The sequence below is a fragment of the Candidatus Villigracilis affinis genome (genome assembly GCF_016705895.1).
GTDB lineage: Bacteria > Chloroflexota > Anaerolineae > Anaerolineales > Villigracilaceae > Villigracilis > Villigracilis affinis.
In genome coordinates this window covers 1-57,671 of sequence record NZ_JADJKT010000042.1, presented here as the reverse complement: position 1 = coordinate 57,671, position 57,671 = coordinate 1, and the positions used below count along the sequence as shown (strand labels likewise).

Sequence of the window (57,671 nt, the reverse complement as noted above, 5' to 3'; positions counted from 1 at the left end):
TTCCCATTCAGGAGAGTAGGCAAGTTCAAAGCCGCCACCCTTCTTCGCTTTTGTGATGCCTGCGATATATGCGCGCAGGCTTTCATCGCTCATGTATTTGAAAACCTCGCGGGTACGATAGCCGCGAAAGACCATATCCAGATTGTCAAATTCACGCCTGCGTTTTAGCGCACCGCTGATCTTTGGGTGGACTCTGTTCCCAAGCCCAAACGCACGGACGATATTCCACATCGTCAAAAATGATGGCACGAACAGGACGGGGTCAAGCAAAATGATGGCACGAAATTTTTTCGGGTCGCGCAGGGCGGCCCGCAAAGTGACAATGCCTCCGATGGAATGACCTACCCCGATCACGGGATCAGTTCCACGGTCGGAGAGGAAGCGTAGCAAGTCGTCGGAGAGAGGTTTCCAGTCGTTGATATCCTTGAGATTCGAGTCAGGCCACAGCGGGCGAAGCGTCATTCCAAAAAGATGATAGTGGTCTTTGATGAGGCTGAATAACGGGTCGTAACATCCAGGCGGATATCCGTTCGCATGTAGGAAGTGCAGCGGCGTGCCTTTTCCGCCAAAGTCAAATTGTGGAATGCTGGTGTTTTTCGGTAGCAAAGTGTTTTCCTATATCGTTTATGTTTACCCATTATAAAATAGAGCCTTCACGTTATGTGAAAGCTCTATTTTGTCATTTATTTATAAAACTTTTTACGGCAGGTTGAAAGTCTTTACAAGGAAGACCGCCATCTGGTCGCGCGTGACGGCTGAATTGGGGCAATAGTTACCGCCGCCGCATCCGCTGGTGATGCCTTCTGCGGCAAGCTGTTCGATCCAATCTGCTGCAAAGGAACCGACGGGAACATCCGGGAAAACACCCGTTGCAACTGGCGGAACATACGCCGAGCCATATTTGCTTCTGAGAAGGAAGATGGCCATTTGAGCGCGGGTGACCGTTGCGTCTGGACAGTAATTCCCAGAGCCGCAGCCTGAGGTGATTCCCTCTGCGGCCAATTGTTCGATCCACGCGGCTGCAAAGGTGCTGGTGGATACGTCACCGAAGACCGCTCCGTTCGCTGCGGGAGGAGTGTATCCGCTGCCATGAGTGCCACGCAGCAGGAAGACCGCCATTTGGGCGCGAGTCACCGAGGAACTGGGGCAATACAAAAGCGGAGAGGTCGAGCACCCGCCAGTGATGCCTGCGTTGTAAAGGCTCTCAATGTAGCTGACCGCCCAATAAGTGGAGGGGACATCTGAAAAGATGGAGGGGGTGCTCCCGATAACGGTGTTGTTGATCACCGTTACACCCTCGGGATATTTGATGAAGGGTTCAGCGTAGATGGTGTTGTTTTCGATCAACACATTCTGATTCTTCGACCACAAGCCAATGGCTCGTCCCGCTCCATTGACAACTGTGTTACCGGAAATGACCGAATCGATCAATTTGGCGGTGGACATTTCGCCTTCCCATGAGACGATGCCATCCTGACAACCTTCCACGTAATTATTCAAAACCTTATTATCGTGGCGCTGGTTTCCCCAGCCGCTAAAGCGTTCTTCGCCTATTGCAATTCCAACAGGCTGTCTGGGGGTTGGGAAGCCCGGGGTGCATTTGACGGTGTTGTGCTGGGCAGTGGTGTAGGGCGAGTTATCAACGTAAAGCTGCACCGAGAAGTTATCCCACACGGTATTGTACTCAGCCAAAACATAGGTGCCGCGCAGGGCGATCCCTTCGCCACAGCTGTTGTAAACCTGATTGCCGCGAACCTCGACGTACATTGCCTCACGCACCTTGATGGCACTGCCCCAGCTTCCCTGACGGCAGTTACCTGCGGTTCCATTTTCCAGCACACTGTCGTGCACAATGTTGTTCTCCACCTTGATGACCTGACCCGTGATAAAAATACCAAAGGAATCACCACCGATCACTTCGAAACCGGAGAGGTTAATGTAGCTGCCTGTGAGGGCAATTCCGCTCACCTCAGTTCTGTCAACCTTGATAAGCGCATCGGTACCAATGACATTGATGGGGTGCCCCGCCGACCCAGATTCTGTGATGCGCAATTGCTCGTTCCACTCACCAGAAATGTAGAGGGTTGCGTCGGGACCCAACAGGTCGTCACATGCTTTGAATGTGGTGCAGGTTGTGGAGACTCCATTAACTACCACTTTCGCACTTTTTGCCGCCGCAAGTGGAGAAGCACCCGCGTTCGTATGGCTCCCGATCGACATAACAAACAACATAATAATGGCGGTCAACAGATATAGTTTTTTGTTCATTTTCTTCTTTCCTTATTCAACAGATATAAAATTATTTCTACCCACAACGCGAGACCACAAAAGTGAATCGAACCACCCAAATTTTATGATGCGGAATGATACATTAAGAGCAGATAATAGAAAATAAAAAGATTTCAAAACACCTTACAATTTTGTCAGCCCAGATTCACACAAAAAGGACAGCCGTCTAAAAAATGTGACGGCTGTTCTTCGTTATTTCCAGAAATCATTGACGGCCTTACGGCGCCGGAAGCAGGTCCTTGGCTTTTACGATCATGTACGCACCCCAGGCACGGTTGACAAAATCCAGCGCGCAAAAAAAGGGCTTGCCTGTCTCATTATCGGTGCCACACTCCTGAAGCAGACCATCCGCATACGCCTGCTCAGCCCAGCCAGCGCCCCAATATGTGGGGTCGGTGAGGTCCGCAAATACTTTTCCACTGGCAAGTGGAGGCTCGTAATTCACTCCATATTTCATGCGCAGTCCAAAGACACTCGCTTCAACCCGTGTCAGGTTCGTCTCAGGGCAATACATCAACGGATCCTGACGGCAGCCGCCTGTCAATCCCTGCTGCCACATGCCTTCCGCCCAAGGCTCTGCCCATTCAAAGCCGGTCCAATCGTCGGCAAAGGTATCCCACGGCGCAGGAGGCGGAACATAACTTGAACCAAACTGTCCGCGCATCATAAAGACCGCAGCCTGCGCACGATCCAGAATGGTATCGGGGCAGAACATCAGCGGACTGGTGCTGCATCCTGCTGTGTAGCCGCCATCATACAGAGCCTGAATATATGTATAGAGAGGGTGGTCAAGAGGCACGTCACTGAACGTGGCCACTGGAACTGAATAACTATCGCAGGGGTCAAAGACATTCATGACGATCAGTTCAGCATGCAACCATGGTTGTGAGAAGGGGCCCTGATACGGTCCGCCGGATGCGCGGCCAACACCAAGGAAGCCCTCACTCCCGACAGCCCCATGGTTATCGGTATAAGAAGACCAAAGAATAGCATGACGATGCCCCCAACCAGAACCAATGTCTTCATACATCCACATGTAAACGGCACGCTCGATCGGCAGATCAATGCTGGAACCGCTGGTGACAAAAACCGCCAGGTTTTCGGATACGCCTAAAAATTCATGACAAGCTTGAATTGCAGGGTTGGATTCAAGGCGCGCCCAGGGATCGAGACCGTCTTCATTATGCCCCCATGCATCATTATCAAGCAGAAAGTCTGCATAAGTTTGCGCAACGCTGGTCACGTTAAGCTCAGTATCTTCAAGCGGATCAACACCACGGTCACTGCGTTCACGGTTGATCAGCCACAGCACCTTTTTCCCATCACTCAATGCATCCCATTCCGACTGACTGGGCAAAGTAAGCATCGGCAAGGACGTGCCTAACTGGCCATTTTCCATGGTCCGCGCATTGTTGAAGGCGGATTGAATATCCGCCACACCACTTGTCCCAGCGGACCAATCAATATCCGCGGTTGGGTCAGCTGGGTAATCTGCGGATAGGGGCGCTGCCTGCGTTGAATAGGATGGCAATATATTGATTAGAACGAACAGAATCACGAAAAACTGAAAATAAATCCTTGTTTTTTTCATAATAACTCCCATTGGGCATCAATGAACGACGATAAAAATACATATACCATCATTTATGTATTCTTAAACCTACAGGTTTGTTAAGAGTCAGTGTAGAAAACCCGCCCAGGCAACTGGAAGCATCAAAACAAAGAAGACAGCCATCTCTGCAATGAGATGGCTGTCTTCTTTGTTCTCAATATTTGCTAATTAATTTTACGGAGTTGGGAGCAATCCCTTGGCTTGCACGATCAGGTATGCACCCCAGCCGCGATCCACCAGTTGACTTGGGCAGAACATCGGCTTGCCAGTTGCAGAATCCGTGCCGCAGGCTGGGAGCAAGCCATCGAGGTATGCCTGCTCGGCCCAGTCAATTGCCCAGTAACTCGGGTCAGTGGATGGGAAGTCGGCAAACAATGTCCCTGTGGCTGTGGGCGGCGTGTAATTGACGCCGTATTTCATGCGCAGACCGAACACGCTCGCCTCTACACGCGGTAGTTGCGTCGCCGGGCAATACAGCAGCGGGCTGGATTGACAGCCCTGCGTCAAACCTTCCTGCCACATGCCTTCGGCCCACGGTTCGGCCCATTCGAACCCCGTCCAATCATCGCCGAATGTATTCCACGGCGCGGCGGGTGGAGCATAGGTCGAGCCAAGTTGTCCGCGCAGCATGAACACCGCCGACTGAGCGCGATCCAAAATCGTATCGGGGCAGAACAACAGCGGATCGGTACTGCACCCAGCGGTATAGCCGTTATCCCACAAGGCCTGAATATAGGCATACTGGGGATGGTTAAGAGGCACATCACCAAAAGTGGGCGTGCCAATGGCGGTTTCTAATTTCAGGTCATCGAACCAGGCTGTACCTGTCGTAGACCCCGAGTACATTCCCAAACGCGCCGCAACAATCACCTGTGTATTTGCCCCGGAGTTGAATGTCAAAGACACGAGAGTCCACGGGTTATCGCCGAACAGTGACGGGGTTGAGTAATTGACCGTGCCATCCAAAATGGAGAGATTGGCCCCGGCGTCGTTCGTTTCGCCGGTGTGGGCCACATCATTGGTCAGAATCCAGCCAGATAATTTGTAATCGGTATTCGGCTGAACGGTTACGGTCTGAGTCCAGCGCGCATCGTTGGCCGTGGTGCTAGTGATCTTCACGCTCTTACTGCCTGAGCGGAAGAAATCAATGCTCCATTCAAAAGCACTGTTGGCCAATACATAGGCATCCTTGGTCCAGGAGGTCGGAGTGGTCGTGCCATCTTCGAAGCCCGGATTGACGAGCATGTTGGAAGGCTGGGTCTTAAACGACCACCAGGTATTGCCATCGGCATAGGTCTCACCGCCCGCACTGTTCGCGCGGACTTGCCAATAGTAGGTCTTATCAATCGCCAACCCGCTGATCGGCTGACTGGTCACATTGCCAACGTTTTGCCAGCCCGTATCACAGACAGTGTCATTCGAAGTGTCGATGCAGTAGAAATATTCCGTCGCATCCACACTGGCACCCCAACTCAAGGTGGGAGTGCTGGGCTGTGCCGTGGCACCGTTGGCAGGACCAACTTTTCCAAACGCGCCCGGCACATTACAAACATTGACATCCGTCGTCCATGCGATCTTGATGCGGGCATCCTCTGTCTCTTCATTCAGGATCGCACGAATGGGAACGTTCCCACTTAAGCTGCGGGCTGGGCAGGCATACGAAAAGCTTTGAGCGGTGCCCCGGTCAAGAACGCTGACCCCATTCACCCACAACTTAAGGCCGTCATTATTTTCAGCCTTGAAGACATAATTACCCGACGCGAAATTCACCGTGGTGTTGTATTCCGCGACCCAATCGTTGACCACACCATTATTGCAGGGAGCCGCGGAAGCGTAGTTCTTATCGAGGCCGCTGCTGGTGATGATTTCCTGACACATCTGGTTGTTGAAGTTGGAAGTATCCAGCCAATGGTCATGCCCGGTGAAATACAGGGCAGTCCAGTCCGAGGTCCCGCCACTGCCGCAATTTCCATCCGCGTAAACTTGAATCGATGAAATATCATCGTTCATCTTCCGCGATGTATCGCCATTGGTGTAATAACTCGTGCTCAAATCAGAAAGTCTATCTGTCACGCATCTCCACGAGCCGCCACCCTCAGCGACGGATTTTTCAAATACTTTAGCCGACCAGCCCGAGGAGACGAAGATCGAAGATGTCTTATTTTGGATCGGGTCCGCCACAGCGATATCCGTCCAGGTGATGGCGGCTGGGAAGGCCTTCATCGCACCCGCAGTTTCCACATTACAGTTGGCGTTTTCATACAGGATCACGCCCGTATATGAAACCTGACTGCACCCCGTCACACTGCCGCCCACCTGCTTCCACTCGCCGCTGTTCCACACCTCGGCACTCCGCTGCCATTTTTCAGTGGCCGTATCGAGAGTCCAATCGCTGAGCGTGAGGGAAGAACGATTCAGGAATTCCAGATGAACGTGGAAGAAACTCGCGGTCTGGTTGGCGTAACCACAATACCCATCGCTGAACGAACCTGAAACCAATTCGCCCAAAATCGTCCCTGCCACATTCACCACCGCCCACAAAGGCGGCGCAGTGGATGAACGAATGTGGGCATACAAAAATTTATCGGTGCCGTCATCAATAATGAGATAGGTGGAATTCTTGGTGGCATCTGAACATTTCTTTACCACCGTACCCGGCGCAACAGCCAGCAAACGATTCGGCGCATGATTCGACCCCGTATTTCCATCCGACATCAAATCCACCGCCATGCTCGTGCCGCCCAGCACCGTGGAAAACTCACCCGTGTGGACACCGCCGCCCTTCGTCCCATAATAAACTTGATACCCCGCTTCAAACGGGAATTGGAACGCCGCTCCCGCATGTGGACTCGGCAAAGAGGTGGACAATGGATCGATTACCCGTTTCGCTTCCAACGGGACAATTGATTCCGGTACCGAGGAGAGAGACTCAGAGAAGGCTTTTGTGCCCGCAACCGAAGCCAACATTCCGCCCGGTGTTTTGCGAATGATCGCGTTATCCGACCAGACCGCATCCTCTGAGATCGTCCAAGCGCCGCCCGGTTTGTTCGTCAATCCCGCGAGAGTGATGAACATCCACTCGCCCTCCTCGCGCAATTCGACCGGAGCAAAACATACGGCGCCGTTGAAATTCACTTCCGCATCCGCCTTTCGCAGCGCGGATTTAAGCGCCTGAGTCTCGGCCTGCTTCAATTGCACCGTTCCGGGCAACAGGCAGAGTTCCAAACCCTGCCCTGTGACCTGCGCGCTGGCAGGCTGTGCCTGAATCATGGAAAAGAGAACTGCCAAAAGCACAATTCCACGCAAGGCCTTCACCGTTGGAGAAATTCGATTCTGTGTTTTCATATGAACCTTCCATTCTGGCAAAATAACAAACTACTGCGCACAAATGCGCAAAACCTGCATCTATTTTATAAGTCAGAAATTGGGAGAGATTCATCGTATTTGCATGACAAAAGGGCAGCCACTTTTTCAGTGACTGCCCTTTTTTGTTCGATCTTGTCTGGCAAACTTACGGCAACGGCAAGTTCTTGGCTTTGACGATCAAATACGCACCCCAGCCGCGATCCACCAGTTGACTTGGGCAGAACATCGGCTTGCCTGTTCCACTGTCCGTTCCGCAGGCGGGGAGCAGACCATCGAGATAAGCCTGCTCGGCCCAATCAATCGCCCAGTAACTCGGGTCGGTGGAGGGGAAATCGGCGAACAAAGTTCCACTTGCGGCGGGAGGCGTGTAATTCACACCATACTTCATTCGCAAACCAAATACGCTTGCTTCCACACGCGGAAGTTGATTGGAGGGACAAAACATCAGCGGGCTGGATTGGCAACCCTGAGTCAAGCCTTCCTGATACATGCCTTCGGCCCACGGCTCAGCCCATTCGAAACCTGTCCAATCATCGCCGAAGGTATTCCACGGCGCGGCGGGCGGAGTGTAGCCTGAGCCCATTTGTCCGCGCAGCATGAACACGGCAGATTGCGCGCGATCCAAAATCGTATCAGGGCAGTACATCAATGGGCTGGTGGAACAGCCTGCGGTGTAGCCGTTATCGTACAAGGCTTGAATATAGGCATACAGCGGGTGGTCGGCAGGGACATCCACAAACGTGGTTTGCGAAGCGGAGGAGGGAATCACGATCAGCGTAATCGAATTCGCCGGGTAGCTGGCCGTGAATCCGCTGGAGGTGACCGCTTGATCCGCTTGTTTGACGATGGCGCCTAAATTGGCAGAACTATAGCGATAGACCTGCGCCGTGTCCACGGGTTGAAATCCAGATAAGGCCAGATCGCTGGTGATCGTTGAGGCGGTCTTGTTAATGACCATGAGAGTCAATGTGCCACTCGCGCTGCGCTTCGCGGCATAAACGGCTAACTGCGATTGGTCAGCGCTGGAAGATTGCACGCTGGTATCGCCAAACGCGCTGCCTGCGCCATCGTAATTGCGATACATGCGAAATGCAAAAATACCGGGCGCGTTGAAATCATCAGGCGTGCCCCATAATGTTGCCAGGTCCAGGCCTTCGCGGCCAAAGATGCCGAGGATATCGGCCTGAGCCAGTGCGCCGTTCATATATCCGAGCGCGCCCCAGTTGTATTCGGTGATGGCAAGTTTCGTGCCCGGGTAATAATTCGCGGCCCAATCTTCCATGCGTGGAATTAAATACACAGGCTGACCGATCCAGCCTTCATGCACGTAACTTGGATCCCAAAGCTGGCGCGTGGAACGCAAACGCGCCGACTGCACGGCGGCGCTTCCAAGCGAATCGGAATACACGCCATCCACCTGAGGATACACGTGCAAGTCAAGATAATCGAGAATGCGCACGCCATGCGCCTGTTCATAGGCTTTCATTTGCTGGAGATACCACGGCACAAAATCCATGTTGCCGTGTGCGGCGCGGTCTGCGCCGGGGTAACAACCGTCAGCGGCGGAATAGAAATAGGCACACCAGCCCCATTCCACAGGTCCAAGCGTTTGAGCCGACGAATCGGCGGCTTTGATGGCGGCGGCATAGGCGTACGTCTTATCGCGCATTTCATCATAGGTGACCGGGTTGGGATGCACATCGTAATGCGTGCTGTTCCACAACATCGGTTCGTTATCCAAATTGTAGAACATCACGCCGCCATTGGCAGCCGTGCCATAATTCCCCTTCAAGTGATTGATCCATGCCGTGACAAAAGAAGAAGTGATCGCAACGCTGGTGTCAGTGGGATTATTACCCGTGAGTTGAACACCATTGTGCCAGCCATTGCCGCAATCGGGATCCCAATAATCCGTACTATCCTGCGCACCATATTTGCTGACCTTGAATCCGCAATCATACGGATGATCTTCCCTGCGAGCTTTGGGTGTCCACCCGATGAGAGGAACGGTCATGATCGTCTGTGTGCTGGTGCGGCGATCCTGTTCAATGAACTCGTCTGAAGCAGAGCCATTGGGCAGCAACTCGGGATGGGCATTATCTTCCGGGATGTTCTCGTAGTACCAGTCCGCGCCGGTGTTGTGGACATCCAATTGCCAGTTATAACGCGTGGTCGAATTCCCACCCCAGCGGCGGACGGGCAGATTCAGATCAGAGGCGATGGCTTCCGTGGCAAAGTTCATACCGTAAATATACGGGCTGATGGCATGCACATCCGCCGCGGCATTCACACTCAAGGCCGGGCCGGCAGCAGCGGAATGTGTGGCGGAGGCAAAGGGCACATCTCCAAATGCGCATGCCGCCAGCATGACAATGATCAACAAACAACGGAACAGGGATATTGTATGTTTCATTCGGGTCTCCTATGATTTTTTTCGACGTTAAAGGTTTGGTAGACATAGTGTAATCCCCTTTCAAAAATTGACAAATTACATTGGTACCACCCTGTTGGTTCGGCAAATGGATAATAAACACACCCCGAAAATCATTTTCGGGGTGTGCAACCTTACTTGAACATGAATTATCTATTATGGCAGACTGAACGCCCTCACCAGGAAGACGGCCATTTCAGCGCGGGTGACATTGGCATTGGGGCAGTAGTTACCGCCGCCGCAGCCGCTCGTCACACCCTCCGCTGCAAGCTGCTCGATCCAATCCGCAGCAAATGCGCCGACAGGGACATCACCAAAGACTGTGCCCGTTGCCACTGGCGGAGTGTATGCACTGCCATGCTCCCCTCTCAACAGGAAGATCGCCATCTGCGCGCGGGTGATGTAGGCATCGGGGCAGTAACTTCCGTTACCACAGCCGCCGGTGATACCTTCAGCCGCAAGCTGTTCGATCCAGTCCGCCGCAAAGGACCCGGCCGGGACATCCGCAAAGACCGTGCCTGTTGCCGTCGGCGGGATGTAGGCGCTGCCATGCATACCGCGCAGGATGAAGATCGCCATCTGGGCGCGAGTCACAGGGGCTTCCGGACAATAGATCAATGGGTTCGTACCGCAGCCGCCAGTGATGCCAGCATTGTACAAACGCTCAATGAACGACAAAGCCCAATAATCCGCGGGCACATCGGCAAAGAGCGTGTTGGAGGCTTCCTGTGTGAACAAGCCGCGTCCATATGTGGCTGCGACCAGTTTCGTTCCCATCCAGAACAATTCGTCCACAGGGGTGTTGGTCGGGCCGTCGTGCGGGAGTCCCCACGTAGCGCCGCCATCTGCACTGGCGAAGAGACCGAGTTCCGTACCAACATACAGCCAGCTGGAGTCATTCGGGTGAATCACAAGACTGCGGACCGGCAAGCTGGGCAAACCAGTCGCGCCGCTGCCGCTGATATCGGTCCAGGTGGAGCCGCCGTTGGTCGTGGCCCACACATTATCGGTGGTGAAACCGCCGAGAGTGACATAGACCTTGTTATTGTCATTCTTATCAATGGTGATGCGAGTGACGTAGCGATTGGGCAAAGCTGGGGAACCCGTATCCACACGAGACCATGTGGGATTGGTAGCCGTGCCATTCGTGGTCTTAAACACATCTCCATTGCCATGTCCCACCCAGACAATATCCGAATTGCCCGGGGCAACCGCGATCGCGCTGATATTGGTGCCCGTGGAAGATTTGATCACATACCAGGCTGGGCCTGTTGTGGCAGTATTCGGCGCCTTGACATCGTTGGAACGCCACAGAGAAGCCGCACCGACCAGCATACGATTCGAGTCGTTGGGGTCGAGGATGAAGGGCGAAATGAAGTTTGCGGTCGAATTATAGGCATCGGTGATGATGTAGGGCGGATTCTTGTATACGTAGGAATTGCCATCCCAATGTTCACCCCAGATCGGGTCAGAGTACACACCACCGTTCACACTGCGATGGATCTGTGCAAAGATATATTCACCATACAGGTAATTATCGTCAACAGGGTCAGCCGCAGACCAACCGCCATCGCCGCCGAAGGTTGTCGTCCAGCCTTCCGTGCCGCCTGCAGGGGTGTAGATCAAGGTGCCGTTATCCTGCGTACCGCCGATGATCTTTCCGGTGGTGGCATTGCCTGCCGCGCCATAGAATTGGGTGATGCCGAGGTTGTTATTCAACTCCGTCCAGCCGTTGGTGCCGATCACGGTATAAACGTTATTCGCACGATACACGCCGCCATCATTCCCAAAATAGACTGTGGTATTGCTCGTGCCGTTAAACCCTGGTTTTTCAACAATGACATGATGATCGGCATGCGCGGAGTAGGGAGAGTTCCACCATTCGCTAATCTGAGTCAGGGTCGAGCCGCCGTTCGTACTGCGGTACAGGTCCACGCCGCCCACAACAAGAGTATTAGGATTGGTTGGGTCCACCCACAGCGCATTGTCATACCAACCCTGCCCGGAGAGGAAGTCATTTCCGCTGTTGACAAGAGCATAAGAAACGCCGCCATCCACACTCTTCCAAAGCTGACCACCGCTGCTATCCACAGAAGCATACACGGTGCTGGGGCTGCTCGGCGCATAGGCCACTTCTACGCGGCCGTCGCTGGTGTTTGCGGTTCCCCATGAAACCCCACCATTCGTGGAATAGTATGCCTGCCCGGAGAATTGATTCCCCGCAACCGCCTTGTTTCCGTCACTCGGGTTGAAGTTCACATCGCCCATGTATCCTGAAAGGACGGAAGTCCATGAGGTGCCGCCGTCTGTGCTTCTCCAGAGGCCAGTATAGGTGGCTGCCAACATAATCTGCGAATTGGACGGGTTGATCGCCAACCGATTCACGAAATGCCAGTTGGAGTTATTTGTGGAGGCAAGCTGAGTCCACGTGGCGCCGCCATCGGTGGTTTTGAATACACCGCCGCCAAGAGGTTCGGAAATTTCACGATTAAAGGTAAAGCCTTCACCGGTACCGGCATACAAAATGTCCGGGTTGGTCGGGTCCATGACCATGGTGGTCACCGCCATGTTGGACATAAAATCGGTGAGGATCTGCCATGACGTCCCGCCGTTGGTGGTCTTCCACACACCGCCGGTGACACTGCCCGCCCACATGATATTGGGGTCAGCGGGGTGAATAATGATGGAACGCACGCGGCCACCGATATTTCCTGGGCCGATCCATGTCCAGCCAGCGCTGGTGATCGCCTGCGGATTGTTCCCCTGCTGCAGGCGCATGTCATTCATTTGTTGGGCCGCTGTGAACAAGCCATCGGCAGGGATGTTGCCGTTCTCGTCCATCATGGAAAGGGCGCGGAACTGCCTTGCTTCATCCGGGTGGTCGCCCATTTTTTCATCGGTCTCGACGTGCTGCGCGTTTGAGGCCAATGCCTGAGATACCTGTGTACTCATCGGTCCAAGCCTGCCCCACAACCCCAGCGCAACTGCCACAAGCATGACGCTCGAGACGATGGCAAGGAACATTCGATTTCTTTTCGACATAATACTCTCCTTGTAATAATTGGTGTCAGTGAAAAAATAAAGCCATATCTTCAAAATGCGATCCAGTTACATATGGCAGCCTCCTTTTTTCAGGCTCACTGGCCATAAATGCCAGCAAGACGGTTTTCAGGCAGAAAGAAACGCTGAACGATTCCGAACAGAAGCACAGATGGCAGGGTCATTACCATCGCCCCCGCCAAAAGCAGCGGCCAGTTCGTGCGATCCAATTCCTGCAGTTGACGCAGACCCACCGGTAGAGTGTAAAGCGTCTGCGATTTCAAATAGAACAAGGGTGTGGTGAAATCACCCCAATACAGCAAAAAGGTCAGAATGCCCACCACGATCACTGTGGCGCCGGAAAGCGGCAGAGCCACCCGCCACCAAATCTCCAGCGGACCAGCGCCATCCATACGGGCCGCATCGTAAAGCTCGCGGGGAATGCGCCGAAAGCTCCAAAAGAACAGCAGCACAAACAGCGGACTCGACCCCATGAGCGCCGGGGCCAGCAATGCCGCGTATGAATTAAACAACCCCAAAGTGCGGAATAAGATAAACCGCGCCACCCACACAGCGACAGTGGGTACGACCAAAAGGACAACAGACAACCCGAGAAGACTCTCCCGCCCGCGGCGGTTCAACTGGGTCATCGCAAAGCCTGCCAGCGAAGCCGTGACCAGCGTGATCGGCACGGCGATTCCAGCGACAAGCAGGGAATTGAAAATATACCGCCCCAACGGGAGCATCTCGAAAATGCGATTGTAGTTCGACCACGTCAAAGGCTCGGGCCACCACTCCATCGTTCGTGGCGGAGGCAGGCCCGGTTGACGAAGCGAAGCGGAAGCCATCCAAACGAGCGGCAGAATGAACAGAGCTGAGATCAGAATCGAGACGGCGTGAAATGCAATTGCGTGAAAAATCCTGCGCTTTGAATTAACTTGCATCGGTTTCCCCCCAACTGCCCACAATGGAAAGGATCAGCCCGATCAACGCGGCGGTGACCAGACCCAGCAGTACGGTCATGGCGGAGCCCGGGCCAAAGTGCATTCGGTCGAAGGCTTCTTCGTAGATCAGGAGCGGCAAAAATAAAGTGGAGTAGTACGGGTCGCCGTTGGTCATGATGAAATTGGCGGTAAAAATGTTCTGACTGCTCAAAATGATATCGCGCAAGGTGAGCAGCAACAACCACGGAGCAAGCAATGGCAGGGTGATGTAGCGGAACTGCTGCCAAACATTACCGCCATCCACGGCGGCGGCGGCGTAATACTCGGGCGGAATATTTTGCAAGCCTGCCAGCAAAACCACGAAGCCTTCGCCGATTTGAAACGCGGCCATCACCACGAAGACCACTTTTGCATATTGGGCATCGGCCAGCCAGCCGGGCGTGGGCAACCCCAACCCTTCGAGGATCAAATTCAGCGGGCCATACAGCGGATTGAAGATCCACATCCAGATCAGGGCGTAGGCCACATCGGGAATAATAGTAGGCAGGTAAACCGCCGCGCGATATAAGCCCACGCCCCTGCCACTGCGGCTGAGCAACAAGGCCAGCGCCAGCGCACTCAACACGCGCACAGGCACAGCCAGAATCACAAAATACAAAGTGTTGTAAAGCGAAATGGGAAAAAGCAAATCAACAGGGTTGGCCAGCACCAATTGAAAATTGAATCCCCCCACCCACACAGGCGCGGAAATGCCATCGTAGCGCAAAAACGCCAGCAGCAATGAAAGCAAGGCAGGCAGCCCAACCAACACCGCCGCCCCCAAAAGATAGGGCGTCAGCATCAATAGCAATTGCGTGCGCGAAGAAGCAGTGTAGGTTCTATTCATTTTCCGTGAACAAGGGTAGGGCACGCTTCACAGCCGATTGCATCGCCTCCAACGCAGAGACTTCACCGAAAAAGGCGCGCTGTAATTCCTCATCGCAAATCTCTTCGATATCAGCCCAGTTGGCTTGCTGCGGCAAACGCAGGGTAAAGGGAATCACATCCAAAAACACGCGGCTGTGCGCGGGCTTTGCGTTCGGGTCGAGAAAGGCATCCGACTCAGCCACTTGGATCAGCGAAGGCACGGTGCGCCCGCTTTGCGAAACCAGCGTCTGCCCATCAATCGAATTGGCATACTCGATGAAGGTCCACGCGGCTTGCTTGTGTTTGCTGGCAGAAGGCAGGCAATAGGCATCGGAGTGAAGAATGGTGGCATCGCTCCTCCCAACAGGCAAGGGCGCGATATCCCAATCGAAAGCGTTGATCTCGCGGAAGGTTGGAACCAAACGACGGCTGTTGAAATAAATGGCTGTGCGCCCGTTAATGAAACGACTCTCACTGCTCTCCGCTTTTTCCTCCACGGCATTCGGCACAATGTGATGCGTCACCTGCCAATCCACAAACCATTGCACGGCTTCCAGATCGAGCGGGTCGGCAAGCGTGAGCGCATTGTTAATGCTGACCTTGCCGCCGTTCTGCCACACGAACGGCGCCACGCGGATCAAAGTCGGCTCCACGCCTGCGCCGTATTGATCGATGCGGCCATCCGAATCAACATCCAAAGTCAATGCTTTCGATGCGGAAATAAAATCATCCCAGGTCCAGCCCGCATCGGGATAGGGAATTCCCGCTGCGTCGAAAACATCTTTGTTGTAAAAAGCCACCAAACTCGAAATATTTTGCGGAATACAGATCACCTGATCGTTGAGAGAAAATGCGCGCATCGAAAGCGCATAAAAATCATCATACGCGATCAAATCGGATTTTTCGAGATACGGCCCCAATGGTTCAAAGGCATTCTTAATCGCCAATCCGCTGAAGCGGCGGTAATTGATCAAAACCACATCGGCAGGCTCACCGCCCACCAGATCCGCCGCCAGCCGTTTGCGATAATCACCCTGGCTGGGAATATGAATCAACTCAACTTTAATTTCGGGGTGCTGCTTTTCAAAAGCCGCCACCAAATCTTGATACGCTTTCAACTCGGCAGGTTCACCGAACACCATAAAACTGACAGGCTGCACTTCCCCCTGTCCGCACGCGCTTGTAAACAGAAAGGCCATTAACAAATAAAAACTCACCCATCGATTCTGCATAAATATCCTCAACGATGAAATCCTCAAGCGGATGTCTTCCCTGAAAAAGATTCTTGAAATCAAACAACGCTTCCAACCAACCTCAAGCCTGCTTCTGTCCAATTAACATTTCGCCACCCTGAAAATAGACTCCCTACTTCACATCGACCGTGAAAACGAAAGTCATCGGCGCGGCAGGCGGACAGGGCGGCTTGGCACAGGCAGGCGCTGGCGCCGTCAGGCGGATCTCGGTTTGCCCAGCAGCAACCGCGCGAAACAACCAACCTTGCGGACCGGGCTCTGTCATTTTGTCCGCAGGGGTCAGAGGTTCAATGACTTCGGCAGCATACTCCACTTTCCAAATCGAGGAACCCGGCGGCAGGGAAATTGCAAATACATCTCCTGCTGAAAGTGGAATTACCTGTCCACGCTGGAAGGCGGGGTCAATCGTCAAGCTCGGAGAGGAGGGAGTTGTGGTGGGTATATCCAAGGGTTCCTCTATTACAACGAGAGTAGGGGTGGACGTCGCCTCCTGTATAGGAGCAGCGCACGACTGGCTAAAAAACATCACAACAAGCAGGCAGGCGGTGATTCTGTATTTATACGGGCGGGTCATTGATATTTCCAATCACATTAGCTGGGTATTTACTTCCCCCCACTATACATTTTTTTTGGAGAATAGGCAACAAAAACACTGATGATTTTCTTCCTTATATTCACATTTATGTTAACTACAAAGATGCAAAGTGTGCGGAGGAATATCAAAACGTTCTCTAAAACAAAATCCCCCGCGAAAATATTCGCGGGGGATTTACGTTCAAAATTCAGAAAATGTTATTCCTTCGGCAGGCTGAAGGTTTTTACCATCAAGACCGCCATACTGGCGCGGGTGACGGCGTCATCGGGACAGAATTTGCCGTTGCCGCAGCCCGTGGAGATGCCTTCGACGGCCAATTGCTTGATCCACGCAGCAGCCCAATAAGAAGTTGGGACATCGACAAAGCCGGTGCTGCCACCCACGGCGGGCGGGGTGTAGGCAGATCCGTGCTTGGAGCGCAGGAGGAAGATGGCCATTTCAGCATTGGAGGCTTTGCCTTCCGGGCAGTACAGATTGGTACCGCATCCGCCGGTGATGCCTTCGGTGGAGAATTGCTTGATCCATGCCGCGGCCCAATGTGAAGCAGGGACATCATTGAAGCCGGTGCTGCTACCCACCGCAGGCGGAAGGTATGCTGAGCCGTGAATGCCTCTCAAAAGGAAGACTGACATTTCAGCGCGGGTGACGGTGCCCTCGGGGCAGTACAACAACGGGCTGGTGGAACAGCCGCCGGTGATTCCAGCCGCGTACAGACGTTCAATATAGTTATAAGCCCAGTAGGTGCTCGGCACATCATAGAAGATCGAGATGGTGTAGTTCTGACCGGTCTGATGCGCGGTGACGTTTGTGTAGCTTCTAAATGAAGGGGTGAAGTAGTAGCTTCCCTGCGAAGGCGTCACGGTACCGGTCCAGTTCGCGGAGACGGTAAATTTGTAGGCGCCGGTGCTATCGGCAATGGCGGTCTTCGCCTGGCCGCCGTCGGAGTAGCTTAATATGGCTCCTGCCACACCGGCATTACCGCTGATCTCAGGTGTGCCAGACCCTGTTGGGGTGGCGGAAAAATTCTGGATCGTTTGAGCAGCTGTCAGGTTGCTGAAAGAAGCGTTGATCGGGGTGAAGTAATATCCGACCTTGGAGGGTGTGATCGTGCCGGTCCATCCGCTCGGGACGGTGATCGAGTATCCACCGCTGCCATCGGATGAGACGGTCTTGGTGTTGCCGCTGACCACGTAGGTGAGGGTGGCGCTGGGGGTGCCGACATTACCCAAAATGACCACGCCTGCCGCGCTTTGCGGTTTGGTGGTTAAGGTCCACCATTTACCCTCGTTGGCGTAGACGAATTTCTTCGGAATACAGGTGGCGCAGGTGATGGCCTTGATCTGCCAGTAGTAGATCTTGTCGTATTCGAGGTTGGTGAGTTTGACGCTGGTGCTGAGGTAGGTACCGGTCCAGTTGGGATCGTTATCATCACAAGCCGAGCCGATCTTGATACAGTAGCTGTATTTATCGGGGGTGGGGCTGTAGGTTCCCCATGTGAGGGTGAGGTTCTTGGGGTCGAGGTTGATGGTGCCGTTGGAGGGCGAGGTCTTGTTGAAGGTGGTTGCCAACGGATCGGGTGTGAAGCCGGTGAACTGGGCAGCTGCCGAAGGAGCGGTCTTTTCGCTCATCCACACGGTGATGCAGGTGCTGGAGGAGTCATCGACACAGAGGAGGAAATCCACGGCGAAATAGTAGCCTGCTTCGTGGTAGAAGACCTTGTGGGTGCCTTCTGCGTTGTCGTAGGCATCGTAGGAGGTCCAGCCAGAGGCGGCGAGTTGGACGTTGGAATAATAGTCAGCTACTTCCTGCGAAACGCCGCCCTGGAATCGTTCTGCTGAGGCATAGCCCTGCCCAGACAGGGTAATTGAATCGCCTTTAACGCTGGTGGTGATGCTGCGGCTGAGTGAACCGAGGTCGGCCCAGGTGATGCCAGAATATAGGGGAGTTTCAGGGGTATCCAGTGCAAGCGCTGCTTGAGGATTTTGCCATGCGCCGGTGGTGAGCACGGTCAGCACGAGAACACAGGCAAAAAACATTTTCTTGAAAACTACAGACATTTTTATCTCCTTGTTTTTGGTACTACGGCGGTTATCCAAGTCATTAAGGAGTTCTCAATGATTTGACAGACTTGTTAAACCAGCCTGCGGGCCCATTTCCATCAAAACAGGTGCCCATTTGATCGTAAATATTGTACACCATAATAAACGAGGGATAAGAGGGATTTGTTCCGCACGTAGGGAAATCGTACGCTTTTCGTTTGTATATTTGGGGGAAATCAGGCTTGGATTTTCGTATCTATACGAAACCCTGGGGCGGATTCTGCTTACGAGGACATTCTCAGCGCGTCGACCAAAAAGTAATCAGTCATCAGTGTGACAGTGTTGGTCTGTGAGGACTCATCCAGCGGACTGTAATAGCGCGCGCAGAGATACGTCAACCCTGTGACATCTGCCATTTCGCCCGTGAATCCATACGCGGATTGAGCCGCTCCGCTGGCTGGAACCGAGTAGCGGAATCATAAGTCAGCTTGCCTCTCTTGAATTCTTTTTATAGACTCTTTAGCAATGGTGCTTGCACGATATCCATCTCTGTCAAACTCAAAATCATGATCCCGCGCATGCTCCAACGCTAAAATGACATTTGGAGTGGCCTTGCAATATCCAAGCGCGTCAGCCGCTTCAGTTCTCACTTCAGGACTTGAATCTTCAAGCAATGCTTTAATAATACAATCCACAAAAACTCCACCTCCCTCAAGAAATTTCCTTGATCGGGCTATGAAATCAACAGCCTGCCAACGGAGCAATGTGTTGGTTTCATCGAGCAAGGGTAATATCAACTCTACATTCTCTTCTGCGTCCACAAACATGGCTATTTTTGCTCCAGCCGATTTCTTTTTATCATCTGCACTTGCAAGAAAGGCAAGTGCTGTTTTCATGGCAAAAGGTCGTCCAGCCTGCAACAATAACTGGCGTACATTTTCGGGAATCCCTACCTCTAAAGGTAAATCTTCCAGCAAGCGCAAAATTTCTTTTTCAAGTTCGTTTGATCCAACAGGAACCGTCATAACACCTCTCCGACATTGTACTCACACCCATTAAATCTCTCACTAAAAGGCTTGAACAAAAACCAGCCCAACGCAACCTCCTGTAAAGCAAGGTTGTTTTGGGCTGGCGGTAGATCAGGTCACTACGAACAAGTGTAGTGTTTGGCGATTTTTTGATGGCGAATTACAAGCTATCATCAACAGTCTTGACAGTATGTTGAAGTTGGCGTTACGGTTGGTGTGGCTGTTGGGGTGGGTGTATATGTCTCCGTTGGGTCAACTGTAGATGTGGATGTAGGTGTCCGTGTCGGTGAGGCCGTCGGGGTAGATGTGGGGGTGTTGATCGCCGTATTTGTCGCGGTCGCTGTCGTTGTTGGGGTATGGGTCAATGTAGGCGAAGGCGTATCGAATGGGGTTTGAGTTGAGGTGGGCGTATACATGTTGGTGTCAGCAGACAATACACAATCACCCCAACCAGGATAGTTAAAGGTCAAAGTTATCGCATACAAGCCCGTAAAATTTGAATCGCTAAAATCCGCGTCCCAAGTGATGCGGCTTCCGTTCCCCGGTAAACTTAATTCCGGGGGTATCGAACTTGTAACCACAGGAGACTCTGAATTCGCCACATTTGCAGGATCGCTATAAGCAACTGCATTCCATAGAGCCCTGTCAAAAAATCTGCCATTTGTAAGAGGCGATGGATCCCAGGTCAAAATCGTTTCGACCAGATATGCGGTGGAAGGATTGTCATTCCTTACACGTGCTTCAAAACTGTCACCGTTAAACCGCGCACGGTCAATATAAATATTGGAACAAATGGGTTCAGGCGTGAAGGTGGGTGTTCGGGTCATGGTAGGCGTTAATGTCTTCGTAGGCGTTCGTGAAGATGTGGGAGTCCGCGTAGGTGTATACGTTTTTGAAGGAGTCACCGAAGGCGTTCTTGTAGGTGAGGACGTGATCGTACTGGTTTTCGTCGGTGTAGGCGATTGCGTTATTGTTGCAGTGATAGTTGGCAATGCTGTACTGGTCGGCGGCCAAGGCAGCGGAGGCGGAGTCACAATTTCGGCATCCACAGCAAACGACTGAGCCGCGCTCCATGGGCCGAGGGTTTCATACATATTCATGGCACGTACGCGCCAATGATAGGTGCCATTATCCAAAGGCGTAGCCAGGTTTAGAGTCAGGGCATATACGAACATACTATAAAGCGGGCTGCCAAAATCCTCGCTATCGTTCAATTGAACTTCATAGGCGATCCCGCCAGTTACAGATCCCCAATGCAACATAGGCAAGCCATCTATGCTGATCGAATTGGCCTCGGGTTCCAATAAGATCGGCGCAACAGGCGGTACATCGACCGTAAATGTCCACACCGCGCTCCAAGCGCCGGGGGTACCCATAATGTTGATCGCACGGATGCGCCAGTGGTACGTGCCATTCGCCAGCGCCAGCACCACTTCGCGCATCGACGAGTCTACCGTGCTGCCATGCACAAGGCTGCTGAAATTCGCATTGTCGTCCACTTGAATTTCGTAGGAGAAACTTCCAGCCACGGCATCCCAACTGAGGGTGGGCAATCCGTCGGCATTGGTCGAATCCGCTTCAGGGGTCAGCAGGGTCGGCGCGGCGGGCGGAATGTCCACGGTCAACTCGCGCACCACGCTCCACTCACTGGCAGAGCCAACGCCATTGACGCCGCGCACCCGCCAGAAGTACGTACCATCCGTCAACGGGGCAGGCAGGCCACGGGTAGTTTGAGGCGCAGTGTTGTCAAATTCGGGACTGCTGAAGTCTGAGTCATTATCCACTTGAATCTGATATTCATCCGCATTGGCAGCGCTTTGCCAACTGAAGGACGGATCGCCATTTGAACTGGTAGCTGCATCTGCCGGAAGGAGCAGAGTCGGCGTCGACGGGACGAGGTCCACGGTCAGGGTCCAGGTGGCGCTCCACGGGCCAATGATGCCATATTCGCTGATGGCCCTCACCCGCCAATGGTATTGACCCGAAGCAAACGGCGTAACAAACGAACGACTGAGCGTATCGGCAACATCATCCACAAGCGGACTGCTGAAATTCGAGTCGTTATCCACCTGAATGATGTAATTCACGCCATACTGCACACTGTTCCATGTAAAGGTCGGTGTGCCAGTGGTATCGACAATGGCAGGCGTGTCGGTGGCTGGCGCATTCGGCGTGGGGCGGACAATCGTCACTCGCCAAACTGTGCTCCACAAACTCACACCACCGAGAATATCGGTCTGACGTACGCGCCAATAATAGACTCCATCGGGGAATTCTGTGGTCAGGATGGATGTATCGGGCGTAGTCGTATCAAACTCAGGGCTGCTAAAGGTGGAATTATTATCCACCTGCACTTGATACGTGGCTGCATTCGACATCGCATTCCATGTCAGTGTAACGATGGGGTCACGGCTGAGAGTGCCATAAGCAGGGCTGACCAGCGTGGGCGTGGCAGGAACGAGCGGGAAAATGGTGACTGTACGCGCCGTGCTCCACGGACCCCAGTTGCCAGCCGCATCCTTCGCGCGGACATGCCAAGAGTACACGCCTTGCGCGATCGAAGGAGGTGTGTGGCTGGTAGTGGTCAGATCGGCGGATGTGTAAACGGGGCTGGAGAAATCAGCGTCGTTGTCATACTCGAATTGATATTTGGCGGCGGTAGCAACAGAAGCCCACGAGAAGGCGGGCGTTCCGCTGACAGAAGCCGCATTGGCAGGCGAGCTCAGCGTCGGCGCAACAGGCGCAACCGTATCCACCGTGAAGGAACGATACGCGCTCCACGGGCCAGCGGTTCCATTCACATTCAACGCGCGGACATGCCAATACCACACCCCATCGGGGATGGTTGTGGCGGTGTAGGTCAACACACCGGGCGCGCCGCTGAAGGTCTGCTGTTTGGTGGCGAAGGTCGTCGCGTTCGAGATTTCAAGCTGATAAGTATCGCCAGCGACCACCGAAGCCCAGGTGAAATCTGGGGTCGGGTCATTGGTCACGGCGGCGTTGGCGGGCGCAGTCAGCGCAGGAGCAACAGGAATGGTGGATAACACCGTGACCGTACGTACCGTGCTCCACAGACTCCAATTGCCAGCCGCATCCTTCGCGCGGACATGCCACGAGTAAGTGCCGAGCGCCATCGCAGGCGGCGTGTGGCTGGTGGTGGTCAATTCTGCAGAAGTGTAGAGCGGGCTGGAGAAATCGGTATCGTTATCGTACTCGAATTGATATTTTGAGGCCGTTGCAACACTTGTCCACGAGAAGGCAGCCGTGCCAATGACCGAAGCGGCATTGGCAGGCGAGCTAAGTGTGGGCGCAACGGGTGCAGTGGTATCCACGGTGAAGGAGCGGTAGGCGCTCCATGCACCAGCAACACCATTCACATTTACCGAGCGGACGTGCCAGTACCAAAGCCCATCGGGAATGTTCGTAGCGGTGTAGGTTAACACACCGGGAGCGCCGCTGAAGGTCTGCTGTTTGGTGGCAAAAGTGGTCGCGTTCGAAATTTCAAGTTGGTAAGTATCACCTGAAACCACCGAAGCCCAAACAAAATCGGGGGTCGAGTCATTTGTTACAGCAGAGGCGGCAGGGGTAGTCAATGCCGGGGCAGCAGGCACCAACGGCTGGATCGTAATCGTACGAGTCAAACTCCACGGACCCCAATTGCCAGCTGCATCCTTCGCGCGGACATGCCATGAGTAGGCGCCCAATGCCATTACAGGTGGTGTGTGGCTTGTGGTGGTTAGATCGCCAGAGTTGTAGATCGGGCTGGAGAAATCGGCGTCGTTGTCATACTCAAACTGGTATTTCACCGCAGAAGTGGTGGCTGCCCAAGAGAAGGCGGGGGTACCCGTCACTGTGGCGGCATTTGCGGGCGCGCTCAAGGTCGGCGCGGAAGGTCCATTGGTATCCACGGTGAAGGAGCGGTAGGCGCTCCACGTACCAACCACACCGTTCACATTCACCGCGCGGACATGCCAGTACCACAAGCCATCGGGGATGGTTGTAGCGGTGTAAGTCAATATGCCGGTCGCACCGGTGAAGGTCTGCTGTTTGGTGGCGAAGGTGGTTGCGTTCGAAATTTCGAGTTGATAGGTTTCACCCGAAGGCACAGAAGCCCAAATGAAATCGGGAGTCGAATCGTTGGTGACAAAGGCATTCGCAGGGGTGGTCAGAGCCGGGGCAACAGGTACCAGCGGCAGGATTGTCACGGTGCGGGCCGTGCTCCACGAACCCCAGTTGCCAGCCGCATCCTTCGCACGGACATGCCACGAGTACAGGCCAAGCGCCATTGCGGGCGGCGTGTGGCTGGTAGTGGTCAATTCAGCGGAGGCATAAATCGGGCTGGAGAAATCGGCGTCGTTATCGTATGCAAGTTGATATTTCGACGCAGTGGCAGCTGCGGCCCAGGAGAAGGCAGGTGTACCGATGACTGCGGCGGCATTCGCAGGCGCGCTCAACGCGGGCGCGACAGGTCCGGTCGTATCCACGGTGAAGGAGCGGTAAGCACTCCACGGGCCGGCAACACCGTTCACATTCAAAGCGCGGACATGCCAATACCAAAGCCCATCGGGGATGGTTGTGGCGGTATAAGTTAACACACCGGAAGCGCCGCTGAAGGTCTGCTGTTTGGTGGCAAAGGTCGTGGCATTCGAGATTTCAAGTTGATAGGTATCACCAGAAACCACCGAAGCCCAAACGAAATCAGGAGTCGCATCGGTCGTCACCAGAGCATTTGCAGGCGAGGTAAGAGCTGGGGCCACGGGCACCGGCGGCAGGATCGTGACCGTCCGCGCTGTGCTCCATGCGCTCCAATTCCCCACGGCATCTCTGGCGCGCACACGCCATGAATACGTGCCCAACACCATTGCGGGCGGCGTGTGATTCAGCGTGGTCAGTTCAGCCGAGGTATAGATCGGGCTGGAGAAATCCGTATCGTTATCGTACTGGAATTCGTATTTCGTCGCTGTGGCAACACTGCCCCATGAAAAGGCAGGCGTGCCGATGACCGAGGCGGCATTGGCCGGGGCACTTAGAGTTGGGGCTGTGACTGGTGCAGTAGTATCAATGGTGAAGGAACGATATGCGCTCCATGCACCAGCAGTTCCATCCACATTCACTGCACGGACATGCCAATACCACAAGCCATCGGGGATGTTTGTGGCGGTATAGGTCAACACACCGGGAGCACCGCTAAAGGTCTGTTGTTTGGTGGCAAAGGTCGTCGCGTTTGAGATTTCAAGCTGGTAGGTTTCACCCGAGGCCACTGCGACCCAACTGAAGCCCGGAGTCGAGTCATTGGTGGCAAAGGCATTTGCGGGCGCAGTGAGAGTCGGCGCAACGGGAATCTGCGAGAGGATGGTCACAACTCGCGGCGCGCTCCACGGACCCCAATTGCCCGCCGCATCCTTCGCGCGGACATGCCACGAGTAAGAACCCAGCGGCATGGCGGGCGGCGTGTGACTGGTGGTGGTCAATTCGGCCGAAGTGTAGGCAGGGCTGGAGAAATCCGCATCGCTATCGTATTCGAATTGATATTTCGACGCAGTGGCAGCTGCGGTCCATGAAAAGGCAGGTGTGCCGATCACAGTGGCATCGTTTGCGGGAGCGTTCAAAACAGGCGCAAGCGGGCCAACCGTATCCACGGTGAAGGAGCGTGAAGTGCTCCATGCGCCGGGGAGATTCAAGTAGTTAATAGCCCTAACCCGCCAATTCCAAACGCCATCGGGCAAGGTCGCGGCTGTGTAAGACAGAACGCCAAGTCCGCTGGTGAAGGTTTGCTCAGGCGAAGCAAAGGTATTGAGGTTGTCGATCTGCACTTCGTAGCGGTCATCGGCCAAGACCATGTTCCAAGCAAGGAGCGGAGTGTTATCGGCGAGAACCGCTGCACTGGCCGGGCTGGCAAGCGTCGGTGCGGCAGGAAGCGTGGGCGTCAGGGTGAATTTCCATCCTGCGGTCCATACACCCCATCCGCCCGAAGTCCGCACACGCATACGCCAATAGTGTATTCCATAATCGAGCGCAGGGCTGGTGAAGGTGGTGCCGCTCGGCTGGGATTGATTCACTTCAGGGGTCGTAAACCATTCGGTTTCATCCACCTGCAGTTGATATTCAAGCGCGCCCGTGATGGCCTTCCACGTAAAGGCAGGCGTGACCGAGGCAAGATACCCATCGTTAGTCGGGCTGACGAGCAAACTGCTGGTCTTGGCGACTGTGTAAACCTCACCACTGGTGAACGAAGCAACCATCGGATTGAGGCCGCCATCTACAATTCCAGCATCATGTTTGACATCAAGGCGGATCGTTCCATTCCCGCTGCCTGTGTTGACCTTAACTGTGTAGGTACTCCCCGAACCAGTGACCGTGGTAATACTCGTCCCCGTCACACCGCTGGTGGTGAGGGTGAAGTCATCTTTGTCCACGCCTGTGACAGACTCGGAGAAGGTGACGGTGTAATCCACACTCGCCGCCGCGGTCGGGTCCGCTGAAGCACGCAGGCTGGAGAGGACGGTGGGAGGCAGATCGATGTACGAGACGTTATAAACAACCTGCATTCCACCAACAGACGCGATCAAGTCATAGTTTCCGATCTCATTGGCGGTGAACAATGCTGAAACAGCTTCACCTTTTGAATTCGTGGTGGCAGTGCTTACCGCCCCAGTACCTGCAAAGATTCCCTTGGGGCTGGTGGAGGGAGCCGTAAATGTGACGGTAACACCGGGCACACCGGCACCATTCGCATTTAATATGCGGGCTGAGAATGTTGTCGTGGATAATTCAGGCGTCAGCGTAATTTGCGGATTTGCCAACGTGTGAAGGATATTTGTCGGGGTGGTTCCACCGCTCGAATATTCATATGCGCCAATATCGCAAGCAGAATCCTGCGGGCGCGTATTGCCAACCTGATCGGTAAATGGACACGTCCCTGCACCGGCCTGATTGATCGCCGGGCTATCGGTATACAAAACGTGGAATCCCAGAGGGAAAAGCGGGCCTAGTTTTGGATCCACGCCGACCTTATCGCTGGCAAGCGGGGCAAACCCATTGCCTGTACAAGCCGGGCTTGTATCAATGATATTATTACCACTCGAAATCAGGTTCGCAGCACCGGCGGTGCAGTTTCCAGCAGGGTTATTGGAAAGAATCGTGTTCCCAAGGTTGACCACCGCTCCACCATTCACGCTATAAATGGCACTGCTGCCGGAATTATTCGCAATGGTCGAATATTGAACTGTAACACTGCCACCAACATTGCTAATGGCACTTCCTGCCAAACCACTGGAATGGCCGCCATTGATCGTACTATTCACCAGTGAGGCATTTCCGCTGGTGATATACATACCATTCTTGTTGTTCAACAGAGCGACCATTGTATAGGTAAAGTCGCCGAAAGAATGGTCAATCCCCGTATTGCCATTCTTAATGATAAATCGCGATAAACTGCCCGAGGTTGGAGCGTTTACTTTGACCCCATTACGGGCGGACTCCCCGTCAATGATCGAGAACCCATTCTGGAGAGTAAAGCCGCTATTCCAGCCACCGGAAATGGTCAAACCTTTGGTAAGGCTTACAACTTGGGAACCGGTGCCTTTGTAAGTTCCACTAGCGACTTTAATGGTCGCACCGGCGCTTGCCTTGGCACTCGCCCCATTAATCGTCAAACAAGGCGACGCCGGGGTCATACAGGAGTTCGAGTCGTTACCGCTTGTTGATACGTATAACTCCGTATTGGTCAACAGGAAGTTTACAGATCCCGGCAAGCCGTCAGCGGTTGCTATGACGGTATAAGAGCCTGCCATTGCATTTGCAGAGAAAGTTGAGGAGACCGCAAGCCCGCTGTTATTCGAGGTCACGGTTTCAGCATTTCCGCTGTTTGATGCAAAGGTTCCGCTTGGACCGCTTGCAGGCGCGGTGAACGTTACTAGTGTTCCAGCGACCGGATTCCCCACCGCATCCACGACATATACGGCCAACGGCTCCGCAAACGGAGCTAATAAGCCAGTCTGTTGATTGGAACCGCTCGCCAGTCCGAAAGAAGCTGCGGCCCCAACCCCGGAATATTCGAAAGCGCCAATGTCACAAGCACTCCCCTGTGGACGGGCCATGCCGCGTTGATCGGCAGCCAGACAATTGCTGCCCGCATCAATGGCCGGGCTTGTGGATATCAATGCATAGTAATGCAAGTCACCGCTCGGGGAATTAGCCAATTGCGGATCCACACCGACCAGGTCTCCGGCTCCCGTAGTAATTCCACAATTCGACAGGCTACCCAAGATGTTATGGTTTGATGATGAAACAGGATTCAGCCCGGAAGCAGCACAATCATTCCCGGTCGTGGCGATATTTCCTGAAAGAATGCTGTTTGTGATGGTGAGGTTTCTTCTTGGAGAAGAACCGCCGCTATATATTCCTCCACCTGTCAAGGCAGAGTTATGAGTGATTGTTGAATTTTGGATCACAATATTTGCAGTGCCGCTTCCCGAAATGCCATTCATATAAATCCCTCCACCCTGATTGGCAGCCTGATTTCCACTGATGGTGCTATTGTTGAGAGTCAGCGAGTTTAATGAGTAGAGATCAATACCGGCTCCGCGTGGGGCAGAATTGTTCTCAATGGTCGTGTTATTGAGTGTGACATTGTTACTCGCAAAAATTCCGCCGCCTTCAGTAGCCGCAGAATTATGAGTCACCAAACTATTGTTTATTGTTACCGCAGAATTTACAGAGATTCCACCACCAAGCCCTGCAGTAAAACCATTTTGCACAACAAAATGATCAATCGTTGAAACGGCGGCAACAGAAATTCCCTGGCGGGTATTTTGACCATCAATTGTCGAAAACCCGATCTGGTTGGCATATGCGTTATCCCAACCGCCAGACAGGGTCAGACTCTTATTGAGAGAAACTACATAAGAACCCGATGCGCTTGTGTATGTGCCTTGAGTTACATAAATCGTATTCCCTGCTACTGCACTTTGAATAGCCTTGTTTATGGTAAGACAGGGAACAAGGGGTGAATTACAAGTTGTGGGAGAAGTATCCGAACCCGTGGGAGAAACATAACGGCCATTCGGATCAGTCACAACACCTGCGATATCCGCAAAGATGGCAGGCAGGTTTATGGGGTCTTCAGCATAATAATACTGACCATCATCCGTTTGATGGGCGATGTAGGTCAACAGGTTTTCACCAGAAGTGGGCAATCCGATCGGTGCATTCCTAAGTTGATTAGGCAAGCCTGTTGCAATACCCAAACCGATCGTATGAATGGTAATACCGTTACTGGCAGTTATGCTGGCAAGGACATCTGCCGCATCGCGGGCATAATCATCGGCGTCATAATTTGGATCCCCATAGGTGTGACGTGTAATAAGGGGGGTGTCCTGAAATGGAGTAAGGAGATCATTATCGCGGCAATTGGGTGTATCAGTGGTGCCTGCTTTGTTCCATGTACTTTGAGGACAAAAGCCATCAGGGTAATTGACAACATCATCCGTGCTGGTTGCGTTGGCAGGACCACCAGCAAGCAAAATAGTGACCCAGGAAGAATCATTTCGAGCAGATTGCATAAGTGCATCATTGGCGTAATACAGCGAGCCGCCAATGTTACTTGACCCTAAGGTTGTTGGGTCCCTAAAATTATCGGTAGTTGTGTTTTCATCAAGATCAGCGCCGCCTGACCAGATAGGCCTGTTTGTTCCAATATAATGTCCATTACCGTCATATTCCAGACAAATGCCTTTGCTCGGCGAAATCCATTTTCCAGGCATCGAATCTCGAACACATACTGGAGGTTGAAAAACCTTTAAATTCGACAAAGCATTTTGTATCGCCGTTTTGTCATTTGTAAGCGGCAAAACCAGCATTGGCTCACGAGATCCGCCCAAGCTTTGACTGGTCATCGTTACGATCCCAACTCGGTCCGCTGGAAAAGTTAATAAGTCAACGAAGTCCATGGCATCGGACTTTACTGTCTTCCAAAGGCTGGCAGGTATACGATGCATTACAGGCAGCAGGATCGTCGGTTATCGTAGTTGGGTCGCCATCCGTGGCATACGCCATTGCCAAAGTCGTATCAATCACAAGCATAATATCGCGCGGCATGGGGTTAACTCCAGCCGGGGATGCAGTGATGTTTGCCTTAGATTCTACCGACAAAACCGTCGGCATGAATGTCCCGGCGCGAGCTTGATCTACATTCGTTAGAATCAATACAGCCAAACACAAAGCCGACACCAGACGCATATTTATTTTTTTTACAAACATGGAAATCTCCTTATTAGTTTCCTACCCATTGGTCAAGGGACATTTCAAGTACGAAAAGCCTGAAACTGTTACAAAAGCCATGGTATTAGACAAAATTTACCTTCTTGCAGGCTTCAAAACAGGCTTCAAAATCAAATTACACCTAAATTTAGCAGATTCCCAAAAAATTGACCAGTGAGTTTAGTCATCTGTCTGGATGAATCGAAAAAAGCTCACAGAATCAAAAAAGCTCCAGGGTTTTATAAACCTGGAGCCTATTTCACTTTGCCCAATTCCTATGGCTTCTCCAAGCCATGCGCGGTCAACAAGTCTTCATTTTCCAAAATTTCCATCGTCAAACCATCCGCCACAACCAAGCCTTCATCCATCACGATCGTGCGCGGAAATAATTCCTGCACCAATTTCATATCGTGCGTGGAGACCAGCATAGTGATGGGCAGTTCGCGCAGCAGGTTGATCAAGGTCCGCCGTGCACGCGGGTCCAGCCCGGCAGATGGCTCATCCAAAATCAACAAACTCGGATTCATGGATAGCACCGTGGCAATCGCGATACGCTTCTTCTCCCCCACACTCAAATGATGCGAAAGTCTGTCCTTATAGGAAGACATTCGCACAGCTTCAAGCGCCATATCCACACGGGCACGAACTTCCGCTTCAGGCAGGCCCATGTGCAGCGGACCAAACGCCACATCCTCGAACACCGTCGGCGAAAAAAGTTGGTCGTCAGGGTTCTGGAACACGAGTCCCACCATTGCGCGGATGGCAGGCAAATTGTCACGGGTGAGGCGCTGACCGCGGACTTCGACCTCGCCATGCCCATCCAAAATCCCGTTCAGGTGCAGCATCAATGTGGACTTCCCCGCACCGTTCGGCCCCACCAAAGCCACCTTATCACCGCTGCATAATCTCAGTGAAACACCATGCAGGGCGGAATGTCCATCGGGATATGAAAAATGAAGATCACGAACCTGTAAAACATCGCCCTCACAATCGGGCGTGGAAAACTTTTGTGTTTGATGAATGATTGGCATTAGAGCCTTCCAATAATTTGCATGACAAAGATAAGCACAATCGCAAAAGCCGTGACAAGATAATCACTGGATTTCATTTCGTGCGGATTCAAAGTATAAAGGTGACCCACATATCCTCGGGAAAGCATCGCGTTATAGATTCGGTCACTGCGTTCATAACTCCGTAAAAATAGTTGACCTGCCATATTGCCCGCGACTTTAGCCCGCCACAAAACGCTTCCACCCGACCTTTGGCCAGACGCCGCCGCCGAACGAGATTCTCTTGCCCGAAGCAGACGATAAACCTCATCCACCAGAACGAACAAGTAACGATACAAAAATGCGATGATCGTGGTGAGGATGGCAGGCACGCGCAAATGCTCCAACGCGTGGATCAGATCCGGGAAGCGTGTGACCGCCACGAGCATGATCGCCATCTGCACCGAAAGCCATGAGCGGATGAGAATACTGACGAAACGCAGCAGGCCTGCATCTGTGATCGTGAAATCCCACATCAAAAAGCGGAACGAAGCAACAGGATTCCCGGGAATGGAAAACAATACGGTGATCGCCACAAGCGCAAAAGGCAGAGCAACGAATGAACGCTTGAACGTATAAATGAGTCCCAAATTCGAGAGCAAATTTACGCCAAGCAGGAAAACCCAGGCAAGCACAAAAGCAAGCCAGGCTCCATCGGGAAGCAAAGCATTGGAGACAATGAAAACAACGGTCACGATCGTCTTGACGCGCGGGTCAAGGCGATGAATGAAGCTTTCCTTATCATGATAACGGTCAAAGGCATCTGCGTGCATGGTTTCTATTTATAGCATGGAAAACGCGAAGAATTCGATTATGGAAGGTCAATTGGCACGCTTTTGTTGGAGCGAACGCCCAACCAGAAAAGCTACAGCCAGAACAACGAGAACGCCAACCGCTCCCGCCGCGATCGTGGAAATGGAAGTCTCACCAAGAAATGGAATGGCATAATCAGGAATGAGCTCAAATGGTGCAGACTGACTGTTGTTAATAAAGCCGATATTGATGGCTACACGCTCAAGGCCATCGGGATCGGCCGATGCGAAAGGCGAAATCAAGACAACGGCTAATGTGATCAATATTCCAGCGACCACCCAACCGCGACTCCCCTGTGCCGAAGCGGATTTTTCATCCAGCAAATCGGGGCGGGTGCGAAAAATAAACCCCAAGGCGGCAACAGTCACAGCAGCCTCGCCAAGGCCGATCAAAGCGTGGACGCTCAACATGGCTGGAATAACAAGACGTAAATCAGAAGTGCCGCTCAACCATAATTGAAGCGAGGTCGCCAATGCGCCAGCCATCACAGAAAGCCACGCGGCAATGCCTGCAACCACAAGTTGGGTCTTTCGACTCTTACCCAGCACACTTCGATAAAGACCATATCCTACTCCTGCGGTGAGCAGGCCCATGTTCAGGATGTTCGCGCCCATCGCGAGAAGGCCGCCATCCTGAAACAGGAGTCCCTGCACGGTAATGACCGCGGTCATTACCAATACACCTGCCCAGGGACCAAGGGTAATTGCCGCTAAAGCGCCACCAAGCAAATGGCCCGATGTGCCACCTAAAACAGGATAGTTGATCATTTGAGCCGCAAAAATGAAAGCCGCCATCACACCCATCAGCGGGACTTGTCTTTCGCCAAGAGATTTATTCGTTTTTGAAATTGCAATACCAAGGGTGATTACTGTAATGACCCAACAAATGATCGAGACCGCAACATTAAGAAAACCATCGGGGATGTGCAAAGGAGCGGGAGAGTAAAGCATGTTATTTTCCTTTCTGACATTCAGGGCAAAGGCCAAAAAACGTAATGTGGCTATCGGTCAATTTATAACCGCTGGTCGATTCAAGTTTCTGATAAAGAGTCTTCAATAAAGTGTGTTCGACCTCCATTTCATCTCCACAAACTCGGCATACGATGTGATGATGCTCATGCTGCGCGATCTCGTAAACGAGATGACCTTTTGATCTCTGAGCAGGCCGCGCCAATCCGTTTTCGGCAAGGAATTCAAGCGTGCGATATACCGTAGTTTCAGTCAGCCCAGGCAATTCCTTTTTGACAGTTTCATAGATTTCAGTTGGAGAAAGATGCGCACCTGCGTGATGAAGTGTATGTAGAATGGCAAGGCGTTGCGGGGTCATACGATATCCACGGGCGCGGAGTTGGGGGGTGTACAGTTCGGCACAGGTCATAGGCATCCTTATTGCAACTTATTGCAATAATATATTGTATAGAGGGGCGCGGGGCTGGGTTTCTTACTTTCCATAAAAACGTTCACTCCCCTTTCTTCTTTACGGAGAGGAAGAAAGGGGAATGAAGAAGGAATATTTCTATAAGCGCCTGCTATGGTTCCCAAACATAATGGACCAGCGCCGCAAGATAAGTCTCGCCAGCGACATGATCCATGCCGACTGACCAGGTTTGCCAATCCATTTTCCCAAATTCTTCTGTGCCGGGGAAGTAGACGGAATAAAAATCCAAATCGGGATAAGGCCATTCGGGGAAATACGTTGCTCCGCCTATTTGCAACTGGCCACATACGACCAGGGAAGCGGGCGTGAATACCTGTTGAAGTGTCGGTAGAACGATCTCTTGAAATGAACCAATGGTTGGTTCGCCGCTGCCAAAAGAGAGTCCCCAGTCGGCTTCGAAGGTAGTTTCAAAAACGAACTTCGCATGTTCCACATCGTAATTAATGACCTTCCCATCGCGGTAATATCGAACGTCCACGCCGTGGGTTGGGGAAATGAGCGAGGCAAATAAAGCGCCGTTTTTGGAGGTAAAAGCCTGGATTAGGGATTCGATCAAGTGATATCCACCAATGTCGGCGCAAAAATCGTAGGGCTGGGTCGGCGCTTCAACATCACTCAGCGTAAACGTAGGCGTGGGAGACTGTGCCAGTGTGGGAATGGGAGTAAATGTTGCAGGGAGAGTCAATGCCAGTTGAGGCGTGGCAGTTATCAGCGGGGTGGGAGGCGGGGGTTCATCCACAGGAATCGTGCAGGCTGTAAGTATCAAAAGAAACAAGGCAGGCATTATCTTTTTGAGATTCATTTGACTTCCTTTCAGCAATAAAAAAACTGGCGGGAGTTCCGCCAGTTGATTGTACTCTTTATGCGTTTGCATCCTCGGCCATTTTTTTAGCGATGCGCTTGACAACCTCTGCCACACCGCCGATCGGATTCTTGAGCGTTTCGAAGGCCACGTCCACAATATCGGGAGTCATGCGTTTCAGGTTTCGGAAACGCCGAGTAAGAAAACCTTCGTCAGGGTTGGGCTTTTCCAACTCGGCCTGAACTTCCTGCAACTCGGCTTTGATATCTTCCTTTTGGGCGGATGTGATCTCGATGTTCTGATCCACCACATCTTCCAGCGTTTTGAATAACGGCGCAACGTTTACGCTTTGGTTGCTGATCGTGTTTCCATCGCCGATCACAATACTGCTCCCCATCATATTTCCGCCGATGACAATGCTGTTGTCTCCGGCGACCAAACCATCTTTTTTATTTTTCTTAGTCATGCTTCCTCCAAAGGCTTATTATAAATCTTTCGGAGCGATGACAACACGGAAACCGAGGTCATCGTTGAACATTAATGGGATGGACCAGTTGCAAAATGACGAACGCGCAAACCACTGATAACCGATCCACGAACCGCCGCGCACGACACGATATTTTTTATCCTCGTCGTACCAGGAGGAAGTCCATTCCCAAACATTTCCGCTCATATCCCAAACACCGCCAGGGCTTACGCCAGCTGGGAAAGTGCAAACAGCGGTGGTGCCCCCGAGACCCGAACCTTTTGTATCGCTATCCCAGGTATTGGCGGCGGTTTTATCAAAGCCTTCGCCCCAAGGATATTCGCGCCCGTCCTCGCTTCGTGAGGCAAATTCCCATTCGCCATCACGCGGCAGGCGAATTGTGTAACCTTCGGGAACAGCTACGATCTTCTTCGCAAGCCAATTGCAGTATGCCTCCGCCTCGAACCAGCACACCCCCACAACAGGCACGATCGGATTGCTCAACTCGATGTTATGCCAATAATATGGAATGTTCCGTTTTGCGAGCGGACGATGTTCAAGCCAATCATGCGCAACCGCTTCAAGCGTGCGCGCATCAAATTTTCCAGTGCGCCACTCCCAGCCATTGTGACTCCAATATTCCTGCGTGTGATATCCGTCTTCCTTGACGAAGCGCGCGAACTGGATATTGGTAATGGGATACTTCCCGATGAAATAATTGTACGGGACTTCTTTCGCTTCCTTCTTAATCCCGGCCTGATACTCGCCCGCAGAGATTTCTGCAAACCGATCAAGGTCACCGGGCCGCCATCCCAACCTGCCCAGCAAGAGGCCTGCATGTCTCCTCAAGTCGGGGCGGATGGAACCATCCTGCAGGGTATCGATCAATGCCTGAATGACATATTCCTTGTTTTGCGGAGATACGCCGCCCGGCCAGGTATCCAACACGGCATCGCCAGCCAAAACCACTGCTTCACCGGGAGGACCGGGCTGGTTATTGACAAGCGCCTCAACCACTTCACCCGCAACCTTGGGCAATTGTTGTCGAATCCCAAGATAGCCGATGGTGAGCAAAGTCACTTCTCGCCAAGCCTGCTCCCCAACATGCGCAGATAACACTTCGATAATGGGCGCTGGGTTGCCCTGTCCCAATAATGCAAGGGCCACCGCCGCAAGGTATTCTTCGAATGTTAGATGGATAAATCCATATTCACCGGGTCCACGCTCAAGCAGAAGTGCGGCATGTTCGCGCACATCGATCAGGAACTGGCGCGCCGCCTGATGAGGTGAAACATCACCGCGTTCCAGAAAGAGTTCTTCCAGTTTGCGGCGCATGTCTTCGCGCCCCACCAAGCCGACGCCGGGGCTGACTTCATGCATCCACAACGCCAGCGGAGCCAGAATTCGGACGGTCTGTAATTCATCGATATCACGGCCGGGAGCACGTCCGCTTAAACTACGGGCGCGATTCCAGGTTGAAAGAAGTGTGTTGACGTATTGGTCGTACAGTTGAACGCGGCGTTCGGGCAGTGAAACGCCCTGTCGCTTCATCAATGCCAGAATGGTGAGCAGCAAAGGCGTGGACGCCAGTTGCCTGACCCCAGGATTCTGCTGGATGGCATCGAGCAGTTCCCGGCGGTCTGTTTCCGCATCTGCGCGGGCGACTGCGGTGTTTCCCTGCGCCTGCTTCTCGAGAGCGGTTGTCCAATATTTGACGAATTCCTCGATCTCATCTTCTTCAAAATCGACAATGGTACATTCGACAAGGTCTTCTGCTGAAGGGCGTACCGAGCGATAGCCAACCACACGGCTGGTCAATACGAATTTATTTCCCTCACGGCGATGGAAGGCAAAGAAATCCACGACGCGCTCCACAACCGTATTGCGCAGGCTGATATCACGCACCTCGTCGAGACCGTCCAAAAGAATGAGGGCACGGCCAGCTTTTAGGGCTTCCTTTAACATTGGGCCTACTGGCAGGTCTGCACCGATACCTTCGAAGTATTCCGCAATGAAATCATCAAGGCGAATGTCGCGGGAGGTAATGGCATTGGCAAATGCAGCCAACGGCAAAATGATGGGAAGGTAATCATTCAGGCCGATCTTCTTCCCCTCTCCGCGCGCAAGGCGTAATGCCAGATATTTTACAAAAGTAGTTTTGCCAGCGCCGGGATCGCCAAGGACAATGACCCCGGAGTGTTTTTGCAGAACCTTCAACAGTGGCACAGGTTCGCCGAGATTGAACATCTCTTGTTCTTCAGTGGCAATATCGCGCCCGGCAAGGCTGATATCGCGCTTCCAGGTTTCGCCCTCGGGCAATTCCAAACGGGCCTTGAGCGGCACATACAGGTCGAGTAGTTTGAGTCGAAGCGGAACGCGATCAGAGACCCCCATCCCTTTCAGGCTGAGGTAATAATGACGGTCTGTTAGATAGGCAAGATAGGCTGCTGTCGCTTCACGTAATTTTTCGGCTGGCAGGGCAGGTTTGAGGTCACGCCAGAAACGGTCTGCAAGAACGATTGTTTCCCCGTGGATAATGGCGCTGTCGGTTACCGATCCCCCAACGGCAATACTTTGGTCACCCGCTTGAATTTCCTGCTCCGGTCTTGATAACTTGGTTGTTTTTTTGGAGGGTTGCTTCTTTTCGGTCATTGCCGCCTCGTTGATTTATCGCTTGCTCAAAATCAAGTAAACATTTCGTGGAAAATTACGAGGAAAACTCGAACTTTCTGTTTACCAAATTATGCGATACTCAGTAAAATTCAGTATACAGTAATTCAAAAGATTTCTGCTTTACCAAATTGAAAGGTGACCCGCTTTATTGACATTTTTACTGTTCTGCATATAATCAGCCAAAATATACAAGGCGTTGACGAGGAAAAGTACGCGTGTACGACGGTTCAGAGAGCAGGCCAAGACCCGGTGAAAGGCCTGCCCGAGACGACACAGCCGAATGGCCCTCCGAGCCGCAAAGGTGAAAATAAGACTGTTCAAGTATCTTTTGCCGGAGTGCTCCCGTTATAGAGCTAGGGCCTGGTTCTCTGATCCGCGCCTGAAAGAGTGAGGCTGGCTTCCCGTTGCATCATGCGGGATTTTTTGTAAGATAATGCCATTATGTCAGCCTAAGTTGGGTGGCACCACGGATGCGAAACCATACAGCGTTCGTCCCATTTGGGATGAACGCTGTATTTTTTTAATTCGACCAAAGGAGAGAAAAATGAACGCACCGACCGAGCTGGAAGAGCAAAACACGCACATGCAGGAACGCGCCATTGAAACACTCACAGACGACTCACTGCCCGCCGCACAGGTAATTGAAGAGCAGAACAAGGAAAAGGAAGCCGAGCAAAATTACACGCCGCGCTTCATACCCTAATTCATTTTTTGGAGGAACCATGGAAAATAACACCCGCTTTCTTTTGAACGAATCTGACCTGCCGAAGTTCTGGTACAACATTGCAGCCGACAGCCCGGTCCCGCCGACCCCGGTGTTGCATCCTGGCACGATGGAACCTGTCACCCCGGACTTTTTGTCTGTGCTTTTCCCCATGGACTTGATCATGCAGGAGATTAGCACCGAACGATACATCGAGATCCCCGAAGAAGTGCGCGAAGTTTACAAGCTCTATCGTCCTACCCCGCTCCTGCGCGCCCGCAGACTGGAAAAGGCGCTCGACACCCCCGCCCACATTTACTATAAATATGAAGGCGTCTCCCCTTCTGGAAGCCATAAGCCAAATACCGCCATTGCACAGGCTTATTACAACAAGATCGCTGGCACCAAAGCGCTGACCACCGAAACCGGCGCAGGCCAGTGGGGTTCCTCACTAGCCTTTGCCTGTAGCGTCTTCGACATGGAACTTGAAATTTACATGGTGAAGGTTTCCTATCACCAGAAACCTTATCGCCGCAATCTGATGGAAGTATACGGTGCCACCGTCTACGCCAGCCCCACAGACCGAACCAACTATGGCCGCTCGGTCCTCGCAGAAAACGCGGACAATCAAGGCTCACTCGGCATCGCCATTTCAGAAGCGGTGGAAGCTGCCGCCACCTCCAATGGCGCGAAGAAGTACAGCCTGGGGTCGGTGCTCAACCATGTGCTGCTGCATCAGACCGTGATTGGCGAAGAAGCGTTGAAGCAGATGGATCTGGCGAATGAATATCCTGATGTAGTCATTGGTTGTGCTGGCGGCGGATCGAACTTCGCAGGCATCGCCTTCCCCTTCCTGCGTGAAAACCTCAAGAACGGAAAACGCGCCCGCCTCGTCGCTGTGGAACCAACAGCCACCCCATCCCTGACCAAGGGTGTATACACCTTCGATTACGGCGATACCGCGAAGATGGCGCCCATTGTCAAGATGCATACACTGGGTCATGATTTCATGCCACCCGGCATTCACGCAGGCGGACTTCGCTATCACGGAATGGCGCCCAGCGTCAGCGCACTGGTCGATGCCGGTCACATCGACGCTGTAGCCGTCAAGCAAAGAGAGACTTTTGAAGCTGCCATCCAATTTGCGAATGCAGAAGGAATCGTACCCGCGCCTGAATCCGCACATGCCATCCGTGCTGCGATCAACGAAGCAATGGATGCAAAAGCCAAAGGCGAAAAACGTGTCATCCTCTTCAACCTTTCCGGCAACGGAAACTTTGACATGGCCGCTTACGAAAACTACCTTAACGGGAAACTCGAAGATTTCGAGTATCCTGCCGAGGCGGTGCAGGAAGCGATGAAGAAGCTTCCGCAAGTGTCGTTTTAACTAATCCAAATCGCATAGCTCAGAAAAAAAAAGACCCCGACTTGATATCAAGTCGGGGTCTTTATTATCCATAAATCCTAACTGCTTTGAACAGGTTCTCCGAATGCGATCACCACAATGTGTTGATTAAGAAATTTTGGCGTTGCATCATCCGCTGAAACGATCTGCCCCAGTGTATAACCGCCAGCCACTGGAACATTTGCGCCGAGAATATCGCGCACCGCTTCGATCTCCGCACCAGGGTTTGCCTTCAACAACATCTGCCAGGCGATATCCACCAGCACGAGCGCAAACACAGGTTTCGCATCGCCGAGTTTCAACAAGGCTTGTTGAGCCGCATCACGCGCTGCACGCTCACATGCGGCACGGCTTCCCACCAGTAAATACGCATCAATCCCATCACGAATGGTGGCATTCATGCGAAAACTTCCATCTGCTTCAACGCGAATGGGAGCCCGCGCAACCAGATCATCACCCAACTCTATGCCAAGCGGATATAAACGCGCAAGATAACTTAAAGGCGGAAAAGCCCAATCACGTGCGGGATAACCGAAAAGCGCGGCATAGGCTTCAGAAGCCGGTCTGCCATCCAACGTGCGCAGCCAGAAACCGCGCGAACGCGTAACACGGAATTGCTTTCCCACCTGGTCCCAGCCATGATCGTACCCCACGCCGATCTTTATTTCACCGCGCAAGAACGCCGCCACCATACCGCCAGTGCCGGTTTGTGTGCCCGTCATTTGATAAGTATTACCTGTGTTGATATCGCCGCTTGAAAGCGCGCCAAGCACACTCATGCCAGATGGGATCGCGCCGCAGAATTGCTCCGCATCTCCATTGAAACCATCTGCAAATACCAAAAGGGATTGACGCTCTTCACGCGCCGCGGCATGATCAGCAACTTTGGCAGCAGTTTCCCTGCCAGATTGCGCATACCCTGGAAGCCACATCGCATCTGCTTGAAAATCGCCGCTCAAAAGAGCCACCACAACTGAATGTTGAAAATGACCTTCATTGGTAAGACCGGCAGGCGAACTAAACCCGATCATGGGAAGCTCACCCAATAAACTGGTTACACCATTTAATACTTCACGCGCCTGATATTGATGAGAAGCGATCACCATGGCAAAGACCGGCGAATTCGCGCCCAGATGATTCAAGGCCTGATGCGCCGCCTGCAAGCCAGCTTCGCGCCCATCCAACGCCTGGGCAGATCCTACGGATGCAAACAATGCCATAACGCCTCGCTATTCTTCCGCAACCGGGATCGTGAAATGGAAGATCGTACCTTTACGGTATTCACTCTCGAACCAGATCTTGCCGCCCTGCATTTCAACCAAACTCTTTGTAATATTCAAGCCCAGACCTGTCCCCGGCGCTTCGCGGGCTTTGGGGTCATCCGAGCGGAAGAATTTCTGGAACATCTTTTGTTGATCTTCAATGGTCATACCAATGCCATTGTCCTTGACCCAAAAATGGACCACACGTACTGCGCCTTCCGGGTCCCAATGATTCGTGGTCTCTTCCACGCCAATCTGAATGGCACCGCCCTCGGGTGTGTATTTGTAGGCATTGCTGACCAAATTCACCAGCACCTGACTGACACGGATACGATCCGCCCACATGAGAGAGATCTTTTCAGGCAGGGCGGTTTCGAGGGTTTGTTTCTTATCTTCAATCTGGCGCTTGAGAGAGCGTGATACTTCATCCACAAGGTCTGGCGCGTTGGTGGCTTTATATTCCAAACGCAGACGACCAGCCTCGATCTTGGAATTGTCATTAAGATCCGAAACCAGTGTGGACATACGCTCCACATTCGAACGGATGGTATGCAGGAAGTTCGTCTGCATTTCGTTGATCTGACCCACCGCCCCGCCCGCGATCAACTCGGTATAGCCTTTAATAGAGGTCATCGGGTTCTTAAGTTCATGCGCCACGAAGGACACGAAGTCGCTCTTGGCTGTATTGGCACGCTGAACTTCGCCAAACAATTGCGCATTTGAAATGGCGATGGCGGCATGATCGGTGAGACGGGTAAGAAAGCCGATATCCACCTGCGAATCGCTGGTGCTCTCCAAATGGAGCAGACCAATGACTGTCGTTTCGCGGCGGATCGGGATGATCATTTGGGTATGCGCGTTGGCAAGCAATTTCTCATTCGAAGTCGTAACAGACTGGCTTTGCGGCTGTCCATTTTCGATGGAGAGAGTCATGGCGGGTATTTCGATTTTCATGGTCTGGTCTGGCAGGTTCGCCATACGATCATCCAAACCCTGATGTGCCATGACGCGCAATTTTCCTTCTTCCAGCATACCGATCAAACCCGCCTCTGCATCAGACTGGCGTAGCGCCCATTCCAATGTGATACGCATGGCACGGTCCATTTCAAGGCTGGCGTTCAATTCGCGGTCAATGCGCTGCATGACCGAAAGTTCTTCCACGCGAGCCGCGAGTTCCTGATCAGTGAGTGTATAAAGACGCGCATTTTCGATGGCAACCGCCGCCTGACCTGCAAATGCCGTCAACAGGTCCTGGTCACCGGAAACAAACGGAAGACCATCGCGGCGGTTGATCACTTCAACGACGCCAATCACACGGTCTTTGACTTGTAGCGGAACAGCCATCAATGAGCGGCTTACAAATCCTGTTTGCTGATCCACTCCTTTAAATCTTGAGGCAGAGCGGTGCTCCTCATTTTCGATCACTGGGCCGCGCGATTGCACTGCACGCCCAACGATTCCTGTACCGGGCGGCAAACGCTGACCGATCAGGTTCGCGGCCACAGGCCCTACAGTTACCTTGAAAACCAATTCCTTGGTCTGCTCGTCCACGAGGAACAAACTGCCCGCTTCACAATTCAAAATGCCCACGGCATTTTCGAGGATGTTCTGAAGCAAAGGGCTCAACTCAAGCGTTGATGTCAACTGGCGGTTGATCTCATTCAACGTGGAAAGCTGATGCGCGCGCTGCTGCGTTTCTTCAAGCAGGCGGGCTTTTACGATCGCGCCTGCTGTCTGATCTGCAATAGCTTGCAAAAGTTCGAGCTGGCCACGCGTATAAGCCGTAGCACCATCTCGGCTGCCGATACTAAGCGCACCGATCGATTTTGCGCCTGCATTGAGCGGAACGCCCATCCACGCAAAGACGTTTTCCAAAATTGGGGTGAGGCTGCGAGCCTGACACTCGTGGATGTAATCCTGTGTCATGATCTGGCGACTCTTCGAGATCACTTCGGGGCTTAGGCCTGCGTTGACCGGAAATGGCAGGTTCTCACGGTCAGGGATGCGCTCATTATTTTCCACACAGAAGCCGTAGTAGTAATAGTCGCTGGGTTCGTTATACAAGGTGATATGAAAATGCGAGGTGGGAATGATCTGCGCAGTTTGGGCGTAGATCAATTCGAGCACATCGTCAAAGGTCAGGGTCACATTGACACCCTGCGAAACGCGGGTCAATGCATTCATTTCCTGAATCTGACGTTCGAGATGGGCAACGGTCTGCATACGCTCGATCGCAACGGATGCCTGATCGCAGATATTTTCAAGGAATCTCAGGTCGCGCGGAGTATATGGCTGACCAGACAAACGCGGTCCCAGCGCGAGCCAACCGTTGATACGTTTCTTGCCCGGTAGAACAACAAACAAGCGAGCGCCGAGCAAAGCCAGACGCGATTGTTCCGATTGCAGCGCCGGGGGCAATGCTGCAGCAGTGTCCAAATACAAAGGCAGGTGTTCATTTTCAAAATAACGTACGAATGGACTTGTCGTCGTAAAACGGATATCGCTTGTCGGACGGCGGTCTTCGCCGGGGAGGGCAGAGAAAAAGTCGTTGAGAGAATCGTATGTGTAGATGTGGATCCTGCTCGGGGTCAGGGTTGAAGCGATTTGTTCGCGCAGGATCGTGCTGATCGAATTGAGGTCCAATGCAGTGGTGAGGCTGTGAGAGAAAGTCTCAAGTTTTTCCGCCAGAGCACGCTCGCCACGGAAAAACGTATTATCTACGATCGTTTGCAGGCGCACACGGAAAGGCTCGAGCAGGAGCGCAAGCAACAACATAGACCCACCCACAAGATAGGGGTTGTTGGTAAGCACATCGGTGCTGGTATTAATTAATAGGCCGATGCCCGTTACGATTAATGCATATCCGCCCATGACAAAGGCTGTCAGAAAGAAATACATCAACCCGCGCCGCACAAAATCATCGGTCCGCAGGAAGCGGAAGCGCAAAATGGTATAGCCAATGGTCAAGGGGAAAAAAGCAAGCGGCAGGAACAGGTAAGGCGAAAAATTAAGCGGCCGAATCGCTCCCAAACCCAACCAGATCCCTACAGGGACAAACGCAAGCAATGTACCCAAAAGAATGGCGCGCGATTGTGTCTTCACAACCGGAGATTGGGCAAAGAATGCCTGATAGAGATTTGTGCCAATGTAAAAGATAATGCCTAATGCGATAAAAGCGTAGATATATTGCCAGCTTGGAATATATGCAGTGGGCTGATCAAAATTGAACAACGTCGTGAAATTGATTAAAGCCAGCACAATCCCAATGACAATGCCCACCCAGCGCAGGTATGGACGGTTAATCACCGCACGCGGTTCAAGCGGGAAGGAAAGCCCAAGGTCAAATAAAGCACCACCGGCCAGCGCACAACCAAAGACCCAGACAACCGTAAATTCGTGGGTCGTTATAAGATTAAAATAAGCGCCTGTAATAATGGCAAGCGACGATGTAAAAAGCGAAAAGCCCGACCGGCAGGTTCATTGCGGCGCAGGCCAAAGATCCACCAACTTGCGATCAGGAAAATCAAACTCAGGATGGAAGGGACAATAAAATAAGTTGTTCGACTTGAGGACGGAAACTCGTGCAAGGTGACATTCAGATCGCGATCCCCTGCTTCTGAATGGACCGTAACAATCACGTTCTCACCGGGCACACGATCATTCAAAATGGAATGGATCTGCTCAGAACTGCTCACCGACTCGCCGTTGATCGCAGTTAATTGATCACCGACTACAACCTGACCAAATAATGCCCATTCGGGTGATGGCTCACCAGGACCTGTACCATTGAACACCAATGTATGTTCATAAAACGCCCCGATAAACGGCTGCTGAAACCAGCGCACCGAGAGATACATACTCAACAGGAAAATAACAACTGCAATCGCCTGATATGCAAACAAAACCCATTGCAATATCTGGTTAATGAGGGTACTGTTCCGTTGAAAGCTGGTCTGCGCACTGCGCTGCATGCTTCGAGCCACCATAGTATTTGAATTTTACTCTACAACCGCGCTGGCAGTATATGGTACTTTCATAACAAAGAAGAAAGGCGGATAACAAAAAGAAGCCGCGCAAAGCGGCCTCTTCTTAAAATGCACTTTTTTGGAATGAAATTCGCGCTTCGCCACAAACCCGAAGTTGATACGCTAAATATCGAGATTCCTCACGCTCTTGGCATGGGTCTGGATAAACTTTTTGCGTGGATCCACAGCATCGCCCATGAGCATATCGAAGGTACGGTCTGCTTCGGCGGCATCATCCACGGTGACGAGAAGCAGGGTGCGATTGGTGGGGTTCATCGTCGTCTCCCACAACTGGTCTGGGTTCATTTCACCAAGACCTTTGTAACGCTGGATACCGACTTTATCATTGCCGATCTCCTTGACCAGCTTATCCTTTTCCTTGTCGCTATACGCATACTTGACTTGATTCTTATAAGCAACACGATAAAGCGGCGGCTGGGCAATATAAAGATGACCTTCATCGATTAAAAGCGGCATGTAACGGAAGAAGAAGGTTAGCAACAGTGTGCGGATATGGCTGCCGTCCACGTCTGCGTCGGTCATGATGATCACACGACCATAGCGCAGACCTTCGACATCGAAATTGTCACCAATTCCGGTGCCCAGTGCAGAGATAAGCGACCTGACTTCGTTGTTGCCCAGGATCTTATCGAGGCGGGCGCGTTCGGTGTTCAGGATCTTACCGCGCAGCGGGAGGATCGCCTGGAAATGACGGTCACGTCCCTGCTTGGCAGAGCCACCTGCCGAGTCACCTTCCACGATGTAAAGCTCGGTCTTGGACGAATCGCGTTCGGAGCAATCGGCCAGTTTACCGGGCAAAGTAAGCGATTCCAATGCAGACTTGCGGATGACGAGATCGCGGGCTTTACGAGCCGCATCGCGCGCGCGGGCCGAAGTAAGACATTTCGCAATAATCGCCTTGGCCGCCTGTGGATTTTCCTCGAGGAAAGTTCCAAAGGCCTCGCCAACCACCTGCGTGACATAAGTCTGTGCTTCAGGATTCATCAACTTGACTTTGGTCTGTGATTCAAATTGCGGATCAAAATGTTTTACAAACACGATTGCGGTAAGACCTTCACGCGTGTCATCACCAGGAGAAGTTCGGGTCAGCATCCTTGAGCAGGCCATTCTTACGGGCGTAATCATTCACCACACGAGTCAATGAAGAACGCAGACCCGTCAAATGGGTACCGCCGTCAACGGTGTTGATCGTATTTGCAAAGGAATACACCGACTCGGTATAGGCATCGGTATATTGGATCGCGGCTTCGATGCCGATATTCTCGATCTCTTTTTCAACATGCACAACAGGGTGCAGGGTTTCACGATTGCGATTCAAATAACGAACGAAGGATGTGAGACCGCCTTCGAAATAGAAGGTCATCTCGCGTTCGGCGCGCTCATCAACAAACTTGATGGTTACGCCACGTGCCACGAAGGACATTTCGCGGAAGCGCTGGACCAGTGTATCGAAGCGGAAGTCAATATCTTCCGTGAATATCTGCTTGTCAAAGCGGAAGGTTTGCTTGGTACCGGTCTCGTCCTTCACTTTGCCGATCTGTTTGATGGTACCTTGTGGCACACCGCGCTTGTATTCCTGACGCCACAGTTTGCCATCGCGTTTGATCTCTGTGACCATCCACTCGGAAAGAGCATTCACGGCGCTAACACCCACGCCATGCAAACCGCCGGAAACCTTGTACCCGCCGCCGCCAAACTTGCCGCCTGCGCCGATCACTGTCATGACCACATCCAATGTTTCCATTGGCTTGCCATTGGCATCCTTTTTCGAAGGATGCGGACCTACCGGGATACCACGTCCATTATCTTCAATGGTGACACTGCTGTCGGGGTGAATGGTAATATCGATTCTGTTACACACCCCGGCAAGGGCTTCGTCAATGGCATTATCAACAACTTCGTAAACAAGGTGATGCAACGCTTTAATGTCCGTACCGCCCACGTACATACCAGGGCGTTTACGCACATGCTCGATGCCTTCAAGGGCTTGAATGGAACTTACATCATAATTAATTTTCTTCTCTTTTTCAGCCATTACAACCTCCAACAATTTATAGTGCCAAACGGAATGTCTCCCTGCCTATGCTTTCGTGACGGCAGTTGGACGTAATTTTTCGATCACAGCCTGCAACCAGGTATTCATATCCCGATAATAAACAAAACTTGCCGCCAGCAAGGCCGTGGTCACAAACGAGTGACCAAAGATGCCGACCAGCGTCATCCACGAATCCTGGGGAGGAATGCTCCACAGAAAATTGAGTCCCACCGAAAGCAGGAAAATCGTCAGCACGAACATGCTGCTTGTGGGCAGTGTGAAGCGTGTCATTTGCACACTGCTGAAAATGGCTGTCGCAAAATTCTGGCGTCGGAGAAAGATCCCGTGCGGCCAGAAGAACAACGGCACGACCACCCACATCGAAACCAGACTCAGGAACAAGACCAGCAAATTGGCAATGAACGGACTAAATTGAAGCACCACCGCCAGCACGAGAAACACCGGCACCAGGATCATCACGGAAAGGATGCTCCAAAAAATGGATGTAAGCACCGTCTGCACGATGACGCGGGAAATACGAATGGGCGGGTTGTTCTTATCTTGAATTGCCAGCCATGCCACACTGCGGAAATACAAACCACCGCCGATCCAACCGAGAAGATTCAAAATGAAGATCCAACCCACAAGGCTGACCGCGCTCACCTGCAAGATGAGGGGACTTCCCAAAGGCGTAGAGGCTGTCTGTTGTGGAAAGAGCAGGCTCGAGATCCCGATGGGAAGCGTGCGCAAAAGCCAGAATAAGTTGATGCTGGGAATCGTCGTTTCATACCAGGACAAAATGAGCTGAATATCCTCGGCGGGAACACCGCCGGCTTTCCAGATCGCGATCACTTCACTTTTAATCGAATCGAATAGGGCGTTCATGCGTAAACGCGGGCCCAACCAGAGAAACAGATTCAACATCAACGGCAACAGGATCGCCGTGATATGTGAGGCGATCATATCGAAGCCCGCTTTGATTGAATTGATGATTCCGGGGGGCGTTGGCAGGTTTTCTATGCGTGAAACTTCCATAACAGATTGATTCTACCATACCCCTGCTTGCGCTTGTGTGCCCCCACAGGTACAATCTTTACATGCAAGAGAACCGTTCCTACCTGCCATCTGCAGACCGCGTGGGCGTGCTGATCGCATCCGTGCTGTTGACCTTTGCCCTCACCCGCCTGATCCAATCGCCGCAGTTTACGCTGACAATCGAGTTGCCGGGGTTCTATTTTGCCTACCCGCTCACCCTCGGCACAGCCATGACCATCCTCGCTGCTGCGCTCACCGCCGCAGGCATGGACTGGTTGACACGCGGCCACCCCAGCCTTGGGAAGAAGCCGAACATCGAACATCTCATGCTTCCCACCCTGACCACATTCGTGATCGGTTCGCCGCTGGCACTGTTACCCAACGGCATCACCTGGTGGATCGCATTCGCCTTCGGCGCAAGTTTGCTCGTCATTGTTTTTCTGGCTGAGTACATCACCGTTGAACCATCTGCGCCGTCATATGCATTTGCACGCGCGGGGCTCACTGCACTTGCGTATGCTCTCTTTCTCATCCTCGCCACATCGCTGCGCTTTTCAGGCGTGCGCATGTTTTTACTTTTTCCTGTGGTTTTGATCGTGGCGGGGTTGATCAGCCTGCGCATTTTGCACCTCGACGGCACCGACCGCTGGGATTTCCCCTGGGCGCTCGGCATCGGTATCGTCTGCTCTCAGATAGGGGCAGGCCTTCATTATTGGCCGCTGACCCCCATTCAATTTGGACTTGCGCTCACAGGGCCGCTGTATGCGCTGACGATGCTCTCCGCAAGCCTGACCGAAAATACGCCATTACGCCGCGCCGCAGTGGGGCCGATCCTTATTGTGGGTCTGGCCTGGGTCTCGGCTTTTCTATTGAATTAATGACTGCGACCCACTCCATCACTTCAATGAATTCCCTCACGCTTACAAATGAACAACTACAAAAGATGATCGCGCATGTGGATAACCATGCGCCACTGGAGGCTTGCGGGCTTTTGGCAGGTCAGGGCTCAACGGTAGAGTCTGTGCTTGTGGTGCAGAATCAGGCTCAAAGTCCAGTGCGATACGTGATGGATCCCATCGAGCAGCTGCATGCCTTCGAGTGGATCGAATCCAACGGGCTGGACCTCATCGGCATCTTCCACTCGCATCCAACTGGACCTGAAACTGTTTCGCCCACCGACATCGCGGAGGCCGCCTATGCAGTGGTGTATGTCATCCTCGCGCGCGTGGACGGTGCGTGGCGTGCCCGTGGTTTCTGGATCGAGCATGGTGATTTCCGTGAAGTGACTTTGCAAATCCTCTAGCAACCTTATTTCATTTTTTGTGTTTTATGTTTACAACCAAATCGGAGGAGTTTCAATGCAAATTGTGTTTGATATCGGGATTATTCTACTGGCGTATATTTTTGGTTCGATCCCATTTGGGCTTCTGATCGTCAAGCTGAAAACAGGAAAGGACATCCGCCAGGTTGAAAGCGGCCGCACAGGCGGAACCAATGCAATGCGCGCCGCAGGATTTTGGGCGGGCTTTGGAACCGCCATGCTCGATATCTTGAAAGGTGCGGTGGGGGTATGGGTGGCACGCTGGCTGACCCCGGACCAAACCTGGGTGCATGTGCTTGCACCGATCGCCGCCATTCTTGGGCACAACTATTCAGTCTTTCTGATCGAGCGCGATGAAAATGGGAAGATCGTTCGCTTTCGTGGCGGTGCGGGCGGAGCGCCCTCTGTGGGCGGCGCCATGGGGCTATGGCCTGGCTCGATCCTCATCATTTTGCCGCTCGGCATGCTGACCTTTTTTAGCATCGGCATTGCTTCCATCACCACGATGGCGGTGGCGTTATTTGCGATCATCGTTTTCGCGGTCCGCGCTTCGCAGGGACTTTTGCCGTGGGCCTATGTTTGGTACGGAGTCGGGGCAGAACTTCTGCTGATCTGGGCGCTGCGCCCGAATCTGAAAAAATTATTTGAAGGCAATGAACGCGTGGTGAAATACAGCCTAAATGGTTGGCTGCGCGCACGGCGTGAGGCGAAGGCGGAGGGCGGAAAGTAGCAAGTAAGTTTGAGAATCAAAAACGTCCTTTTCAGAAGGGCGTTTTTTGTTTTGCGGATTATGCTATACTTTTTATTGCCTATCGGGAAATGATTTCTAAAGAAAAAGTTTTCAAGAAGGAATAATATGCAATCAAAAAATAGAAAAGCACCAACTCAACTGGCTGGCTTGAAAAGTGTCACTTGGCTGGTGATCATGCTCCTGCAATTCAGCCTGGTCGTTGGCTGCAATTCAACTCAGGTATCAACGACATTGCCACCCGTACCTACAGTTGCGGAAAGTAATGAGCAATCGGAAACCAGTTTCGGCTTCATTTTTGAATACGGCACCTGCTCCACAAATGTACTCGATACATTTAAGGCAGAATACATACAAGACCGCAGCATATATGAACCATCCATAACCATTTCACTGGCCTTGTCAGTGGAACAAATGAAAGAAATCCGCCAGAAAACATATGCGATCGGCCTGCCCCAATACCCTGCGGTCTACGTCATACCCACTCCGCTCGATGGTGCCATGAGCAAGATCACACCTGCTCCCCACTACAAACTGACCGTCGTGGACGGTGAAACAATAACAACTGTAAGCTGGGTTGACGATATTACTCAACCCACTGCGCCAGAAGCAGACCGCCTTCGTGAGTTATTCGAAATGATCGTTAAAATGATCGATGAGCATCCAGATTTCAAAAAACTTCCCAAATTACCTTTTGGGTGTGCATGAAGGAATGCAGCCATATTTTCCAGACAACAAATATCTAACCCATGTTGTCAATATCTTTACCTGACTTTTTCCGCAACAAGCTAAAGACACTTTTTGGATGCTGATCCACGCAGAGAAACGCAGATTTGTTTCATCTTGGTCAGCGAAATCAGTGTTTTCTGCGTCCAAATTTAATTTCAGATAAAGCCTGCTATTTCCCCAACGAAGCAAATGTAAAACTGTGGATAACAACTTCCACTTCATTTCCATCCACAGGCGGTTGACCTTGGAACAGCCACAGGTTGATGTGGACAGGCATGGCCTGCTGTGAAATGTGAACCAAGGGTTCATCTGGTTTGTACAACCAGTTGGCAATCTCATTTTCATCGTCATCACGGTGACCATGCAGGGTTTGGAAAAGAATCTTTTGGCTTTCCCACACAAAGCGATGAGTGGTATATGTTCCATTTAGTGTGACGGGAAAAGATTCTGAAGTCTGCTCCACGCCGCTTTGGGCAGGCCAGACCGTGAAGTTCCCGATCGGCCATTCAGGGTTACCCCAATGGGCGTATTCAATGTCAATTTCGTTGGTAGCATTGGATCCGACATCCTCGGTTGGGTAGTTGAACATGCCGAAGACGACGTTGGCATCCAACTGGTCAATTGGCCCGATGACCTGAAACTGGTAGATGCCAAATCCAAGCCGCTCGGTGGTCGTGACCTCTGCACAGGTCCAGCCAGATTCGGTTCGGCTGATCTTCAAATGCAAGTCACCATTTTCGTCCACCCAGACGTTGCTTCCGCTCCACGTGTTTGGACCAGGTCCGCTTAAGCCACCGTCGCGGACAACCCAATCGTAGCCAGAGAATTGGATGATCCGCTCCCCCGTCACAGGCGGGGTTGGGGATTCAACTGGAAGCGAGGCAGTCAGGTCCAACGGCATGGCTTCCGCGATCAACGCCCTGACGCGTTCATCTTTCAGCGAAGCATCATGCGCTTCCTTGTCATCCCAAATCTCCATGACCCAGACCGTGACTTCATCCGCAAGATCTTCATTGACGGCATATAAACGACAACTCGAAAGTTGACCAACGGTCTGCGCAGCACGCAAGAGGATCTCGACGAGTTGCCCGCGTTGGCTGGGTTTGGCGATCAATTTTCCACACATTGCATACATTTTTTACTCCTGACGTTAATATGATTAAATACAAACATACACGCAACGTGAAGGTCGCAGTATGGAATTCCATGTTTCTTTATTATCAGATCAATTTGTTGTTCTGCAATAGCCCGTACCGATTTTACAAATCATCCAGTTTCATGTTCTGGCGGATGCGGTTTGCAAGCTCCGCCATTTTATCCTCTGGGATTTCGAGCACCCCATTGGCGGTGCGCAAGGCTTCGAGTTGTTGTTCCTTGAATGGAAGGCCAAACGGCGCAGGCGCGATATGCCAGTGGACATGTCGATTCCCCTGCTGGCTGCCCAATGACAGAATGTACGTGCGTTCCGACTCGACTGTTCTCCTGACCGCTTCCGTGACCTGATAGATCGCCCGTTGCAGCGCGAGATATTCATCGAGCGTAAAGTCGCCAGTCACCTGCTCTTTGTGTGCCACTGGCGCGACCAAAGCATAGCCATACAAAGTGGGAAATTTATTGAGGAAGGCGATGAATAGTTCATTTTGATAAATGACATGGTTGCCCTGCAAACGCCCTGCAAGCATCTCGCAAATAAAGCAGGGACCATTCTGTATCTTTTGGATGTAATCATCCAGGTCAAAGGGTTTACGATTATTCATGTGGTGGCTACACATCCTTCATTGCACTTTCAAAGTATAAATCCAAGCATCAAGACCCGCAACGACGCCGTTTATTAAGGGTTGAACTATTGAATTCATATGGCACGGTATGCTACACTGAGTCTCAATCGCCAAAGGAGATGCCTGACACATAATTCTCAAACTGCAACCACACACACGAGCACGCAAAACTTATTCCCAACTCAGGAGAAAACCGTATGCGTAAGTCAGTACATCTGATCGTGACCGTTGCAATCTTGTTCGCCTTGCTTTCCACCGTTACAGGCACTGCACAGGCTGCGCCGCCCACGCAGGCAAAGTGGACCGTGATGGTTTACATCTCAGGAGATAACAATCTTGAAGATTACGTTGTAAAAGATTTGGAACTCGAACTTGCGCCCAGCGGGTCAAGTGCGAACGTGCAAGTGGTTGCGCTTGCAGACAGAGGCCCTGGCTACGACGTCAGCCGCGGAGACTGGCAGACCACCAAGCTGTATCATGTCACAACAGGCATGATCGCCGATTCCGCCAGCGCCGTTGCTGATTGGGGCGAGCGCAACATGGGCGATAAACAAACGCTTATTGATTTCGTCTCATGGTCAAAAACCAATTACCCCGCTGATCATTATGCGCTTTACTTTTGGGGTCACGGCTGGAACTGGCATCCCGGCTATGTGATGGAAGATGATACAGACGCCGACACGCTTGACCTCGATGAATTGAAGACAGCACTCCCCTCACTTGGCTTTATTGATGTTGTCGGCTATGACGGATGCAATATGGCATCCATCGAAGTCTTCAACGCCTGGCACGGGTATGCCACTGCTGTTTCCAGTTCGCAGGAATATGTCGGCTGGGATGGAATCGAATATGATGTCGTACTCGCGCAGCTGGCAGCCAACCCGAACATGACCGCCGACCAGGTAGCGATCGCCACGAGTCAGAGCGCATCCAACGACAAGACCTGGTCTGCTGTGGCCGTGGACAGCCGCTTCGACGCCTTGTACACCGCTGTGGATCAATGGTCTGTGGCCTTGAAAAACGGGCTCGCCGCCAACCGCAAAAAATATGACCGTGCCTTTGGTGCCACCCAAAATTTCTGGCAGGCGCCGATGGATAAAGACCTGTACGACATGGCCTACGAGATCAAACGCAATGTGGCCGACACCAATATCAAGAACAAGAGTCAAGCCGTAATGAATGCCATCACAGGCGTGGTATTGAACGAGCATCACGTCAACGGCTATCCGGATGCTCATGGAATCACCATCTATTACATCTCCAGCGCAGCAGGCAAGGACTCGAATTACACATACTACCGTTCCACAATCGATTTCGCCCTAACCACTGGCTGGGATGAATTCCTCGACGCGTACGCCAGATAAACAACCCTGCAAGTTAAATACAATCAGGCCTCCGATTTTTATTCGGAGGCCTGATCTATCTTATTTTGGTCAAAATATTCCAGCCCAATTATGGGCGATATAAATTTCTTTATCTAGATTGGGAAGCACTCCCATTCTTCGTAGGAAGCACACGCGGACGACGAGGCAACCCACACCGTGGACAGGACATCGATCGGATCGAGATCGTATAATCGCTCGGGCACTGGCAGAATTTCTTCTCATCCTTCCGCCCGCTTCACCGAACGGACTTCAACCCACTTCCCCTCATTATTTAATTGCTGTTTTTTCTGGCATTTTTCACACCAACGGCCCTCCTCATCGCTGGTATAAACCCATTTATGAAAACCAACTTTACATAATTTCATAGTACCTTTCCTCTGGCGGATCATTCGCCCAACGTTTTACGCTAACAGACAGTTAGACGGACTCGGCGCCCCCCATTCTGGATAAGGGTCGGGAAGCTGCCAAGGGCGTAGTATAAACCAATTTTTTACTCCAATTCCCATGCAGCCTTTACATTTTGTTTCCAACTTGATCAAACGAAACAGGCAATAAATCCGCTATTCATCTGAGCGCCGGGAAAAACATTGGCGTTTTCCGTCGATAGGCTTCATATTCCCCTCCAAATTCCCTGAGGAGTTCGGCATCCTCCCAGCGAGCCAGCAAATAATACATCACCAACAAGATCGGATACATCACCAGTGTAAGCGTAGTCTCCCAATGTAAAAGCCAGCCTGTTATTACAAAAAAAGAAACCTGTATATTGGGGATGGCGAATATATTTGTATATCCCCGTGGTGACCAGTCCACCTGCGCCGTGGATTTGATGCCAGCCAATGATCACAAGGATCATTCCGGTCAAGGTCAGCCATACACCGATCACAGCACCGTTCCAACCAAAAATCAGCGGATTATTGAGCCAGCCGCCAGGTCGCTTGTCATAATAAGAAACACGCATGATCGGGGATAGAAAATAAAGCAGGAGGGGTATCCCAAACATTTCCGCCATGAGTGCTAGAATAAATGCAGCAAATGCGCTTTTTGAACGCCACTCGACTTTGGTTCGATAGGGCAGAAACAACAGGAACAAAATGAAGATCCCAGCATTAACGGCTATGCTCCAGTTGACCCCCGCCTGGTAGAACAAATAGCGGATGGCAGGCGGCAACATTTCTACGGCAAAAAAACGCGGGAAATAAAGAACAATAAATCCCCCGATAAGCAATATCCCCAACAGATAAAAGACAGCCTCTTTTACAGCTTCATACTTACTTGAGAGAGTATTCATTTTATTAGCCCTGCCCCTCAAAGCATTTTCTTGTTTTATGAAACATCGTCCACAAAAAATGCTTCCTGTGCGGACGAGGTCGTGACCAACAAGAGCACCATCATAAAAACAGCCGAAGTAATACACCACATACAGGTCGCGCCAATTACGAACGGTTCCAGAAACGTGAGGTAAATCGAAAAGATCACGCCAAACATACAAAAACCCCACATGGATAAAACACCAGTCTTCTTCAAAGCATCAGGCCCATATTGCCATGCCAGCCAGGCGGCAAGAATGGCGATGTATCCAGCCAGTCCGAACATACCCAACGGAACGACGTCAAACAAAACGGCGAATTTGCTGTTTTGAACATCATCGCATCCACTTGACGGACCGCACAATACGGTCTCGCCCGTGAGTTCAAGGTAGGTAAAATACCCGGCTACGGCGATTCCACCAACAGCCAGGATCGGAACCGCCCACTTCTTCCAATCCCTAACAAGGCCATGAGAGATCCTTCCCATAATGTGCAAGAGCAGGACAACAATATTGAGCGCTAGAATCAAAAATGTGATGACTGCAAAGGCAAGTGCGATCCCATTTGTTTGAATCAAATCCAACACAGCGGGAACCCCAAGCAGGGAAAACAAAAGCATCAGCTTTGTATACCAGCCCCTGCCCACGGAAACAGGTGTGTCTTTCGAGATTAGAATGACCGACAGTACCCAACTGACGATCAAGGCAGCCAAAACAACCACGGCCAATGAGTTGGTTGTTGGGTTTCTCATGAATTTATCAATCATAGTTTATCCTTATACGGTTCGTTGGGCGCATTTTGCCAGAACGGCTTGAAGGTCATCCGCAAAAACACAAAGGCGTCCGCACAAAATCAATCCACACACAGGTCGTCAAGATCCGGGTTTCTGAAGATTTGCCTACTGCTTCGTTCTTCGATATTTCCATCAACAGACACGTGAACATCCACTTCGGATATCCAGTGCGGGCCACAGCCAAACACCTGATCATGGAATAAATGGACGAGGTAACCGTCTGTTTCGGCGGAGACGTAAGTATCCTCAATCGTGTCAACTTCGTACTCGTAAGCAGAGTCATAGTGGAGACTATAATATGCCGACAGGTTTTTAGCGGCCAACACATAACTCAGGGATTCATCAGGGGACTCAATGGGCGCAAACAGCTTTCGCAAATCTTCTTCAGTTTTGAGCAATACGAATTCGCCGTTTTGATAAATGATATAGCGAACGTAACTTCCAAACAAACCGCCGGTGTAATAGAAGAATTGCCCACTCTCGACTACCGCTGCCAGTTCTTCTGTTGCCTCGCCCGTTATATATTGATTCGCGCAAACGACGATTGGATAGGATGGATCCAGCCCGCCGATAAAGCTCGATGGGGCCTGGATTTCATCACAGCCAAAATTGGCTAAAAGAGCATCATCAGAAAAAACATTCATGGAGACAACAAGGTTTGGCGGAGCGTGGTTAATGAACTCAGGCTCACTCTGACAAGCCGAGAGGGAAATCAGCACCCAGATAACCACCCATAAGTTGGTCTTGGTTTTCATATTTCCTCTTCATGGTCTGTAGCGCCCAGTCTACATTATGTTGGTCGGCATTTTATGCTAATGATTTTCTCATTCGTAAAAGTGGAACCCCTGCACCGCCGCGATCGTCAACAATTTCTTCGTAAGGCTTCAAACCCACAAGCACGGTAAAGTGGTTCTCCCGATAATGTCGCTACCAATTCCATCTTCATGAATCCCTCCGCTTTCACAGCTTCTTCACACAGCGAGATGATTAACCGTCCTATTCCTTTACGGGTGTGATTGGGATGAGTATACATGGCGCGAATTCTTGCCGCGTCTTTCATCGGGTCAAGCAAAGCCGCACTCCGCCCTGGCGTTTGGTCTCCGCCATACATCGTTGCACGGCGACTCCATCCACCGCATCCCGCCAGTTGGCCATCGGCTTCAACAATAAAATACGTTCCGTCATCGATAAGTTGAGTATCAAGTCCCATAATTGCCCTGCTTGATGCAATTTGGTTTTCGTCAAGAAACGTCTTTTGGTTCTCAGATATGGCCGTATCCATTAATGCTTTGAGAGAATCAAGGTCATCACGTCGAGCAAGTCGATGGGCTAATGTCTCACGTTTCATGGTGCATATTCTCCTTTAGCTTGGGAAATCAGACTGACACTTCTTCTAAAAGATTATCTCAGAGAGAAAACTTGCTTCGTAACCTGTCTCTCGAGGCTAAGCATGGAACTTGCCGCCCAATGATTTGCGTTACTAGAGCCTCTCTCAATAACCCAAAAATGCTTGTAAATCGTGCGGAATCCCAGTATCAGTGCACGATTTGTTAGCCATCGTCTCCCTATTTTACTCTTCCATTCGAGAGATTAACAACATCAAATCGTTGGCTGCCATATCCCCTTGACATAAGTAGCCTCTGATTCGCCTGGCCAAGGCGGCATGGTAATGCAAATGAACTTCAATTCTTCGTCTGAAACATTTCGGTATTGAAATGCTGTTCCTACTGGAATATCGATTGATGTGCCTGGAACAAGAACGGTGACGCCGCTCTCTTTGCCATCATCTCTCCAAATCTCACCATGCCCTTCCAGCACATACCAGAATTCACTCACTGTTGCGTGAACAGTCGCTTTATTTACTTGATGCGGAGGAACTGTACTGTGGATCATTCCGCCCGTTTTGCCATCCATAAGGATGCGAATATCTGCACCTGCTGGCGATTTCCTATCGGATTTCTCTGGAAGCATTGTTGTCTTCATACTTCTCTCCTCAAATTTCATCTTCTTTTTTTGAAATATTAGTTCAACACATTCAAGACGCACGGGTAAACAAAACGTTGACTCACGAGGGGATGATGACAGTACACAATTATTATGGACGAAGAAGATGGCTAACGGT

Annotated in this window: 40 protein-coding genes, 1 pseudogene and 1 other annotated feature (1 of these 42 running past the window's edge); of the genes and pseudogenes, 7 read left to right on the top strand and 34 right to left on the bottom strand. The window is 51.9% G+C overall.

Annotated features, from left to right (window positions below):
• The 22 genes from IPI86_RS24640 to IPI86_RS24535 form a co-directional block, all read right to left on the bottom strand.
• Positions 1-606, bottom strand: partial view of an alpha/beta hydrolase gene (locus IPI86_RS24640; RefSeq protein ID WP_345300692.1) — the 5' portion only. Its footprint begins 252 nt before the window's first position; 606 of the gene's 858 nt are visible here — the first part of the coding sequence; its start codon is at positions 604-606; the stop codon falls past the left edge of the window.
• A 93-nt stretch (positions 607-699) separates the two neighbouring features.
• Positions 700-2,268: an S-layer homology domain-containing protein gene (locus IPI86_RS24635; protein ID WP_345300691.1), complete on the bottom strand. Its 1,569-nt coding sequence runs from the start codon at positions 2,266-2,268 to the stop codon at positions 700-702.
• Positions 2,269-2,506: 238 nt separating this feature from the next.
• Positions 2,507-3,880: a CAP domain-containing protein gene (locus IPI86_RS24630; RefSeq protein WP_345300690.1), complete on the bottom strand. Its 1,374-nt coding sequence runs from the start codon at positions 3,878-3,880 to the stop codon at positions 2,507-2,509.
• Between the two features lie 195 nt (positions 3,881-4,075).
• On the bottom strand, positions 4,076-7,246 hold the full coding sequence (locus IPI86_RS24625; protein ID WP_345300689.1) for a PA14 domain-containing protein: 3,171 nt from the start codon (positions 7,244-7,246) through the stop codon (positions 4,076-4,078).
• Positions 7,247-7,412: 166 nt separating this feature from the next.
• Positions 7,413-9,680 (bottom strand): glycoside hydrolase family 44 protein, encoded by a 2,268-nt coding sequence (locus tag IPI86_RS24620; protein ID WP_345300688.1) that lies wholly within the window; start codon positions 9,678-9,680, stop codon positions 7,413-7,415.
• Positions 9,681-9,854: 174 nt separating this feature from the next.
• Positions 9,855-12,740 carry an S-layer homology domain-containing protein gene (locus IPI86_RS24615; RefSeq protein WP_345300687.1) on the bottom strand — a complete coding sequence of 962 codons (2,886 nt, stop codon included), beginning with the start codon at positions 12,738-12,740 and terminating at the stop codon, positions 9,855-9,857.
• A 95-nt stretch (positions 12,741-12,835) separates the two neighbouring features.
• Positions 12,836-13,681 carry a carbohydrate ABC transporter permease gene (locus IPI86_RS24610; RefSeq protein ID WP_345300686.1) on the bottom strand — a complete coding sequence of 282 codons (846 nt, stop codon included), beginning with the start codon at positions 13,679-13,681 and terminating at the stop codon, positions 12,836-12,838.
• On the bottom strand, positions 13,671-14,567 hold the full coding sequence (locus IPI86_RS24605) for a sugar ABC transporter permease (protein ID WP_345300685.1): 897 nt from the start codon (positions 14,565-14,567) through the stop codon (positions 13,671-13,673). Before IPI86_RS24605 ends, IPI86_RS24610 begins: the two co-directional genes overlap by 11 nt.
• On the bottom strand, positions 14,560-15,819 hold the full coding sequence (locus IPI86_RS24600) for a sugar ABC transporter substrate-binding protein (protein ID WP_345300684.1): 1,260 nt from the start codon (positions 15,817-15,819) through the stop codon (positions 14,560-14,562). The genes IPI86_RS24605 and IPI86_RS24600 overlap by 8 nt, the downstream gene beginning before the upstream one ends.
• 133 nt (positions 15,820-15,952) lie before the next feature.
• Entirely contained in the window at positions 15,953-16,414 is a 462-nt protein-coding gene (locus IPI86_RS24595) for a hypothetical protein (RefSeq protein ID WP_345300683.1), read from the bottom strand.
• Between the two features lie 218 nt (positions 16,415-16,632).
• Entirely contained in the window at positions 16,633-18,492 is a 1,860-nt protein-coding gene (locus IPI86_RS24590) for an S-layer homology domain-containing protein (protein WP_345300682.1), read from the bottom strand.
• A 266-nt stretch (positions 18,493-18,758) separates the two neighbouring features.
• Positions 18,759-18,890, bottom strand: a complete 132-nt coding sequence (locus tag IPI86_RS24585; protein ID WP_345300681.1) for a hypothetical protein — start codon at positions 18,888-18,890, stop codon at positions 18,759-18,761.
• A gap of 60 nt (positions 18,891-18,950) precedes the next feature.
• Positions 18,951-19,499, bottom strand: a complete 549-nt coding sequence (locus IPI86_RS24580; RefSeq protein ID WP_345300680.1) for a hypothetical protein — start codon at positions 19,497-19,499, stop codon at positions 18,951-18,953.
• A gap of 176 nt (positions 19,500-19,675) precedes the next feature.
• The gene (locus IPI86_RS24575; RefSeq protein ID WP_345300679.1) at positions 19,676-29,065 is read right to left on the bottom strand and encodes a choice-of-anchor Q domain-containing protein; all 9,390 of its coding nucleotides are present in this window, start codon (positions 29,063-29,065) and stop codon (positions 19,676-19,678) included.
• Between the two features lie 373 nt (positions 29,066-29,438).
• Complete coding sequence (locus tag IPI86_RS24570; RefSeq protein WP_345300678.1) at positions 29,439-29,762, bottom strand: hypothetical protein; 324 nt, start codon at positions 29,760-29,762, stop codon at positions 29,439-29,441.
• A 275-nt stretch (positions 29,763-30,037) separates the two neighbouring features.
• The gene (locus IPI86_RS24565) at positions 30,038-30,793 is read right to left on the bottom strand and encodes an ABC transporter ATP-binding protein (RefSeq protein WP_345300677.1); all 756 of its coding nucleotides are present in this window, start codon (positions 30,791-30,793) and stop codon (positions 30,038-30,040) included.
• Positions 30,793-31,584, bottom strand: coding sequence for a cobalt ECF transporter T component CbiQ (gene cbiQ / locus IPI86_RS24560; RefSeq protein WP_345300676.1), 792 nt, complete (start codon positions 31,582-31,584; stop codon positions 30,793-30,795). The genes IPI86_RS24565 and cbiQ overlap by 1 nt, the downstream gene beginning before the upstream one ends.
• 48 nt (positions 31,585-31,632) lie before the next feature.
• Entirely contained in the window at positions 31,633-32,574 is a 942-nt protein-coding gene (locus tag IPI86_RS24555; RefSeq protein ID WP_345300675.1) for an energy-coupling factor ABC transporter permease, read from the bottom strand.
• A 1-nt stretch (position 32,575) separates the two neighbouring features.
• Positions 32,576-33,001 (bottom strand): Fur family transcriptional regulator, encoded by a 426-nt coding sequence (locus tag IPI86_RS24550; protein WP_345300674.1) that lies wholly within the window; start codon positions 32,999-33,001, stop codon positions 32,576-32,578.
• Between the two features lie 151 nt (positions 33,002-33,152).
• Positions 33,153-33,863, bottom strand: a complete 711-nt coding sequence (locus IPI86_RS24545; RefSeq protein ID WP_345300673.1) for a hypothetical protein — start codon at positions 33,861-33,863, stop codon at positions 33,153-33,155.
• Positions 33,864-33,921: 58 nt separating this feature from the next.
• Complete coding sequence (locus IPI86_RS24540; RefSeq protein WP_345300672.1) at positions 33,922-34,329, bottom strand: hypothetical protein; 408 nt, start codon at positions 34,327-34,329, stop codon at positions 33,922-33,924.
• Between the two features lie 18 nt (positions 34,330-34,347).
• Positions 34,348-36,981, bottom strand: a complete 2,634-nt coding sequence (locus IPI86_RS24535) for an SUMF1/EgtB/PvdO family nonheme iron enzyme (RefSeq protein WP_345300671.1) — start codon at positions 36,979-36,981, stop codon at positions 34,348-34,350.
• Positions 36,982-37,189: 208 nt separating this feature from the next.
• Positions 37,190-37,502: a binding site (T-box leader), on the top strand.
• Between the two features lie 44 nt (positions 37,503-37,546).
• On the opposite strand from IPI86_RS24535, the gene IPI86_RS24530 reads away from it, so the two are divergent.
• The gene (locus tag IPI86_RS24530; protein WP_345300670.1) at positions 37,547-37,705 is read left to right on the top strand and encodes a hypothetical protein; all 159 of its coding nucleotides are present in this window, start codon (positions 37,547-37,549) and stop codon (positions 37,703-37,705) included.
• A gap of 19 nt (positions 37,706-37,724) precedes the next feature.
• Positions 37,725-39,092 (top strand): TrpB-like pyridoxal phosphate-dependent enzyme, encoded by a 1,368-nt coding sequence (locus IPI86_RS24525; protein WP_345300669.1) that lies wholly within the window; start codon positions 37,725-37,727, stop codon positions 39,090-39,092.
• A 77-nt stretch (positions 39,093-39,169) separates the two neighbouring features.
• Here IPI86_RS24525 and IPI86_RS24520 read toward each other — a convergent pair whose 3' ends face one another.
• The 5 genes and pseudogenes from IPI86_RS24520 to IPI86_RS24500 form a co-directional block, all read right to left on the bottom strand.
• Positions 39,170-40,330: an FIST N-terminal domain-containing protein gene (locus IPI86_RS24520; protein ID WP_345300668.1), complete on the bottom strand. Its 1,161-nt coding sequence runs from the start codon at positions 40,328-40,330 to the stop codon at positions 39,170-39,172.
• A 9-nt stretch (positions 40,331-40,339) separates the two neighbouring features.
• The gene (locus tag IPI86_RS24515) at positions 40,340-43,678 is read right to left on the bottom strand and encodes a GAF domain-containing protein (RefSeq protein ID WP_345300667.1); all 3,339 of its coding nucleotides are present in this window, start codon (positions 43,676-43,678) and stop codon (positions 40,340-40,342) included.
• 98 nt (positions 43,679-43,776) lie between these two features.
• The gene (locus IPI86_RS24510; protein WP_345300666.1) at positions 43,777-44,274 is read right to left on the bottom strand and encodes a hypothetical protein; all 498 of its coding nucleotides are present in this window, start codon (positions 44,272-44,274) and stop codon (positions 43,777-43,779) included.
• A 246-nt stretch (positions 44,275-44,520) separates the two neighbouring features.
• Positions 44,521-46,453 (bottom strand): annotated as a pseudogene (gene gyrB / locus IPI86_RS24505) (DNA topoisomerase (ATP-hydrolyzing) subunit B).
• Between the two features lie 45 nt (positions 46,454-46,498).
• On the bottom strand, positions 46,499-47,488 hold the full coding sequence (locus IPI86_RS24500; RefSeq protein WP_345300665.1) for a hypothetical protein: 990 nt from the start codon (positions 47,486-47,488) through the stop codon (positions 46,499-46,501).
• A gap of 62 nt (positions 47,489-47,550) precedes the next feature.
• Between IPI86_RS24500 and IPI86_RS24495 the strand changes: the two genes are divergently transcribed.
• The 4 genes from IPI86_RS24495 (at position 47,551) to IPI86_RS24480 (ending at position 50,265) form a co-directional block, all read left to right on the top strand.
• Positions 47,551-48,366, top strand: a complete 816-nt coding sequence (locus tag IPI86_RS24495; protein ID WP_345300664.1) for a hypothetical protein — start codon at positions 47,551-47,553, stop codon at positions 48,364-48,366.
• Positions 48,366-48,791, top strand: a complete 426-nt coding sequence (locus IPI86_RS24490; RefSeq protein ID WP_345300663.1) for a M67 family metallopeptidase — start codon at positions 48,366-48,368, stop codon at positions 48,789-48,791. Before IPI86_RS24495 ends, IPI86_RS24490 begins: the two co-directional genes overlap by 1 nt.
• Before the next feature lie 55 nt (positions 48,792-48,846).
• Positions 48,847-49,539, top strand: a complete 693-nt coding sequence (locus IPI86_RS24485) for a glycerol-3-phosphate acyltransferase (RefSeq protein WP_345300662.1) — start codon at positions 48,847-48,849, stop codon at positions 49,537-49,539.
• Positions 49,540-49,665: 126 nt separating this feature from the next.
• Entirely contained in the window at positions 49,666-50,265 is a 600-nt protein-coding gene (locus IPI86_RS24480; protein WP_345300661.1) for a hypothetical protein, read from the top strand.
• 190 nt (positions 50,266-50,455) lie between these two features.
• On the opposite strand, the gene IPI86_RS24475 is transcribed toward IPI86_RS24480, so the two are convergent.
• Together IPI86_RS24475 and IPI86_RS24470 are read right to left on the bottom strand one after the other, a co-directional pair.
• Positions 50,456-51,421, bottom strand: a complete 966-nt coding sequence (locus IPI86_RS24475; protein WP_345300660.1) for an antibiotic biosynthesis monooxygenase — start codon at positions 51,419-51,421, stop codon at positions 50,456-50,458.
• A gap of 124 nt (positions 51,422-51,545) precedes the next feature.
• Positions 51,546-52,043 carry an HIT family protein gene (locus tag IPI86_RS24470; RefSeq protein ID WP_345300659.1) on the bottom strand — a complete coding sequence of 166 codons (498 nt, stop codon included), beginning with the start codon at positions 52,041-52,043 and terminating at the stop codon, positions 51,546-51,548.
• A 218-nt stretch (positions 52,044-52,261) separates the two neighbouring features.
• On the opposite strand from IPI86_RS24470, the gene IPI86_RS24465 reads away from it, so the two are divergent.
• Positions 52,262-53,428 (top strand): clostripain-related cysteine peptidase, encoded by a 1,167-nt coding sequence (locus IPI86_RS24465; protein ID WP_345300658.1) that lies wholly within the window; start codon positions 52,262-52,264, stop codon positions 53,426-53,428.
• 631 nt (positions 53,429-54,059) lie between these two features.
• On the opposite strand, the gene IPI86_RS24460 is transcribed toward IPI86_RS24465, so the two are convergent.
• The 5 genes from IPI86_RS24460 to IPI86_RS24440 form a co-directional block, all read right to left on the bottom strand.
• Complete coding sequence (locus IPI86_RS24460) at positions 54,060-54,737, bottom strand: isoprenylcysteine carboxylmethyltransferase family protein (RefSeq protein WP_345300657.1); 678 nt, start codon at positions 54,735-54,737, stop codon at positions 54,060-54,062.
• Positions 54,738-54,772: 35 nt separating this feature from the next.
• The gene (locus IPI86_RS24455; RefSeq protein ID WP_345300656.1) at positions 54,773-55,522 is read right to left on the bottom strand and encodes a vitamin K epoxide reductase family protein; all 750 of its coding nucleotides are present in this window, start codon (positions 55,520-55,522) and stop codon (positions 54,773-54,775) included.
• Positions 55,523-55,608: 86 nt separating this feature from the next.
• Positions 55,609-56,304 carry a hypothetical protein gene (locus tag IPI86_RS24450; protein ID WP_345300655.1) on the bottom strand — a complete coding sequence of 232 codons (696 nt, stop codon included), beginning with the start codon at positions 56,302-56,304 and terminating at the stop codon, positions 55,609-55,611.
• 107 nt (positions 56,305-56,411) lie between these two features.
• Entirely contained in the window at positions 56,412-56,897 is a 486-nt protein-coding gene (locus IPI86_RS24445; protein ID WP_345300654.1) for a GNAT family N-acetyltransferase, read from the bottom strand.
• 251 nt (positions 56,898-57,148) lie between these two features.
• Positions 57,149-57,671, bottom strand: a 523-nt coding sequence (locus IPI86_RS24440) for a cupin domain-containing protein (RefSeq protein ID WP_345300653.1), incomplete at its 5' end; no start/stop codon positions are given.

Excerpts from the sequence above, each read along its gene's own strand:
- IPI86_RS24635 (WP_345300691.1), bottom strand. The coding sequence starts at position 2,268 with ATGAACAAAAAACTATATCTGTTGACCGCCATTATTATGTTGTTTGTT.
- IPI86_RS24630 (WP_345300690.1), bottom strand. The coding sequence starts at position 3,880 with ATGAAAAAAACAAGGATTTATTTTCAGTTTTTCGTGATTCTGTTCGTT.
- IPI86_RS24625 (WP_345300689.1), bottom strand. The coding sequence starts at position 7,246 with ATGAAAACACAGAATCGAATTTCTCCAACGGTGAAGGCCTTGCGTGGA.
- IPI86_RS24620 (WP_345300688.1), bottom strand. The coding sequence starts at position 9,680 with ATGAAACATACAATATCCCTGTTCCGTTGTTTGTTGATCATTGTCATG.
- IPI86_RS24615 (WP_345300687.1), bottom strand. The coding sequence starts at position 12,740 with ATGTCGAAAAGAAATCGAATGTTCCTTGCCATCGTCTCGAGCGTCATG.
- IPI86_RS24610 (WP_345300686.1), bottom strand. The coding sequence starts at position 13,681 with ATGCAAGTTAATTCAAAGCGCAGGATTTTTCACGCAATTGCATTTCAC.
- IPI86_RS24605 (WP_345300685.1), bottom strand. The coding sequence starts at position 14,567 with ATGAATAGAACCTACACTGCTTCTTCGCGCACGCAATTGCTATTGATG.
- IPI86_RS24600 (WP_345300684.1), bottom strand. The coding sequence starts at position 15,819 with ATGCAGAATCGATGGGTGAGTTTTTATTTGTTAATGGCCTTTCTGTTT.
- IPI86_RS24595 (WP_345300683.1), bottom strand. The coding sequence starts at position 16,414 with ATGACCCGCCCGTATAAATACAGAATCACCGCCTGCCTGCTTGTTGTG.
- IPI86_RS24590 (WP_345300682.1), bottom strand. The coding sequence starts at position 18,492 with ATGTCTGTAGTTTTCAAGAAAATGTTTTTTGCCTGTGTTCTCGTGCTG.
- IPI86_RS24585 (WP_345300681.1), bottom strand. The coding sequence starts at position 18,890 with ATGGCAGATGTCACAGGGTTGACGTATCTCTGCGCGCGCTATTACAGT.
- IPI86_RS24580 (WP_345300680.1), bottom strand. The coding sequence starts at position 19,499 with ATGACGGTTCCTGTTGGATCAAACGAACTTGAAAAAGAAATTTTGCGC.
- IPI86_RS24575 (WP_345300679.1), bottom strand. The coding sequence starts at position 29,065 with ATGCAATCTGCTCGAAATGATTCTTCCTGGGTCACTATTTTGCTTGCT.
- IPI86_RS24570 (WP_345300678.1), bottom strand. The coding sequence starts at position 29,762 with ATGTTTGTAAAAAAAATAAATATGCGTCTGGTGTCGGCTTTGTGTTTG.
- IPI86_RS24565 (WP_345300677.1), bottom strand. The coding sequence starts at position 30,793 with ATGCCAATCATTCATCAAACACAAAAGTTTTCCACGCCCGATTGTGAG.
- cbiQ (WP_345300676.1), bottom strand. The coding sequence starts at position 31,584 with ATGCACGCAGATGCCTTTGACCGTTATCATGATAAGGAAAGCTTCATT.
- IPI86_RS24555 (WP_345300675.1), bottom strand. The coding sequence starts at position 32,574 with ATGCTTTACTCTCCCGCTCCTTTGCACATCCCCGATGGTTTTCTTAAT.
- IPI86_RS24550 (WP_345300674.1), bottom strand. The coding sequence starts at position 33,001 with ATGACCTGTGCCGAACTGTACACCCCCCAACTCCGCGCCCGTGGATAT.
- IPI86_RS24545 (WP_345300673.1), bottom strand. The coding sequence starts at position 33,863 with ATGAATCTCAAAAAGATAATGCCTGCCTTGTTTCTTTTGATACTTACA.
- IPI86_RS24540 (WP_345300672.1), bottom strand. The coding sequence starts at position 34,329 with ATGACTAAGAAAAATAAAAAAGATGGTTTGGTCGCCGGAGACAACAGC.
- IPI86_RS24535 (WP_345300671.1), bottom strand. The coding sequence starts at position 36,981 with ATGACCGAAAAGAAGCAACCCTCCAAAAAAACAACCAAGTTATCAAGA.
- IPI86_RS24530 (WP_345300670.1), top strand. The coding sequence starts at position 37,547 with ATGAACGCACCGACCGAGCTGGAAGAGCAAAACACGCACATGCAGGAA.
- IPI86_RS24525 (WP_345300669.1), top strand. The coding sequence starts at position 37,725 with ATGGAAAATAACACCCGCTTTCTTTTGAACGAATCTGACCTGCCGAAG.
- IPI86_RS24520 (WP_345300668.1), bottom strand. The coding sequence starts at position 40,330 with ATGGCATTGTTTGCATCCGTAGGATCTGCCCAGGCGTTGGATGGGCGC.
- IPI86_RS24500 (WP_345300665.1), bottom strand. The coding sequence starts at position 47,488 with ATGGAAGTTTCACGCATAGAAAACCTGCCAACGCCCCCCGGAATCATC.
- IPI86_RS24495 (WP_345300664.1), top strand. The coding sequence starts at position 47,551 with ATGCAAGAGAACCGTTCCTACCTGCCATCTGCAGACCGCGTGGGCGTG.
- IPI86_RS24490 (WP_345300663.1), top strand. The coding sequence starts at position 48,366 with ATGACTGCGACCCACTCCATCACTTCAATGAATTCCCTCACGCTTACA.
- IPI86_RS24485 (WP_345300662.1), top strand. The coding sequence starts at position 48,847 with ATGCAAATTGTGTTTGATATCGGGATTATTCTACTGGCGTATATTTTT.
- IPI86_RS24480 (WP_345300661.1), top strand. The coding sequence starts at position 49,666 with ATGCAATCAAAAAATAGAAAAGCACCAACTCAACTGGCTGGCTTGAAA.
- IPI86_RS24475 (WP_345300660.1), bottom strand. The coding sequence starts at position 51,421 with ATGTATGCAATGTGTGGAAAATTGATCGCCAAACCCAGCCAACGCGGG.
- IPI86_RS24470 (WP_345300659.1), bottom strand. The coding sequence starts at position 52,043 with ATGAATAATCGTAAACCCTTTGACCTGGATGATTACATCCAAAAGATA.
- IPI86_RS24465 (WP_345300658.1), top strand. The coding sequence starts at position 52,262 with ATGCGTAAGTCAGTACATCTGATCGTGACCGTTGCAATCTTGTTCGCC.
- IPI86_RS24460 (WP_345300657.1), bottom strand. The coding sequence starts at position 54,737 with ATGAATACTCTCTCAAGTAAGTATGAAGCTGTAAAAGAGGCTGTCTTT.
- IPI86_RS24455 (WP_345300656.1), bottom strand. The coding sequence starts at position 55,522 with ATGATTGATAAATTCATGAGAAACCCAACAACCAACTCATTGGCCGTG.
- IPI86_RS24450 (WP_345300655.1), bottom strand. The coding sequence starts at position 56,304 with ATGAAAACCAAGACCAACTTATGGGTGGTTATCTGGGTGCTGATTTCC.
- IPI86_RS24445 (WP_345300654.1), bottom strand. The coding sequence starts at position 56,897 with ATGAAACGTGAGACATTAGCCCATCGACTTGCTCGACGTGATGACCTT.